The sequence below is a fragment of the Pseudomonas putida genome (assembly GCF_002741075.1).
GTDB lineage: Bacteria > Pseudomonadota > Gammaproteobacteria > Pseudomonadales > Pseudomonadaceae > Aquipseudomonas > Aquipseudomonas putida_T.
Map to the genome: position 1 here is coordinate 2,296,641 of NZ_CP016634.1, position 57,510 is coordinate 2,354,150.

Annotated in this window: 52 protein-coding genes (1 of these 52 cut by a window edge); 16 read left to right on the forward strand and 36 right to left on the reverse strand. The window is 63.0% G+C overall.

Translation table 11 applies throughout. The features are described from left to right. The 7 genes from IEC33019_RS10525 to IEC33019_RS10555 all read right to left on the reverse strand — a co-directional run. Positions 1-352, reverse strand: the 5' portion of a protein-coding gene (locus IEC33019_RS10525) for an NAD(P)H-dependent flavin oxidoreductase (RefSeq protein WP_070094501.1). The gene continues 716 nt to the left of window position 1, outside the view; the window shows 352 of its 1,068 coding nt (coding positions 1-352); its start codon is at positions 350-352; the stop codon falls past the left edge of the window. A gap of 2 nt (positions 353-354) precedes the next feature. Further along, complete coding sequence (locus tag IEC33019_RS10530) at positions 355-1,227, reverse strand: enoyl-CoA hydratase (RefSeq protein ID WP_070094500.1); 873 nt, start codon at positions 1,225-1,227, stop codon at positions 355-357. A gap of 38 nt (positions 1,228-1,265) precedes the next feature. Beyond that, on the reverse strand, positions 1,266-2,069 hold the full coding sequence (locus IEC33019_RS10535; protein WP_070094499.1) for a CoA-transferase subunit beta: 804 nt from the start codon (positions 2,067-2,069) through the stop codon (positions 1,266-1,268). Positions 2,070-2,081: 12 nt separating this feature from the next. Continuing rightward, complete coding sequence (locus IEC33019_RS10540) at positions 2,082-2,963, reverse strand: CoA transferase subunit A (RefSeq protein WP_070094498.1); 882 nt, start codon at positions 2,961-2,963, stop codon at positions 2,082-2,084. Between the two features lie 11 nt (positions 2,964-2,974). Continuing rightward, positions 2,975-3,871: a VOC family protein gene (locus tag IEC33019_RS10545; protein ID WP_070094497.1), complete on the reverse strand. Its 897-nt coding sequence runs from the start codon at positions 3,869-3,871 to the stop codon at positions 2,975-2,977. Positions 3,872-4,549: 678 nt separating this feature from the next. Beyond that, the gene (locus IEC33019_RS10550; RefSeq protein WP_070094496.1) at positions 4,550-5,674 is read right to left on the reverse strand and encodes an LLM class flavin-dependent oxidoreductase; all 1,125 of its coding nucleotides are present in this window, start codon (positions 5,672-5,674) and stop codon (positions 4,550-4,552) included. Between the two features lie 123 nt (positions 5,675-5,797). After that, entirely contained in the window at positions 5,798-6,979 is a 1,182-nt protein-coding gene (locus IEC33019_RS10555; RefSeq protein WP_070094495.1) for an acyl-CoA dehydrogenase family protein, read from the reverse strand. Between the two features lie 212 nt (positions 6,980-7,191). Here IEC33019_RS10555 and IEC33019_RS10560 point away from each other — a divergent pair, with 212 nt between their 5' ends. The 5 genes from IEC33019_RS10560 to IEC33019_RS10580 all read left to right on the forward strand — a co-directional run bounded on the left by IEC33019_RS10560 (position 7,192) and on the right by IEC33019_RS10580 (position 13,065). Further along, complete coding sequence (locus IEC33019_RS10560) at positions 7,192-7,710, forward strand: flavin reductase family protein (protein ID WP_070094494.1); 519 nt, start codon at positions 7,192-7,194, stop codon at positions 7,708-7,710. A 9-nt stretch (positions 7,711-7,719) separates the two neighbouring features. After that, positions 7,720-9,417 carry an FAD-binding protein gene (locus IEC33019_RS10565; protein WP_070094493.1) on the forward strand — a complete coding sequence of 566 codons (1,698 nt, stop codon included), beginning with the start codon at positions 7,720-7,722 and terminating at the stop codon, positions 9,415-9,417. A gap of 1 nt (position 9,418) precedes the next feature. After that, positions 9,419-10,504 (forward strand): ferredoxin--NADP reductase, encoded by a 1,086-nt coding sequence (locus tag IEC33019_RS10570; RefSeq protein ID WP_070094492.1) that lies wholly within the window; start codon positions 9,419-9,421, stop codon positions 10,502-10,504. 163 nt (positions 10,505-10,667) lie between these two features. Beyond that, a complete protein-coding gene (locus IEC33019_RS10575) occupies positions 10,668-11,414 on the forward strand; it encodes an SDR family NAD(P)-dependent oxidoreductase (protein ID WP_070094491.1) in 747 nt (248 codons plus the stop codon). A 67-nt stretch (positions 11,415-11,481) separates the two neighbouring features. Next, positions 11,482-13,065, forward strand: a complete 1,584-nt coding sequence (locus IEC33019_RS10580; RefSeq protein ID WP_070094490.1) for a FadD3 family acyl-CoA ligase — start codon at positions 11,482-11,484, stop codon at positions 13,063-13,065. A gap of 270 nt (positions 13,066-13,335) precedes the next feature. On the opposite strand, the gene IEC33019_RS10585 is transcribed toward IEC33019_RS10580, so the two are convergent. Both IEC33019_RS10585 and IEC33019_RS10590 read right to left on the reverse strand, forming a co-directional pair. Continuing rightward, a complete protein-coding gene (locus IEC33019_RS10585; RefSeq protein WP_070094489.1) occupies positions 13,336-14,214 on the reverse strand; it encodes an SDR family NAD(P)-dependent oxidoreductase in 879 nt (292 codons plus the stop codon). A 2-nt stretch (positions 14,215-14,216) separates the two neighbouring features. Next, the gene (locus tag IEC33019_RS10590; protein WP_070094488.1) at positions 14,217-15,950 is read right to left on the reverse strand and encodes an FAD-dependent oxidoreductase; all 1,734 of its coding nucleotides are present in this window, start codon (positions 15,948-15,950) and stop codon (positions 14,217-14,219) included. Positions 15,951-16,206: 256 nt separating this feature from the next. Here IEC33019_RS10590 and IEC33019_RS10595 point away from each other — a divergent pair, with 256 nt between their 5' ends. Both IEC33019_RS10595 and IEC33019_RS10600 read left to right on the forward strand, forming a co-directional pair. Continuing rightward, positions 16,207-17,784: a DUF1302 domain-containing protein gene (locus IEC33019_RS10595; RefSeq protein ID WP_070094487.1), complete on the forward strand. Its 1,578-nt coding sequence runs from the start codon at positions 16,207-16,209 to the stop codon at positions 17,782-17,784. Positions 17,785-17,808: 24 nt separating this feature from the next. Beyond that, positions 17,809-19,191 (forward strand): DUF1329 domain-containing protein, encoded by a 1,383-nt coding sequence (locus tag IEC33019_RS10600; protein WP_070094486.1) that lies wholly within the window; start codon positions 17,809-17,811, stop codon positions 19,189-19,191. Between the two features lie 335 nt (positions 19,192-19,526). On the opposite strand, the gene IEC33019_RS10605 is transcribed toward IEC33019_RS10600, so the two are convergent. From IEC33019_RS10605 to IEC33019_RS27790, 6 genes are all read right to left on the reverse strand, one after another. Continuing rightward, positions 19,527-20,492 (reverse strand): acetyltransferase, encoded by a 966-nt coding sequence (locus IEC33019_RS10605; RefSeq protein WP_070094485.1) that lies wholly within the window; start codon positions 20,490-20,492, stop codon positions 19,527-19,529. A 10-nt stretch (positions 20,493-20,502) separates the two neighbouring features. Next, positions 20,503-21,291 (reverse strand): SDR family oxidoreductase, encoded by a 789-nt coding sequence (locus IEC33019_RS10610; RefSeq protein WP_070094484.1) that lies wholly within the window; start codon positions 21,289-21,291, stop codon positions 20,503-20,505. Positions 21,292-21,322: 31 nt separating this feature from the next. Continuing rightward, a complete protein-coding gene (locus IEC33019_RS10615) occupies positions 21,323-22,498 on the reverse strand; it encodes a sulfotransferase family protein (protein ID WP_070094483.1) in 1,176 nt (391 codons plus the stop codon). Continuing rightward, positions 22,498-23,610, reverse strand: coding sequence for a DUF1214 domain-containing protein (locus IEC33019_RS10620; RefSeq protein ID WP_070094482.1), 1,113 nt, complete (start codon positions 23,608-23,610; stop codon positions 22,498-22,500). The genes IEC33019_RS10615 and IEC33019_RS10620 overlap by 1 nt, the downstream gene beginning before the upstream one ends. A gap of 154 nt (positions 23,611-23,764) precedes the next feature. Next, positions 23,765-24,814, reverse strand: a complete 1,050-nt coding sequence (locus IEC33019_RS27785) for an RHS repeat-associated core domain-containing protein (protein ID WP_250169608.1) — start codon at positions 24,812-24,814, stop codon at positions 23,765-23,767. A gap of 59 nt (positions 24,815-24,873) precedes the next feature. Beyond that, a complete protein-coding gene (locus IEC33019_RS27790; protein WP_253776135.1) occupies positions 24,874-26,646 on the reverse strand; it encodes a hypothetical protein in 1,773 nt (590 codons plus the stop codon). Positions 26,647-26,956: 310 nt separating this feature from the next. Here IEC33019_RS27790 and IEC33019_RS10630 point away from each other — a divergent pair, with 310 nt between their 5' ends. The 3 genes from IEC33019_RS10630 (at position 26,957) to cysN (ending at position 30,327) form a co-directional block, all read left to right on the forward strand. Beyond that, complete coding sequence (locus IEC33019_RS10630) at positions 26,957-27,427, forward strand: SRPBCC domain-containing protein (RefSeq protein ID WP_070094451.1); 471 nt, start codon at positions 26,957-26,959, stop codon at positions 27,425-27,427. A gap of 93 nt (positions 27,428-27,520) precedes the next feature. Then, a complete protein-coding gene (gene cysD, locus IEC33019_RS10635; RefSeq protein ID WP_256816188.1) occupies positions 27,521-28,435 on the forward strand; it encodes a sulfate adenylyltransferase subunit CysD in 915 nt (304 codons plus the stop codon). Continuing rightward, a complete protein-coding gene (gene cysN / locus IEC33019_RS10640) occupies positions 28,435-30,327 on the forward strand; it encodes a sulfate adenylyltransferase subunit CysN (RefSeq protein ID WP_099593418.1) in 1,893 nt (630 codons plus the stop codon). The genes cysD and cysN overlap by 1 nt, the downstream gene beginning before the upstream one ends. Before the next feature lie 45 nt (positions 30,328-30,372). On the opposite strand, the gene IEC33019_RS10645 is transcribed toward cysN, so the two are convergent. Together IEC33019_RS10645 and IEC33019_RS28060 are read right to left on the reverse strand one after the other, a co-directional pair. Next, positions 30,373-31,986, reverse strand: coding sequence for a phosphoethanolamine transferase (locus IEC33019_RS10645; RefSeq protein WP_070094448.1), 1,614 nt, complete (start codon positions 31,984-31,986; stop codon positions 30,373-30,375). 38 nt (positions 31,987-32,024) lie between these two features. Then, positions 32,025-32,135 (reverse strand): hypothetical protein, encoded by a 111-nt coding sequence (locus IEC33019_RS28060; RefSeq protein ID WP_157765882.1) that lies wholly within the window; start codon positions 32,133-32,135, stop codon positions 32,025-32,027. Between the two features lie 451 nt (positions 32,136-32,586). On the opposite strand from IEC33019_RS28060, the gene IEC33019_RS10650 reads away from it, so the two are divergent. Further along, positions 32,587-33,735, forward strand: coding sequence for a helix-turn-helix transcriptional regulator (locus IEC33019_RS10650; protein ID WP_070094447.1), 1,149 nt, complete (start codon positions 32,587-32,589; stop codon positions 33,733-33,735). Between the two features lie 8 nt (positions 33,736-33,743). Here the strand turns inward: IEC33019_RS10650 and IEC33019_RS10655 are convergent, their stop codons facing one another. Further along, positions 33,744-34,622, reverse strand: a complete 879-nt coding sequence (locus IEC33019_RS10655) for a helix-turn-helix transcriptional regulator (protein ID WP_070094446.1) — start codon at positions 34,620-34,622, stop codon at positions 33,744-33,746. Positions 34,623-34,973: 351 nt separating this feature from the next. Here IEC33019_RS10655 and IEC33019_RS10660 point away from each other — a divergent pair, with 351 nt between their 5' ends. Both IEC33019_RS10660 and IEC33019_RS10665 read left to right on the forward strand, forming a co-directional pair. Beyond that, positions 34,974-35,216 (forward strand): hypothetical protein, encoded by a 243-nt coding sequence (locus IEC33019_RS10660; RefSeq protein WP_070094445.1) that lies wholly within the window; start codon positions 34,974-34,976, stop codon positions 35,214-35,216. A gap of 69 nt (positions 35,217-35,285) precedes the next feature. Next, positions 35,286-36,278, forward strand: coding sequence for a 5'-nucleotidase (locus tag IEC33019_RS10665; protein ID WP_070094444.1), 993 nt, complete (start codon positions 35,286-35,288; stop codon positions 36,276-36,278). 48 nt (positions 36,279-36,326) lie between these two features. On the opposite strand, the gene IEC33019_RS10670 is transcribed toward IEC33019_RS10665, so the two are convergent. The 4 genes from IEC33019_RS10670 to IEC33019_RS10690 form a co-directional block, all read right to left on the reverse strand. Next, complete coding sequence (locus IEC33019_RS10670) at positions 36,327-37,211, reverse strand: hypothetical protein (RefSeq protein ID WP_070094443.1); 885 nt, start codon at positions 37,209-37,211, stop codon at positions 36,327-36,329. Positions 37,212-37,502: 291 nt separating this feature from the next. Continuing rightward, a complete protein-coding gene (locus IEC33019_RS10675; RefSeq protein WP_070094442.1) occupies positions 37,503-37,958 on the reverse strand; it encodes a hypothetical protein in 456 nt (151 codons plus the stop codon). Positions 37,959-39,990: 2,032 nt separating this feature from the next. Then, the gene (locus tag IEC33019_RS10685; protein ID WP_139139913.1) at positions 39,991-40,449 is read right to left on the reverse strand and encodes a hypothetical protein; all 459 of its coding nucleotides are present in this window, start codon (positions 40,447-40,449) and stop codon (positions 39,991-39,993) included. Further along, positions 40,436-41,338, reverse strand: coding sequence for an NAD synthetase (locus IEC33019_RS10690; RefSeq protein ID WP_157765883.1), 903 nt, complete (start codon positions 41,336-41,338; stop codon positions 40,436-40,438). Before IEC33019_RS10690 ends, IEC33019_RS10685 begins: the two co-directional genes overlap by 14 nt. Positions 41,339-41,678: 340 nt before the next feature. On the opposite strand from IEC33019_RS10690, the gene IEC33019_RS10695 reads away from it, so the two are divergent. Next, positions 41,679-42,446: a hypothetical protein gene (locus IEC33019_RS10695; RefSeq protein ID WP_070094438.1), complete on the forward strand. Its 768-nt coding sequence runs from the start codon at positions 41,679-41,681 to the stop codon at positions 42,444-42,446. A gap of 134 nt (positions 42,447-42,580) precedes the next feature. Next, the gene (locus IEC33019_RS10700) at positions 42,581-43,474 is read left to right on the forward strand and encodes a hypothetical protein (protein WP_157765884.1); all 894 of its coding nucleotides are present in this window, start codon (positions 42,581-42,583) and stop codon (positions 43,472-43,474) included. An 88-nt stretch (positions 43,475-43,562) separates the two neighbouring features. On the opposite strand, the gene IEC33019_RS10705 is transcribed toward IEC33019_RS10700, so the two are convergent. The 12 genes from IEC33019_RS10705 to IEC33019_RS10760 all read right to left on the reverse strand — a co-directional run bounded on the left by IEC33019_RS10705 (position 43,563) and on the right by IEC33019_RS10760 (position 54,509). Next, on the reverse strand, positions 43,563-43,901 hold the full coding sequence (locus IEC33019_RS10705) for a RidA family protein (RefSeq protein ID WP_081337530.1): 339 nt from the start codon (positions 43,899-43,901) through the stop codon (positions 43,563-43,565). Positions 43,902-43,952: 51 nt separating this feature from the next. Further along, positions 43,953-45,371, reverse strand: a complete 1,419-nt coding sequence (locus tag IEC33019_RS10710) for an aldehyde dehydrogenase family protein (protein ID WP_070094435.1) — start codon at positions 45,369-45,371, stop codon at positions 43,953-43,955. Positions 45,372-45,382: 11 nt separating this feature from the next. Further along, positions 45,383-46,423 (reverse strand): homoserine dehydrogenase, encoded by a 1,041-nt coding sequence (locus tag IEC33019_RS10715; RefSeq protein WP_070094434.1) that lies wholly within the window; start codon positions 46,421-46,423, stop codon positions 45,383-45,385. A 206-nt stretch (positions 46,424-46,629) separates the two neighbouring features. After that, on the reverse strand, positions 46,630-47,067 hold the full coding sequence (locus tag IEC33019_RS10720) for an Lrp/AsnC family transcriptional regulator (RefSeq protein WP_070094433.1): 438 nt from the start codon (positions 47,065-47,067) through the stop codon (positions 46,630-46,632). Continuing rightward, positions 47,064-48,449 (reverse strand): threonine synthase, encoded by a 1,386-nt coding sequence (locus IEC33019_RS10725; RefSeq protein ID WP_099593420.1) that lies wholly within the window; start codon positions 48,447-48,449, stop codon positions 47,064-47,066. The genes IEC33019_RS10720 and IEC33019_RS10725 overlap by 4 nt, the downstream gene beginning before the upstream one ends. Positions 48,450-48,474: 25 nt before the next feature. Continuing rightward, a complete protein-coding gene (locus IEC33019_RS10730) occupies positions 48,475-49,359 on the reverse strand; it encodes a LysR substrate-binding domain-containing protein (RefSeq protein ID WP_099593422.1) in 885 nt (294 codons plus the stop codon). A gap of 48 nt (positions 49,360-49,407) precedes the next feature. Beyond that, on the reverse strand, positions 49,408-50,844 hold the full coding sequence (locus IEC33019_RS10735) for an amino acid permease (protein ID WP_172959808.1): 1,437 nt from the start codon (positions 50,842-50,844) through the stop codon (positions 49,408-49,410). A gap of 140 nt (positions 50,845-50,984) precedes the next feature. Continuing rightward, the gene (locus IEC33019_RS10740; RefSeq protein WP_070094430.1) at positions 50,985-52,256 is read right to left on the reverse strand and encodes a cystathionine gamma-synthase family protein; all 1,272 of its coding nucleotides are present in this window, start codon (positions 52,254-52,256) and stop codon (positions 50,985-50,987) included. Between the two features lie 197 nt (positions 52,257-52,453). Continuing rightward, complete coding sequence (gene glsB, locus IEC33019_RS10745) at positions 52,454-53,362, reverse strand: glutaminase B (RefSeq protein ID WP_070094453.1); 909 nt, start codon at positions 53,360-53,362, stop codon at positions 52,454-52,456. Positions 53,363-53,462: 100 nt separating this feature from the next. Beyond that, entirely contained in the window at positions 53,463-53,705 is a 243-nt protein-coding gene (locus IEC33019_RS10750) for a Pathogenicity locus (protein WP_070094429.1), read from the reverse strand. Between the two features lie 140 nt (positions 53,706-53,845). Next, positions 53,846-54,256, reverse strand: a complete 411-nt coding sequence (locus IEC33019_RS10755; RefSeq protein ID WP_070094428.1) for a S24 family peptidase — start codon at positions 54,254-54,256, stop codon at positions 53,846-53,848. Positions 54,257-54,275: 19 nt separating this feature from the next. Then, positions 54,276-54,509 (reverse strand): hypothetical protein, encoded by a 234-nt coding sequence (locus IEC33019_RS10760; protein ID WP_070094427.1) that lies wholly within the window; start codon positions 54,507-54,509, stop codon positions 54,276-54,278. 221 nt (positions 54,510-54,730) lie between these two features. On the opposite strand from IEC33019_RS10760, the gene IEC33019_RS27795 reads away from it, so the two are divergent. Further along, complete coding sequence (locus IEC33019_RS27795; protein WP_250169605.1) at positions 54,731-55,594, forward strand: HNH endonuclease; 864 nt, start codon at positions 54,731-54,733, stop codon at positions 55,592-55,594. 401 nt (positions 55,595-55,995) lie between these two features. On the opposite strand, the gene IEC33019_RS10770 is transcribed toward IEC33019_RS27795, so the two are convergent. Both IEC33019_RS10770 and IEC33019_RS10780 read right to left on the reverse strand, forming a co-directional pair. Beyond that, positions 55,996-56,229 carry a hypothetical protein gene (locus IEC33019_RS10770; RefSeq protein ID WP_070094425.1) on the reverse strand — a complete coding sequence of 78 codons (234 nt, stop codon included), beginning with the start codon at positions 56,227-56,229 and terminating at the stop codon, positions 55,996-55,998. A 560-nt stretch (positions 56,230-56,789) separates the two neighbouring features. Then, positions 56,790-57,431, reverse strand: a complete 642-nt coding sequence (locus IEC33019_RS10780) for a DCL family protein (protein ID WP_070094424.1) — start codon at positions 57,429-57,431, stop codon at positions 56,790-56,792. Positions 57,432-57,510 lie beyond the last annotated feature (79 nt).

Here is a 57,510-nt window from a genome sequence, read left to right on the forward strand (position 1 = left end):
TGCAGACCACGCCGGCATCCTTGAGCCGGGCGATCATCTGCTTGCCGGGCGAGCGGCTGTAGCTGACCGCGCGTACCTGGTGGCGCACCACCAGCTCGACGATCTCTTCGGCATTGGCCTGGTACATATGGAAGTTGACCCCGAACGGGCGGTCGGTCAGGCGCTTGGTTTCGAGGATCGCCGCTTCCATCTGGCGCGGCTCGATGGTCGCCCCGGCCAAAAAGCCGAAGCCTCCGGCGTTGCAGGTGGCGGCCACCAGACGCGGGTCGGCGACCCAGCCCATGGCGGTCTGAATGATCGGGTAACGGCAACCGAGTAAGGCGGTCAGCCGGGTATCGAGCGACACGGCCATGCTCACGCCCTCCCCTGTTCACGCTGGGAGCTGGCCATGGCCTTGGCGTCATACCCGCCCAGGCGATCGCCTGACACCAGCTCGTTGTGGGCATGGGCGAAATGATGCAGGCCGAACACCATGTCCATGGTCGAGCGTTTGCCCATCAGGTCTTCGGCGTTGTTCACCGCCTGCTTGCTCAGTTGCAGGCCCAGGCGCGGCATCTGGGCGATCTGCCCGGCCATGGCCAGGGTTTCCTGCTCCAGCTGCTCGCGGGGTACCACGCGGTTGAGCATGCCCATCTGGTAGGCACGCGCCGCCGGCATCGGCGCGCCGAGGAAGAGAAACTCCTTGGCGATACGTGGGTTGAGCTCATGCACATGGGCGAAGTACTCCACCCCCGGAATCCCCATGCGCACCACCGGGTCGCGGAAGTACGCATCGTCGCTGGCCACGATCAGGTCGCAGACCCAGGCCAGCATCAGGCCGCCAGCGATACAGGCGCCCTGGACCATGGCGATGGTCGGCTTGGGCATGTCGCGCCAGCGCCGGCACATGCCCAGGTACACCTCCTGCTCGCGGGCATAGAGGAACTCGCCCCCAGGCTTGTCGACGTGGTCGTACCACAGGCTCACGCGCTCGAAGCTCTGGTTCACGTCACGCCCTGGCGTGCCGATGTCGTGCCCGGCGGAGAAATGCTTGCCGGCTCCGCGCAGGACGATGACCTTGACGTTGTCATCGGCGCACGCACGGGCGAAGGCCGCGTCCAGGGCATAGGTCATCCGCGAGTTCTGGGCGTTGTGGTACTCGGGGCGGTTCATGGTGACCAGGGCTACCGCGTCCCGCACTTCGTACAGCACCACCTCATCGGCCTCTTTATTGTTTTGCTCGCTCATTACTGCACTCCGGCAAGGCGGTTGGCTGGAACGGGCTGTCAGCGCGCTGGGCGCTGCCCCGGTGGGTTGTCCTTGAGTTGGCTGGCACGCAGGTTGTGCGGGTCCAGTCGCTGGATCAGCTGCAACTGCACCTCGGTCGGCGCGGTGGTCACCGGGCAGTGCTCGGGCACATGCAGGGCAAAGCCTGTGTTGTCGCGCACCTCATCCAGGCTGACGCCCGGGTGCAGCGAGCGCACGCGCACCTGGTGCTGGGGCCCGAGGAAGTCGAGCACGCACAGGTCGGTGACGATCAGGCGGATGTCGATGTCATCGAGCGACCAGCCACGGGCCAGGCGCTCGGGGTTGTAGCCCACCGAGGCGACCACGTCGCACTCGCCCTCGACGAACACCCGCCGGTTGTGACTGGGCACGTAGAACGAGTTGGCATGGCTGATGGAGTTGCCCGGCAGGCCGCGCACACCGAGCATCTGCGCCTTGGGCTTCTGGTAGTCGCCGCCGATGCAGGAGATGTTGGCCTGGCCGAAACGGTCGACCTGGATCGGCCCGATCATGGCGTGGCGCTTACCGCTCCAGACGTTGTCGAAGATGCGCGAGAAGCCCATCCAGCTGTCGCGCTTGGGCTCGTAGCCATTGCGCGCACCGACCGGCACGGGCTCGGCGACCATATAGGCCTCCGAGTCGGTCATCATCAGTTTCGGGTTGTTGTCGAGCATGCTCAGGGAGGCCGCCAGGCGCGGGATCACGCCGATGCCGGTGGCCAGGACTTCGCCGTCGTCGCGCCAGGCTTGGGCGGCGGCGCAGATCATCAGTTCGGCGAGGCTGTAGGTGCTTGCAGTGGTCATGACGTTCCTCGCTTAGAAAACCGGCAGGGGCAGTCGACGGATGGCCTCAAGGCCCCCGCAACGCTCCAGGTACTGGGAGTGGGAACAGGCCACGTACTGATCGACATAGGCCTGCCAGCCCTCTTCGCTCTGCGCCGAGGCGACGTAGGCCTTGAAGTGCGGGACGTCGAAGCCGTACAGCGGCGCGCAGGACGAGGGATGTGCACCCCCCGGCACATTGGCCACCGCCGTGGTCAGGTTGCGCTCCCAGAACACCTGGTGCGCACGCGCCGGGTCCGCGTGGAACCACGCGCTCTCGACCAGTTCGTCGCAGGTGACGTAGGTGCGCGCCGCGGCCCGCACGAACAGGTCATCCATGTAGTGGTCGGGGCCGGCGATCTGGCACACGCCGCGCGCATCGGCGCGGTCCACGTGCACCAGGGCGGCGTCGAGCTTGAGTGCCGGCATCGCGACCCAATCGCGGCCATCGCCGTAAGGCGAGGCGATCAGCTTGATCTCGGGGTTGTGGCGCAGCACGTCGGTGCCCAGGCCCACCGCCGTGGGGATGAACGGCACGTTCATGGCGGCGGCGCGCAGGCCCAGCAGCAGCATGCCTTCGTCGATTTCCATCACTTCGATGGCGCCTTCCTGACGCGCCTTGCGAAAGTACGGTTCGAGCGGGATGAAGTCGAGGGAGACGAAGGCGAACACCAGTTTCTTCACCTTGCCAGCGGCGCACAGCAGGCCGACGTCGGCACCACCATAGGCGACGATGGTCAGGTCCTTGAGGTCCGAGCGCAGGATCTCGCGCACCAGCGCCATAGGTTTGCGGCGCGGGCCCCAGCCGCCGATGCCGAGGGTCATGCCGTCGCGCAGCTGGGCGACCATCTCGGCCGTGGTCATCTGTTTATCCATGGGTGTTGTCCTCATTGGCGGCCGACGCTGAAGTCATGGCCCCACTGGCTGACCACCGTGCTTTCGAACGGGGTGTGGCGGCTCCAGTCGACGACCAGGCCGTCGCAGCCGTACTCCAGGTCGAAACCGGACGGGGTCTTCATGTAGAAGGAGATCATCTGATCGTTGGTGTGCTGGCCCAGGGTCGCGGAGAGCTTCACGCCGTTGGCGTGCATGCGGTCCAGGGCGCGGCCGACGTCCTCCAGGCCATCGACCTCGACCATCATGTGCACGCAGCCGCTGGGCACTGGGCATTCGAAGATCGCCAGCGAATGGTGGCGGCCGTTGTTGCAGTGCATGAAGTGGATGCGTTTTTCCGGCTCGGCAGGATCCGGGGTGAAGCGCACCTTCATCAGGTCCGACAGGCCAAAGCCCATCACCTGCTCATAGAAATCACGGCAGCGATCGAAGGTCGGTGCTGGCAGCACCACATGGCCCATGCCCAGCGCGTCGCTGACGAAACCGCGCACGCCCACCGGGGAGACGAAGCGGGCGAAGTCCTGGCGCGGGCCCCAGTACAGCTCATGGCGGTTGCCATCGGGGTCGGCGAACAGCGCCAGCGCCTGGACCTGGCGCAGCGCGGCTTGCTCAGCGCTGCCCTGCTCCACCGCCACGCCTGCGGCGTGCAGCTCGGCCACGGCTTGGTCGAAGGCGGCCTGGCCGGCCACTTCCCAGCCACAAGCGCCGAAACCGTCCTGGGCGCTGTGCTGCACCAGGATGCGGTAAGGGCGCTCGTCCATTTTCAGGAACAGACGCTCGCCGCTCTCATCCTCGACCACCATCATGCCCAGCACCTGGCTGGCGTAGTGACGCCACTGCGCAAGGTCGCTGGAACGTACGGTGACGTAACCCAGGCCACGGATATCCATGCACGATCTCCTCGTTATTGTTCTAGGCACGAGCCGCGAGGGCTCTTGATGGTCGTATTCAAGCCAGTTGACGAGGGAGCGTCATCGTCCAATAGGACTACCGGCCCTGAGGCCGCGTGATACCGCCAGGAGCAACGGCCTTGCTCCGTGGCGAATGCTTCGCGGGTAAACCCGCTCCCACAGGTACGGTGCTGTGTCATGAGCAGCACAGAACCTGTGGGAACGGGTTCACCCGCGAACACCGGCAAAGCCGGTGCCATACCCGGCGATTGCGGAAATGGGGCTGCGTTGCAGCCCCCGATGGGCTTATTGCTTGTTGCGGAAATGCGGAATGACTTTCTCGCCGATGTTGCGCAGGGTCTCCCACAGGTACGGTGCTGTGTCATGAGCAGCACAGAACCTGTGGGAGCGGGTTCACCCGCGAACACCGGCAAAGCCGGTGCCATACCCGGCGACTGCGGAAATGGGGCTGCGTTGCAGCCCCCGATGGGCTTATTGCTTGTTGCGGAAATGCGGAATGACCTTCTCGCCGATGTTGCGCAGGGTCTCCCACAGGTACGGTGCTGTGTCATGAGCAGCACAGAATCTGTGGGAGCGGGTTCACCCGCGAACACCGGCAAAGCCGGTGCCATACCCGGCGATTGCGGAAATGGGGCTGCGTTGCAGCCCCTGATGGGCTTACTGCTTGTTGCGGAAATGCGGAATGACTTTCTCGCCGATGTTGCGCAGGGTCTCCAGCTGAGCCCACTGCGGCACGGTGCCCATCTGGCAGATGAACAGGATTTCGTCAGCGCCAGCGTCGATCAGGCGCTGCACGTAACCGATGCAATCCTCGACGGTGCCGTAGGCGTGGTTGGGGTTCATCATCGCCATGGTCGGGTCGGAGAAGTCCACGCGCACTTCCTCGGAGGCGAAGCGCGACTTGATCACCGCCTGGCCGTTGCCATCGACGTAGGTGTCGTCCTTCCACTTCTCCGGGTCCGGACGCTCACCACCGCCGTACCAGTAGCCCAGCGACTCCATGAAGTAACGCTGACCACGGATACCGATGCGGCGTGCAGCCTCGTTGTCATCCAGCACGATGGCCGGGCACAGCGCGGCGATGTGGCGGTTCGGGCGGAAACCGACCTGGTTGCGCTCTTCACGATTGTCGAAGGCCTGGTGGTACACCTCGACCTTCTTGGCGATCTCTTCAGGGCCGCCAAAGCCCAGCACCAGCGCGCCCATGCCACGGCCACCGGCGTTCTTCAGCGACTCGGTGTTGGTGCAGGCCAGGTACATCGGCGGGTGCGGATCCTGGTACGGCTTGGGATGGATCGGACGCTTGGGGATCTTGACGAAGTCGCCGTGGTGCTCGATCTCGTCCTGCACGAACATTTTCGGGATCAGGTACATGGCCTCGTCGATCTGCGGCTGCAAGGTCGCCAGGTCGTAGCCAAAGGTGCCGGCCTCTTGCTGGGTACCGCCCTTGCCCACGCCGAAGTGCACACGCCCCTTGGACAGCAGGTCCAGGGTGGCGATGCGCTCGGCCACCTTGACCGGGTGGTTCATTGCCGGCGGCAGGCACACCACGCCGTGGCCGATGCCGATGCGCTCGGTCTTGCCGGCCACGAAGGCGAGCATGGTTTCCGGCGCGGACATGTGCGAGTAGTTGGTCAGCGCGGTGTGCTCCACGCACCAGAAGGTGTCGAAGCCCAGCTTGTCGGCCAGCACCGCCTGCTCGACGGTGTCATCGAAGATCTTGCGGTCACCCTCGCGGCTGGCATCGATCGTCTGGGCTTCGTAAATCAGCGAGAATTTCATGTGCGTTCCTTGTTGTTCTGTCGACGTTGGCCGGCAGCGCCGGCCTTGGTCACATCCTCTGGCATCGCGAATGCGCTCGAATCCCTAAAACGGACTAGCCGGTTTCGGTGAGCGCCCAATGGCTCAGAGGAAGAAGTCGGTGGTGTCCTGGCCCATGCTCACGCCTCCGAGGTTCCAGGCGTACTTGGCCGGGCTGTTGGCGACGTGGGCGCGACCGGTGTGGATGTCACGGAACGCACGGTTGATCGGGTGGCCACGGAAGATGGTCGAGGCGCCGCTGTTGAACATCAGCTGCGCTGCGGCCTTGGCGCAGCGATCGGCCACCAGGGCCGAGTCGTAGCGCATCTTCACCCGCGCCTGCATCTCAAGCGGGGTGCCGGCGCGGGCGTTGTCGAGCATCACCTCGAAGTTGCGCAGCAGCACGGTGCGGCACTCATCGACGCAGACCATGGCATCGGCCAGGGCGCTCTGGGCAGCGGGGTCCTGGAGCATCTTGCGACCATCGTTGACCGCCACCCGCGCCTTGTTGTGGGCGATGAAGTGATCCACCGCGCCCTGCAGCGCACCGATGGCCGAGGACGACACCGCGCGCACGAAGATCTGCCCGAACGGCAGGCGGTACAGCGGGGAGGTGTTGACCGCGTTGCCCGGGCTCTGCTGCATGAAACCGTCGACGGCGCGGTGGGTGCGGTACTCGGGCACGAAAGCGCCCTCGACCAGCACGTCGTGGGAGCCGGTGGCTTCCAGGCCCATCACGTTCCAGTTGTCGAGAATCTGGTAGTCGCTGCGCGGCACCAGGAAGGTGCGGTAGTCCGGTGCACCGCCCGGCTCCGCTGGCGGCACCATCGCCCCGAGGAACGCCCATTGGCAATGCTTGCTGCCCGAGGAGAAGCCCCAGCGACCGCTCAGGCGAAAGCCCCCCTCAACCCGCTCGACCTTGCCCACCGGCATATAAGACGAGGAAATCAGCACGGAGGTGTCCTGGCCCCAGACATCCTGTGCGGCGCGGTCATCGAACAGCGCCAGCTGCCAGTTGTGGATGGCCACCACGCCAAGTACCCAGGCCGACGACATACAGCCTTCGGCCAGGGTCATCTGCACTTCGAAGAAATCCTTGGGTTCGAGCTCCAGGCCCTGCCAGCGGGCCGGCTGCAGAATGCGGAAGAAGCCCGCCTCGTGGAAGTCGGCGAGGGTCTGCTCCGGCAGGCGGCCCATCTGCGCGGCCTGCTCGGCACGTTCACGCAACACCGGGACCAGCTCACGGGCGCGCTGGCGCAACTGTTGGCGTACGAGGTCTTGATTCATCTTGTTGTTCTCCTCTGATCGCCCCGTTCCCCGGAGCGTGCGAGAGAGGCGTTGGGCCTCCACCGTGGGCATTGCAACAAGGTGAATCGCGCGCGACATCCCTCAAACGGACCATGTGAGGGTGCGCATCGACTAGTCCCGTTGGACGATGTTGCCCCTTGCAGTCATTGGAAGAATTCATACCACTGAGACAGCCAACCCGAGGGCGTGCGATGAACGACAACGACAATTTGAAAGCCGACATGCTCCAGGCCATGCGTCGCCTGGCCAAGTCCGTGACCATCATCAGCACCAGCGACGGCAGCCAGCGCTTCGCCATGGCCGCCACTGCGGTGGACTCGCTGAGCACCGAGCCACCATCGCTGCTGATCTGCGTCAACCAGAGCGCTTCGCCCCACGCGGCATTGGCCGCCGGCGCCAGCTTCTGCGTGAACATCCTGGGCCTGGAGCAACAGCACCTGGCGCACCTGTGCAGCGGCAGCATCAAGGGCGAGGCGCGCTTCGGCCAAGGTGAGTGGCTGACCAGCGACGAAGGCATCCCGTACCTGGCCGACGCCCAGTCGTCGATCCTTTGCCGTCAGGATGGCCAGTTCGCCTACGGCACCCACACGGTGTTCATCGGTCGCATCCTGCGCATCCACACCACCCCGACCATCACCCCGCTGGTGTACTTGGACGGCCACTACACCACCACTGCCAAGCCTGCGCCCCTCGCGGCCAGTGCCGGCTGAGGCGCGGCCATGACGGAGCACGCGGTGACAGCACCGCTGCGCGTCGACAGCGCCGAGCAACTGCACTGGCAACAGCGTGCCGACCTGGTGGTGGTCGGCTTCGGCGGCGCCGGTGCCAGTGCCGCCATCGAGGCCGCCAGTCGCGGCCTTTCGGTGCTGGTGCTGGAGCGCTTCGCCGGCGGCGGCGCCACGGCCCTGAGCGGTGGCGTGGTCTATGCCGGAGGCGGTACGCCCCAGCAGTTGCAGGCCGGGTACCAGGACAGCAGCGAGGCGATGTTCAACTACCTGCGCAAGGAGGTGGGAGACGCGGTCAGCGAACAGACCCTGCGCACCTTCTGCGAAGGCAGCCTGGAGCAACTGGCCTGGCTGGAACGCCAGGGCGCGGTGTTCGAGGGCAGCATGGCCCCGCACAAGACCTCCTACCCCAGCGACCGCTACTACCTCTATTACTCAGGCAACGAGGCCGTGCCGGCCTATGCCGTGGATGCCCCCGCCGCACCACGCGGGCATCGGACCAAGGGCTCGGGCATGTCCGGCTCGGCGTTGTTCCGTGCCCTGGCCGACAGCGCCCGGCGCCATGGCGTGCAGGTTCGCACCCAGTGCCAGGTGCGGCGCCTGGTGATCGACCGTGACGGCCAGGTAATCGGCGTCCAAGCGTGGCAGTTGCCCGTCGGCAGCCGCGCGGCACGCAGCCATGCCCGCCTGGCGCGCTGGGCCGCCGCCGTGCACATGTACGTCCCGGCACTGTCCGCCAAGCTGCGCGCGAGCATGCAGCGCCTGGAACAGCGCCATGCCCAGCCCTTGCTGGTCCGCGCCGAGCACGGTGTGGTGCTGGCCAGCGGCGGTTTCGTGTTCAACCGCCAACTGCTGGGCGAGCATGCGCCGCGCTACCTTGATGGCCTGCCCCTGGGCAGCAGCGGCTGCGACGGCAGCGGCATCGATCTGGGGCGCAGTGTGGGCGGCAGCCTCGGGCGCATGGACAAAGTCAGCGCCTGGCGTTTCATCAACCCGCCGCTGGCCTGGGCCCGTGGCCTGATCGTCAACGCCCGAGGCGAGCGCTACTGCAACGAAGAACTCTACGGCGCCACCCTGGGCCACGCCATGGTCGAGGAACAGGGCGGCCGTGCCCTTTTGATCCTCGATCGCACCTTGCGTAACCAGGCGCTGGCACAGGTCAGGCCAGGCAAGGTGTGGTCGTTCCAGCGCCTGCCGGTACTGCTCAACCTGCTGTTCAACTGCCGGCGTGGCAATACCCTGGAGCAGTTGGCCGAGCGCTGCCAGTTGCCCGCCCATGCCCTGCGCCATAGCGTCGACAGCTACAGCCGGGCAGCCCGTGGCGAGATCGCCGACCCGCTGGGCAAATCCGCCTCGATGCTGCATGACCTGGGCCAAGGCCCTTGGTACTGCCTGGACCTTTCCTACGACAGCCAACTTTACCCCTGCCCCACCCTGACCCTGGGCGGGCTGCGGGTGTGCGAGCAAAGCGGCCGCGTGCTCGACCAGCAAGGCGCCCCCATCGCCGGGCTGTACGGCGCCGGCCGCTGCGCCGTGGGCGTGGCGTCGAACCTGTATGTCTCTGGCCTGTCCCTGGCCGACTGTGTCTTTTCCGGCCGGCGCGCCGCGGCCCATGTGGCCGAGCTTGCAGCCCGCCAACGAGCCCCACAAGGAGAACCACCATGCAACGCGCAACTGATCAGTGGCACCTGATATGAACATCCAGGCCGCCCCAGACCAGGCCCAGGCCAACTCGGCGTCGGCCAGCACCCTGCGCCTGCAGGTGTGCGCGGTGATCGACGAAACCGCCGATGCCCGCTCGCTGGTGTTCGACGTCCCCGAAGCGTTGCGCGAGCGTTTCGCCTACAAGCCCGGGCAGTTCCTGAGCTTTCGGGTGACCGTGGACGGCAAGCGCCTGACCCGTTGCTATTCGATGTCCAGCTCACCATGGACCGATGCACGCCCCAAGGTCACCATCAAACGTGTCGACGGCGGTCGGGTGTCGAACTGGATGAACCAGCACGTGCAGGCCGGCGACTGGCTCGAAGTGCTGCCACCGGCTGGGCACTTCTGCCTCGACCAACGTCAGGCGGCCGATACCACCCGGCCGCTGGTGCTGTTTGGTGGCGGCTCCGGCATCACCCCGGTGTTCTCCCTGCTCAAGGCCGTGCTGCACAGCGGTCAGCGCCCGGTGCTGCTGGTGTATGCCAACCGTGACGAGGCGTCGGTGATCTTCCGCGAGGAACTGCGCCTGCTCACCCGCGCTCACCCGGAGCAGTTGCAGGTGGTGCATGTGCTGGACTCGCTGCAGGGCTTTCTCGACGCCGCCCAGGTGCGCCAGCTGGTGCGCCATTGGCGTGGCGCGGACTACTTCATCTGCGGACCTGGGCCGTTCATGGACACCGTGGAAGGCACCCTGCTGGCGCTGGGCGAGGCGCGCGATTGCATTCATACCGAGCGCTTCGTCTCGCCGCCGGACCCTGACAGCTCGCAGGCGGTACAGGTGCCGGTCGAAGGCGCCGGGTGCGAGCTGCTGGTGGTCGAGCTCGATGGGGTGACCCACGAGCTCGTGCCGCAACCGGGGGAGACCCTGCTGCAAAGCTGCCGCTCGGCGGGGCTGGACGTGCCGTTTTCCTGTGAAGAAGGCTTCTGCGGCGCGTGCATGTGCACCGTGGAGGAAGGGCAATCGCAGCTCACCCGCAATGATGTGCTCAGCAATGCCGAGCTGGCGGCGGGGTGGACCTTGGCGTGCCAGGGGCATCCGCAGGGTGCGCGGGTGCGGCTGAAGTTTCCGGCGTGAGATCGAGCGGGGCTGCGTTGCAGCCCTTACAAGACAGTTGCTCCCGCAGGGGCCGGCACAGGCAACACAAGGCCCTAGTCCCTACAGACGATCCCACCCGCCCCCACAACAGGTAGACTCGCCACAGCAGCAGCTCCACAACAATAAAGACAGAGGTTCGAATATGGCTCGTTTGCAAAACAAGGTCGCGGTGGTCACCGGCGGTGCGTCAGGCATTGGCCTGGCCTGCGTGCGTCGCTTCAGCGCCGAGGGCGCCCAGGTGGTCGGGCTGGATGTCGGCCAGGCACCTGCAGACTTCCCAGGCCTGTTCATGACCCTGGATGTGCGCAACGAAGAGCAGGTGCAGCAGGTGATGGCCGAGGTCGTCCAGCGCTTCGGCCGCATCGATGTGCTGGTCAACGCCGCCGGCGTCGCCAGCCAGGGCAGCGTCACCAGCGCCAGCACCGCCGACTGGCAGCGGGTCCTGGACATCAACCTCACCGGCAGCATGCTCACCAGCAAGCATGTGCTGGGGCAGATGCAAACCCAGCGCAGCGGCTCGATCATCAACATCGGCTCGATCTTCGGCCTGCAGGGCTGCGACGGCAACGTCGCCTACAACGTCTCCAAGGGCGGCATCAACCAGCTGACCCGCAGCATGGCCATCGACTATGGCCATGCCAACATCCGCGTCAACGGCCTGTGCCCGGGCCTGATCGAAACGCCGATGACCAGCATGGTTCGCGAGAACCAGGCGTTCCATGACTTCTTCGCCTCGCAGCACATGCTCAGCCGCGCCGGGCAGCCGGAAGAAGTGGCCAACGTCGCGCTGTTCCTGGCCAGCGACGATGCGTCTTTCGTCAGCGGGCAGATGATCGCCGTGGATGGCGGTTTCTCCGCTGGCCGCCGCTTCGCCCCACCCAGCGCCTGACCGACCCGGCCGGGCCTCGCGCCCGGCCCTCCCCTTCGTATATCGATCCTCTGCCTGAGGAGGCCACATGCCGTCCGTGGAAAACGCCCAGACCTTCCCGCAACTGTTCGCCCTGGCCGCCGAGGCCTACGGCGAGCGCCCGGCCATCGAAGACGCCGGCCACTCCATCAGCTACCAGCGCCTGGACCAGCTGCGCCGCCAGGCCGCGCGTGCCCTGCTGGCCCTGGACGTGCCGGTGGCGGCCCGGGTGGCGGTGTGGGCCCCGAATCTGTGGGAGTGGATCGTCGCGGCCGCTGCCCTGCACAGCGTCGGCGCCACCCTGGTGCCGCTGAACACCCGCATGAAAGGCGCCGAAGCCGCGCAGGTACTGCGCGACAGCGGCACCTGCGTGCTGTTCTGCATCAGCCGCTTCCTCGACACCGACTACCCCGCCCTGCTGAACGACCAGGCGCTGCCCGCGTTGCGCCAGGTGATCCACCTGCGCCCTGAGGGCGAGGCTCGCCAGGGCCTGGCCTGGGAGGGCTTTCTCGCCCTCGCCGAGCAGGTGTCCGAGGCCCAGCTCACCGAGCGCGAGCAACAGGTGAACGCCGACACCCTGTCGGACCTGCTGTTCACCTCCGGCACCTCGGGCAAGCCCAAGGGCGTGATGAGCTGCCATGGCCAGAACCTGCGCGTGGTGCGCGACTGGAGCGAAATCGTTGGCCTGCAAGCGGGCGATCGCTACCTGATCGTCAACCCGTTCTTCCATTCCTTCGGCTACAAGGCCGGCTGGGTCGCGGCGCTGATGCGCGGCTGCACCGTGCTGCCGCAGCAGGTGTTCGACACCCAGGCGCTGCTCGAATCCATCCAGCGCGAGCGCATCAATGTGCTGCCTGGGCCACCGACCCTGTACCAGTCGCTGCTGGCCCACCCTCAGCGCGAGGCGTATGACCTGGGCAGCCTGCGCGTTGCCGTGACCGGCGCGGCGTCGATCCCGGTGCAGATGATCCGGCGCATGGGCAGCGAGCTCGGCTTCGCCACCATCGTCACCGCCTATGGCCTGACCGAGGCCTGTGGCTTCGTCACCATCTGCCGCGCCGGCGACAGCGCCGAACGGGTCGCCACCACCTGCGGCCGGGCGATGCCCGACGTCGAGGTGCGCTGCGTCGACCCGCAAGGCCAGCCGGTGCCGGCCAACCAGCCAGGCGAAGTGCTGGTGCGCGGCTACAACCTGATGCGCGGCTACCTGGACGATCCGCAGGCCAGCCGCGAGGCGATCGACAGCGAGGGCTGGCTGCACACCGGGGATGTGGGGGTACTCGATGAGGAGGGCTACCTGCGCATTACCGATCGCCTGAAGGACATGTTCATCACCGGTGGATTCAACGTTTACCCAGCGGAAATCGAACAGACCCTGGTGCGCTATCCTGGCGTGGCCCAGGCGGCGGTGATCGGCATTGCCGACGAGCGTTTGGGTGAAGTGGCCATGGCCTTCCTGCTGCCGGTGCCGGGGCAGCGGATCGACGAAGCGGCGTTTTTGGCGTGGTGCCGGGAACAGATGGCCAATTACAAAGTGCCACGGCGCGTCCAGGTGCTGGACAACATGCCGCTCAATGCCACCGGCAAGGTGGCCAAACAGGTACTGCGCGACTGGGTTGCGGTGCCCGCTTGAGATCCCCAAGGGCGCTTTGCGCCCCATCGCGGCACAAGGCCGCTCCTTGCAGAACCTGTGGAGCGACTGTCTTGTGTTGCTTTCGCCGGCCTATTCGCGGGTAAACCCGCTCCCACAGGTCCTGCGGTGCTTTCACTAACACCGCTGTACCTGTGGGAGATTCTATGGTTGAGGGCAAAGCTTTTTTGCCCCTTTGCTGACGTACTCCCACAGGGATTGCGCTGAACCCTGTGGGAGCGGGTTTACCCGCGAAAGGGCCGCTGAGGCTGGCTAGATGACCCGGGCTGGATGCTGCTGACGGGGCTCGCCCAGCATGGCGCGGTGTGAGGGAGGCTGGCGACCGCCGGCTTCGGTGATGCCGTAGCGCGGGGCGATCTCGGCGCTGATCAGGGTCTGGCCGCTGTACTCGGCCAGTTGCGGGTCATTGAGCAAGGCATGGATCAGCCGCCCATTGAACTGCGGGGTCTCGGCGTTCTCCAGGAAGGCGCGGTACTGCTCGCCATGCTGCTCCCCGGCGATGCGTGTACGTTCGGTCAATTGCGGCCCGAGCCACAGCGAGACCGCCGCCACGCCACGCCCTTCGAAATCCACGGCCATGTCCGCCGCGAACTTGTCGCAGCCGGCCTTTTGCGCGCCGTAGGCCGGCCCGTGCATGTAGCAGCCCGCCCCAAAAGACGAGGTGAAGCACACCAGCGCACGCCCGCTGCGCAGTAGCAACGGCGCCGCGTGATAGCTGGCGACATAGGCCGAGCGCAGGCCGACATCGAGGATGCGCACCAGCGACAGCGGCTTCTCCCAGAACGGGCCCGGCTCGATCAGCTGGTCATGGATATGGGCCACGTTGTTGACCAACAGATCCAACTTGCCGCATTCGCGCTCGATGCGCTCGAACAGCGCCCGCACCTGCTCATCGTCGCCATGGTCACAGGCCACGGCGATACCCCGCCCGCCTGCCGCGTCGATGGCCGCAGCCGTGCCCAGCAGGTCGCCCTCCAGGGCCTGGCCATAGAGCGTCGAGCCGCCCTGCCCGGACATCCTTCCTGTGACGTACACGGTCATGCCCGCCTCTCCCAGCGCCTGGGCGATACCGCGCCCGACACCGCGGCTGGCGCCTGTGACCAACGCTACCTGTGGCCTTTCGTTGTGCATGCTTACCTCCCGGTCGTGGCCAGGGCCGGTTGACCCTGGTTGTGTTCGCTATGGGCATGGATATGGTTGGCCGCCAGGTAGCCGAAGGTCATCGCCGGGCCAAGGGTGGCGCCGGCACCTGGGTAGGTGCGGCCCATCATGGACGCCGCGCTGTTGCCGATGGCGTACAGGCCGAGGATCGGCCCGCCGTCCTGGTGCAGCACCTGGGCGTGGCTATTGGTGAGCAGGCCGCCCTTGGTGCCGATGTCGCCGGCATCCACCCGCACCGCGTAGAACGGCCCCTTGGACAGCGGCGCCAGGCAAGGATTGGGCTGCACGCCGGGGTCGCCGTAGTAGCGGTCGAACAGCGACTCGCCCTTGCCGAAATCATCATCACGGCCACTGACGGCCATGGCATTGAAGCGCTGCACGGTCCGACCAAGGCCGCTGGCATCGACGCCAATCTGCGCCGCCAGCGTGCCCAGGTCATCGGCCTTGTGCAGCACCTGGCGCAGGTGGGGCGGCAAACGCCAGTCCGGCTGGGCATAGCCGGGCAACAGCGGGCCGCAGGGGTACTTGCGCCGGAACTGGGCGTCGAACACCATCCAGCACGGCACACTGGTGGCCCCCTCGCGGTTGTTCGCGTACATGGCGTAGACGATGTCGCTGTAGGGGGCGCCTTCGTTGACGAAGCGCTCGCCGGCCGAGTTGACCAGGATGCAGCCCGGCAGGTTGCGCTCGACGAACAACGCACGCTGCTTCTCTTCGCCCGCCACCTGCACGGTCGGCGCCCACCAGCTGTGTTCCATCAGCGCCGTGCGGGCGCCAACGGCCAGGGCCGCGCGAATGCCATCACCGGTGTTATGGGGCGGGGTCGCGCTCCAGCTGGCGTTGGAAGGCTGCGGGTGATACTGCTCGCGCATCGCCTGGTTACGCTCGAAGCCACCGGCGGCGATGATCACGCCATGGCGGGCCTTGATGTTCAGCCATTGCCCGTCGCGCAGCACCCGGGCCCCGCCGATGCGCTCGCCGACGATCAGCAACTGATCGAGCTGGCAGTCGAGCCACAGCGGCACGCCCCGGTCGAGCAATGAACAGCGCAAGGCGCCTACCAGGGCATTGCCCAGGGTCAGGAAGCGGTCGCGGCGCGACAGCTTGCGCCCTTTGCGGTCGCGCCAGTAGCGCCACAGCACCTTGGCGGTCAGGCCTATCCAGCCTTTGCCTCGGCACAGCAATACCCGCGCTTCCTTCATGGTCATGGCCATGCGCCCCATCATCAGGGTGCCAGGCGATGGCGCGCGCATACGCAGGAATTCATCACCCAGTTGCGCGGCGTCGAACGGCAATGGGTCCATGGAGCGGTAGCCGGGCTTGCCGCCCGGCACTTCGGGGTAGTAGTCGGTGTATTGGGCCTGGGCTTCGAAGCGCACGCGGGTATCGCGCTCCAGGTACTGGACCATGGTCCGGGCGTGTTCGACATAGGCCTCGATGCGCCCGTCGTCGACCTCGCCATGGGTCACGGCCTTGAGGTAGGCCACCGCCTCGGTGGCGGAATCCGCACCGCCCAGGGCCGCTACGCGGTGGTTGTCGGGGATCCAGATCCCCCCGCCGGACACCGCCGAGGTGCCGCCGTACTGCTCGCTCTTCTCGATCACCAGGGTATCGAGCCCCAGGTCATGGGCTCGCAGCGCGGCGGTCATGCCACCCGCCCCCGAACCGATCACCAGCACATCGCAACATTCGTCCCACCTGATCATGCACGCACCTCCTCGGGGCAGACGCCACCACAGCCCGCGCCGGAAAAGGAAGAACGCGGCCGGGGCCAAGGGCTCGCTCGATTGTCTGGCGCAGTGCATGACCGGGCATCGTCCAATGGGACTATCGAGTCACCCCCATAGCGCGTAGTCCACTTGGACGATGTTGCTCCAAGGGCTCGGTCCCATAGTCGGCCCTGCTTCACCTCCCAAAACCGGAACGTCGGTCGGGCAGGCATGCCCGCGCATGAGGACGACAATGATAAAAACAACAATCGCCCCCCAACCCCTTAACACGTACGTGCGTCTATCCCTGTTGCTGCTGGCCGGGGGCCTGAGCCAACAGACCAGTGCCTTGACCTTCCAACCCAACGATGACCTGAGCGTCGATTGGGACACCACGGTGAGCTACAGCCTTGCCTGGCGTACCGAAAAGCGTGACCACAAACTCGTGGCCAACGCTGACGGCAACGACGGCGACAACGCCTTCGATCGCGGCGACCTGATCACCGACCGCGTGGGCTTCCTCACCGAGGCCAACCTGCGCTGGAAAGAGAACTACGGCCTGTTCATGCGCGCCTCGGGCTTCTATGACAAGGCCTACGACCAGAGCAACGACAACGACACCGGTACCTCCAACTGCTTCGCCAGCGGCGTGTGCAGCAAACCGAACCAGTTCCCCAAGGACACCGTCGATCAACATCGCGATGACCTGCGCCTGCTCGATGCCTATGCCTATGGCACCTGGGACATGGGCGGGCACAATCTCAACCTGCGCGTGGGCGACCAGGTGGTGAGCTGGGGTGAAAGCCTGTTCTACCCAGGCGTCTCGGGCGCCCAGAGCCCGGTCGATGCCACCAAGGCGACCACCCCGGGCGTCGAGGTGAAGGAAGTGCTGCTACCGGTCGGCCAGGTATTCACTCAGTTCAGCCTGACCGACGACCTGGATGTGGAAGCCTACTACCAGTACAAATGGGAAAAGACCGACCTGTTCGGGGTCGGCAGCTACTTCTCCACCACTGACTTCATCGACCGTGGCGGCTACAGCGACGCCACCGGCTTCGTCCGCCGCCTGCCGGACGACGAGCCCAGCGACAGCGGCCAGTACGGTGTGGCCCTGCGCTACAGCGCAGCGTCGCTGAACAACACCGAGTTCGGCCTGTACTACGTGCGCTACCACGACAAGACCCCGACCCTGGACTTCCAGAGCGACCTGGGCTTCTACCGTGCACGCTACTTCGACAACATCGACCTGTACGGCGCAAGCTTCGCCACCGTGCTCGGCGACACCAGCCTTGCCGGTGAAGTCAGCTACCGCGACGGCCAGCCGGTGATGGTCGACAACGGGTTCTCCAGCGCGGTACGCGCCGAAACCTTGCAGGCCCAGGTATCGGCCATCCACGTGTTCGGCCCCAACGCTTTCTCCGACAACACCACCCTGACCGGCGAGCTGGTCTACAACACCGTGCTCAACAATGACAAGTCCGACCCGCTAACCCTGGCCCCGGGCTTCTCCCTGCCGGGCACCGACTCGCTGGTCGGCGATCGCGATGCCTGGGGTTACACGGTGCAGGTCAACTTCGACTACAACGACGTGTTCAGCGGCTGGGACATGTCGGTGCCGATCAACTTCAGCACCGCCGCCCAGCACGACAGCGCCCTGACCGGCTCGATCAACTACGGCCAGGGCGACGACCGCGCCAGCATCGGCACCACGTGGCGCTACCTCGGCAACTTCACCGTCGAGGCCCTCTACAGCGCCTACCTGGGCAACGCCAACAACTCGCCCTGGGCCGACCGCGACAACGTCGCGCTCAACTTCAAATACCGGTTCTGAAGCCCCTGACGGAGGATCATCGAAATGTCCAATCTCAAGCATCCCTGGATACGCACCACCCTCGCCGTCGCCCTGCTCGGCAGCAGCCTGGCCCTGCAGGCCAACGTCAGCGGCACCGATGCCGCATCCCTGGGCAAGGACCTGACGCCCATGGGCGCCGAACGCGCCGGCAACGCCGACGGCAGCATCCCGGCCTGGACCGGCAAATGGCGCGGCGCACCACCCCAAGTGAAGTTCGCAGGCCCCGGCACGCCCTACCCGGATCCCTATGCCGACGAAAAGCCGCTGTTCGTCATCACCGCGCAGAACATGGACCAGTACGCGGCCAACCTCTCCGAGGGCCAGAAGGCGCTGTTCAAGCGCTACCCTGAGACCTTCAAGATGCCGGTCTACCCCAGCCACCGGGATTTTCGTGTCGACCCGGACACCGAGGCAGCCATCAGCCGCAACGCCGCAAGCGCCAAGCTCAGCAGCGACGGCAATGACGCCCTGGACGCCTTCGGCGCCTCGCCCTTCCCGGTACCGAAGAACGGTAACGAGCTGATCCTCAACCACACCATGCAGGCCCGTGCGATCACCGAGGAAGCCAACTACAACCAGGTGGTGGTCTACGCCGATAACAACCGCGTGCTGGAGAAGGTCAACTACAAGATCTACTCGCTGTGGTCCGATCCCAAGCAGAACGCGCAGAGCACCAACGGCGTGTTCACCGACTTCCTGCTGACCACCCTGGAGCCAGTGCGCAAGAAGGGTGAGATCGTCGTCGGTCACGAGTTCATCAACGCCGCCGCCCAACCCCGCCAGGCCTGGCAGTACACCCCTGGCCAGCGCCGCGTGCGCCGTGCGCCGACCGTGGGCTATGACTCCCCGACCGGAGCCGGTGGCTTCCGCGTGTACGACGAGGACCGCCTGTTCAACGGTGCCACCGACCGTTACGACTGGAAGATCGTCGGCAAGAAAGAGATCTACATCCCGTACAACAACTACAAGATCGACAGCCCGCAAGTCAGCCAGGCCGACATCATCAATGCCGCCGGTCACATCAACCCTGAGCTGATGCGTTACGAGAAGCACCGCGTCTGGGTCCTGCAGGCCACCCTCAAGCCGAGCGCGCGTCACATCTATGCCAAGCGCACCTTCTACATCGACGAAGACAGCTGGGCCGCCACCCTGGCCGACAACTACGATGCCCGTGGCCAACTGTGGCGCACCAACATGCAGACCTCGGTGTATGCCTACGACATCCAGCGCTTCCATGCCCGCCTGGGCCTGTACCATGACCTGATCGCCGGCTCCTACATGGTCGACCGTTTGCTCGACGGCCAGACCCCGGCCAAGCTCAACGCCAGCAACTTCGGCGCTGACGAGTTCACCCCGGGCAACCTGCGCAAGCTCGGCACCCGCTAAGTTTCATCGCTGCGAAAGCCCCTGGTCGAAAGGCCAGGGGCTTTTTGTTTGCCCTGCAAACCACCCGCCCCGCAAGCCCTGAGCAGGTTGATGGCCAAGCCTGCGGCATCTGCCCTACCGTGCCCGCCTCTTCGCGGGTAAACCCGCTCCCACTCTCGCCGACAAGCTCTGGAGCACCGCCGCATCTATAGGAACGGGCTCAGCGATATTTTCAAGGTCTCAGGGGTACCTGTGGGAGCGGGCTTACCCGCGAAGAAGGCTACACGGTGGATGGCGGTTGTAGGCGCTGGCGGAGCCTGCGATGGGCCGCGAGGCGGCCCTTGGGGTGGGAGGAGTCAGCCGGGGTAGCAGGCGGCCAGGCGCTCGGCGAGTGCGGGCAGTTGTGCGGTGCTCAGGCGGTTGATACCCGCGGCGCGCACCCGACCACCACCGCTGGGGAATTGGCGGCAGAAGGCATCGGCGGACCAGAGCACGCCGTCCGGCACGCGCAGGCTGAACATCCAGTCGCCATCGGGCTTGGCGCTGAGCAGCCCCAAGGCACGCCCCGGTGCGGCGGCGGCCAGGTCATTGGCCAGCACACCGCTGACCCGCCGCGCCCAGGCCTGCTCCGGCAAGCGGAACAGGCGCATGCCCTGCCCTTCGCGCCACGGCGACAGACCCGCAGCAGCGGCCATGTCGGCGGCGTAGCCTGCGCGCAGCACGGCAAAGCTTTCGCTGTGCTGCACGAAATCCAGCGGGTCGGCATACGGCAGCAGCTCGGCGGCCAAGGCCAGCGGGTCGAAGTGCAGGTCAGCGACACTGTCGCCATAGGCGTTGTAATTGAGCAACTGGCCCAGCTCCGCCAGCGCTGTCAGCTCAGGCTCGCCCAGGCCGTGGCGCTGCGCCAAGGCCCGTGCAGACCCGGCCATGCCATCGCCAAACGCCGCCACCACCGCCCAGCGATGGGCCTTGCCCTGCAGCCAGTTGTCGACCAGCAGGCTGGTGCACACGTGCGCCGCCGTGTCGATGTGCACCTCGAAGGCCGGGTGCTGGGGCAGCTCACCGGGAAAGTGATGGTCGAAGTAACGCACCTGGACGCCGTCGGCCAGCAAGCGCTGGACGTCTTCGCGGTTCTGCTCGTGGGCGATGTCCAGCACCGTCACCCGCTCCCCCGGCCGGGCCTTGACCCGGCCCAGCAGCGCGATGTCGCGCTTGACCCCGCTGACCAGGCGTACGCCCGGGTCAAGCTCACCCGCCAGGCGAAGCTGCTGCAGGGCGCACAGGCCATCAGCATCGCCGTTGAAAGCGCAATGATCGATCATGTCCGCCCCCTCAATACATCACTTCGCCGCCATTGGCGTCGAGCTGCGCACCATTGATCGCGCTGGCATAGTCGGACGCCAGGAACAACGCCGCGCGGGCGCACTCCTCATCGGTGCGCATGCGCCCACCGGGGATGCCCGCGCTGAACTCAGCCTTGGCCTGCGCCTCGCTGATGCCCCGAGCCTCGGCGCTCTGGCGCACCACCGCCTGCACCGGTTCGCCCCACATCCAGCCGCAGGCCAGGGCGTTGACACGAATGCCATGCACGGCCTGCTCGCTGGCCAGATAACGCACGCTGGCGGCCAGGGCGGCCTTGGACGCCGAGTAGGCAGCGCCCCCTTGGTATGGCTTGCGCACGCCTAGGGTATTGATCATCACGATGGCGCCTTCGCCCTGCTCGCGCATGGCCGGTAGCACCGCCCGGGACATGTTCAGCGAACCCAGCAAATTCACCTCCAGGGCCTCGCGCAGCGGCGCGTTGTCAGCCTCCTCCACGGCCTGGAACCCCCCATGGGAGAACGCGCTGTTGACCAAGGCGTCGATGCGCCCGAAGACGCGCAGGGTTGCCTCGGCGAACTGCATGCAGGCCTCGGGTTGGGTGATGTCGGTGGGCACGCACAGCACCTCGCAATCGTGGCCCAGGGCGAGAATGCGGGCGCGGGCGTCTTCCAGCCGCTCGGCGCTGCGGGCACCGATGGCCAGGGCGCGGGCACCTTCGCGCGCCGCCTCCAGGGCCAGCTTGATGCCAAGGCCCGGGCCGATGCCGGAGATCATCACGACCTTGTCCTTCAAGAGCATGGTGTATTCCTTCTTCTTGTTGTTGTGGGGGTCAGGCGCGGGCGCGCAGGTGGCGGTTGCGGTATTCGGCGTAGTCGCGCTGCAGGATGGCCTCGGTCAGGCCAAAACGCTCGGCGGTGTATTGGTGGCTGGCGCGCTTCTCGCGGCCATTGTCGGCCAGCCAACGCACGATGGATTCGCGCACCGCATCGCTCAGGTGCAGGCCGGCGAACTGGTAGATGCGCTCGACCACCGCCAACGGCTGGCCAAGGGTGTCCTCGAAATGCACATCCAGCACACGCCCTGCGGGCAGGTGCTCGCGCACGTCCATGGCGTGGCGCAGGGCCCGGGCCATGCGGCGGTTCCACTGCTCGCCGACAGCCTCGGCATCGGCCTGGTCGCTGTAAAGCTGCCACAGGGTGTGGATGAAGCTCGCCAGCGACGGGATGGTGCTGGCGGGTTCGCGGTGGGTGAGGATCACCTGCGCGCCGGGGAAGACCTGGATCAAGCACTCCAGGGTGTGCAGATGCTGCGGGCTCTTGAGCAGCCAGCGCCGGCCCGGTGCGATACCCCGCAGCCCCTGCTGCCATTGCAAGAACTGCAGACAACGCTTGAGGTACTGATACACCTCGGTCTGGTCCTGGCGGTCGAGCCAGGCGGTGTAGCTGGGCACGTTGACGTAGGAATCCATCGCACACAGGAAGCTGTGCTCCATCAGCATGAACTCTTCGTCGGCCTGCTCGGCGTCCAGCGGGTGGATGGCCAACAGCTGCGGCAGGTGCTCGACCATCGCCGCGATCTCGCCACGGGCACGCTGGATGCGGGCCTCAGGCTGGGCGGGGTCTTCGCCGGGCAGCGGTGCCGGGTAGCGGGTCTCCCACCACAGGGCCTTGCTGAACTGCGGATCGACCGCCAGGGTACGTTGCAGCAAGGTGGTGCCGGTGCGCGGCAGGCCGACGATCACCAGCGGGTCATCGATAGGCTGCGCCAGGATCTCCGGGAAGCGCTTGCAATGGTCCTCGACCACCAGGCGGTTGGCCAGTTGCGCTACCAGCTTTTCGCGCAGCATGCCGCGCCCGGCGGGGGACAACCGGGCCTCCTGCTCCAGTGCCTCGGCGAGGACCGCCAGGGCCTCTCGGTAGTTGCCCGGGCCAAAGTCCTGCAGCCCGCCGGTACGGGCGCTGGCGTCGGCCAGCAAGCGATCAGGGGCGAATTCACTGTTGATCATCAGACAAGCTCCTCAAGCTCATGCAGCTTCACGACGCGGGTGCTGGGGTGAACGGGGGTTTTCGCACCGACCCAGCGCAGGCACAGGGTGCCATGGGGGTGACCGGCGGTCTGCAGCCAGTTGGCAAGGCCCGGGTCACGGGCACTGAGCACCATGCGCAGGCCACCGTTGTCGTCCAGCTGGGCCGAATGCTTGTTCAGGCAGATGCGGTGGTAGCGGTAGTCCAGCGACTCCATCCAGTAGTTGTTGATCTGCAGGTTCCAGAAGTCGCACGCCGGCACCTGGTCGACCTCGATCAGCAGCGCCTCGTCGTCGGCCAACGCCCAGTACGAGTGGTAGTAGAAGATGTTCGGGTCACCGCCCACCGACTGGCACAGCGCCTGGTCGGCCGCAGGCAGCTCATTGGTGTGGGCCTGGTAGCCCTGGGCCCAGTCGGCGAACAGCCGTGCGGTGTTCTCCACGAACGAGGCCGCGCGCTGTAGGCCTTGCTGCAGGAAGGCAGGGTCCAGCGGCGCGGGCACCTGATCGGCGTCCAGGCGCTCGATGTGCAGTTGCGCTGGCTGCTCGTTGGCGCGGTCGAGGAAGGTCTGACGCACGATCAGCGCGTTGCTCTCTGGCTCCAGGCGCAGCCAGTTGCCGGAGGCTTGCGGGTACTGACTGAGGATGATCTCGAAGTTGCCCTGGGCATCGAGCTCAAGCTGGCTGGCGTCGATGAAGCCGGTCTGAATCATCTTGCCGTCGGTCTCGTAACCGCCCTTCTGGGTGCCGAAGCTCAAGTAGGCGACGCTGCCGCGATGGCCGCTGACCCGGTAGCGCTGGGCACCATTGAGGCGGGCATAGCGGTACAGGTTGTCGGGGTTGTCGGCGCCGATCTTGGCGGTTTCGTGGGAGGGGGTGATGAAGCCTGGGAAGTCCGGGTCGGCGAACTCCAGGTGCATTTCCAGGGCGATGCGCAGCAGGCGCGTGAGGTAGCGAAAGCCCTCGGCGCGGGTCTGCACATCGGCCGGCGCCTCGGCGCGCAGGATCTGCTCGCCGCTGCGCCGTAGCTGTTCGCAGAACCGGTTCCAGGTTTCACCGCTGCACACCTGCTGCTCGATCGGGTCGTTGGTCATGATGGTCTCCTTGGGGGCGGGATGCCGCCGGTGAGGGAGACCATAGGGAGACGGGATAGCCGGACACTACGTCCGAGCGGACTAACAGCACGTGCACTTCAGGTGACACGATGCAGTTGCGTTGGCTGATGAATGTGGAAAACGCAGATGTCCCTTAACGTAGCGGGATCGTTGCTGTTTTGACAACGGACCGCCCCTCGTAATGCCTAACTTGGGCTTTTAATTGGTCCGCTTTGAAGAAACCGCCCGGCTTTGTTTGAAGCGATGTAATGGTGGGCGAAAGAAGGAGGCTCTGATACTTAATCTTCCATTCACCCTCCTCGTATTTCATAAAGGCAGTAGCCGTCACGTTCTCGACCACCCTTCCCTCTGCAGCGTCGTGGAAACCATAATCTGTAAATTCCATGGCCCCCAGCATTCCCATACCATGCTCAGCCTCATCCAGATCATTATATTGAGCGTCTTCTTTGCTTCCCTCTACGTGTCGAACACGTAAGGTCGCTTCGCTCATTTTGTCCACAACAAGCGAACACCCACTGAAACCGGGTGTAAACAGGAGTTCAGGTTCACCCTTTCGAGGATGAGCGGCAATATCGACATATCCGCCTTGCGGCGCCCAATATGCATAGTGCATTTCTGGGCTCCTCTGGGATTTCATTGTGTTCGCGTGGACTATTTGCAAGGCGTTAACGCTTTTATTTTCAGCGAGCGGAAGATGAACTGCGTTGAACGCGAGAATCCCTCCCCCACTTTTGTTCGTCAAGACCGCCTCCGTAGCACTGTCTCCACGCACCTTGTTCGGCGCGAGAAGATCCGTCAGCAAGGGGACGCTCCCCAGCGCTGCGTCGTCTATTACCTTGTCCGTACTCACAGGCCTCGCTGTTACGTGGGCCACAGCAGGCTGGTTTCTAGAAAACCCCAGCACAGAGCCTGGTACTTTCCGTTGCTCTCCTGTTTTTAATCTTGACGCTTTACGAGCACTGTCCAAATGACGTGTTTCTCCGTTGAGCCCCTTTTCATCCACAAGCGTCACCGGGTTGTTCCTGACCATAAGATAGAGGTTCAGTCCATCCACCGTGCCCGCCGGATCAGCGCTGAGCCAGCGGCCCACCCACGGCTGGTAGTAGCGATACCCGTAGTAGTACAGCCCTGTCGCGTCGCGTTCCTTGCCCGAATAGCGCACGGTCTTGTAGCGCGCCTCCACCGCATTGCGGGCGGCCCAGAGGGCGGTGCCGCCGTAGGGGTAATACTCCTCCTGGCTGATCAGCCCCCCGCGCCATCGACTTCGAGCGCACCGCTGCCCGTCTGGTCGTCATAGCTATAGCGCAGTTGATCGTTGGTGATGTCGGTGGGTTTGCCGGCTAGCCAGTGCAACACCCGCACCTGCGCGCGGCCCGCTTCGCCCACGGTGATGACCTGCAAGTCTTCCAAGACCTTGCCGCTGCTCAGCGTGCGCCGCAGCTCCAGGCCGGGCAGGTAGAGGACGTTCTGGGTCTGAGTGGTGCGGGCCGCCTGCTGGGCGCTGGTTTTCAGCACGCGCTGGCGGGCGTTGTCGTAGCGGTAGTGTTCGTGGTCGTCCGCGCCGCTGTCGCGCTTGATGGGGGTGACCTGTGCAAGCTCTCCACCCGGCGTCCAGGCCAGGGACTGGCCTGGCAGCAACATCCGCTGCTGACCACTGGCGTTAAACAGCGTCTCCACTTCGGTCGGATCCTTGGCCAGCGAGCTCAGCACCGCCCGGTTGCTGCGTTCGCTCACGGTGATGTCGGTGGTGTAGCTGTTGCCGGTGGCCGGCGCCCTGTGGCGGATCTGGGCCAGGTTGCCTGCCCTGTCGTAGGTGTAGGTGCGGGTGTAGCGGGTGTAGGTGGCGTCATCGAACGCGATGAGCGCGGGGTGGTCACGCCCCTGCCCTTGCCGCCGCGCGTCGGCCATCTCCCGCCCCGTCGCGCTGACCAGTTGATACAGACTGTCGTAGGCGTAGGTGTTTTCCGGCACCACCTTCTGGTTGCGCCAGAAGCGCGTGGCTTCGGCGTCGTTACGCACGCTCACCACGTTGCCCACCGGGTCGTAGGCGTAGCGCAGATCCTGCAGCACTTTCGCCCCGCTGCCCTGACGCTCGGTCTTGATGGCGGCCAGGCGCTGGGTCTTGGGCTCGTAGGTGTAGGTCGTCACCAGCCCGTTGCCGTGCTCCTCGCGCAGCTTCTGGCCGGCAGCAGAGTAACTGAGGGACTTGACGATCACCTGTTCGGTGCCGCCCTTGAGCGTGAGCCAACTGCCCGCCAATTGGCCGGCCATGTCATAGCGCATGCGTTGCTTATGGCCGGCGGCATCCTGGGTGCTCAGCACGGCCCCGGTGGCATCGGCGGTGGTCAGGGTGGTGTGGGCGCTGGGCTCGAGCCCGGCGTCATCTTCGTCCAGCCAATCGACGACGGTGTCAGGGTTGTCAGCGTCCTTGAGTAATTGCCGGGCCACCGAGAGCGGCACACCGGTCAGGGCAATGCTATTGGTGCGCTCCAGCCCGGCGGTGTCGTAGTGACGAATGCACTGGCCAGCCAGGTTTTGCGCTTGGGCCTGCGGCGTGGGGGCCGCCCAGACCAAGCGTTCGACGATGCGCGCCGGCGCACCGGCCAGCTGCTGCGTCACGCTGAGCGGACGGCCCGGCAGCGAGGCGTCCTCGTACTGCCAGGTGCAGGTCACGGGCGGGTCGTCCTTGTCGGGGCTGAGGTTGTGCAGCGTCAGGCACGGCCTACCGGCGACATCGCTCAGGGCCAGTGATGTGCCGGCATCGACGCTTTGCGTGCGCAAGACCTCACCGGAGAGGCTCGTCAGGTAGGTGAAGTTGGCCAACCCGGCCTCGCGCAGGCGCGGATCGGTGCTCTGGGCCAGAAAGCCACGGGCATCGTGGCGATGGTAGGTGATGCGCGTGTCCGTCACTTGCGGGGTGTCGGGATGGCGGTGGTAAACGACATTGCGTACAGGCAAGCCGCGATTGTCCGACACCGTGACGGTGGGTGTGTTGCTGAATAGGGAAATGTTCAAGACTTGCTCCTTCGGTCATAACGAGATCACCCGCCCCTTTTCAGCATCCTAAGCCCCCCACCACAAGGTGAAAGCTCAGCGATCTAACAGCCTTGTGGTTTGCCCCCTTCTCACCGCGCGCCTGTTTCTCCTACAGCGCATTCCACCGTGCCTCCGGTGCGCGTGTCGTGTCGTCAGTCTGCATGACGCCCTGCCTTCTCATCCGAATGGACGAGGAGCGCCTGCGCGCAACTGGCGACGATCCCTCGTTGGGCCACTCGGCTCTCCCGCGCCCTCTCCGGGTGCGGGACCACTCAACGAGGACACCTTGATGACAACAGAAAAAAACCTGGTTCGCTCCGTCACCGTGGACATCGCCGCCCCCGCCGAACTGGTCTGGTCGGTCCTTATCGACCTGCCCCGCTACCCCCAGTGGAACCCCTACACGGTCAAGGTCGAGTCCACCTTGCGCCTGGGCGAGCCGGTCAACCTGTACCTGCCCAACCCCGCCCAGCCTGGTGAACTGCTGCACGTGATCGAACACCTGGCCGATTTCGAGCCACACCGCCTGCTGGCCTGGGAGATGCACGCCAGCGCCAGCAACCCCGACGCTGCCCGCCGTGAACAGCTGATCGAACGCACCGGCCCAGAGAGCTGCCGCTACTACACCACCGACCAGTTCCTGGGCCCGACCGCCGACACGGTCATGGCCAACCATGGCCCCTGGGTCAAGCAGGGCTTCGACGCCGTGGCCCTGGCGGTGAAGGCCCGCGCCGAGTCGCTGCACGCCGCGGCAAGGTGATTTTCGCGCCCTCGGCGCACTTCGTCCGAGCAGACGAAGAGGCGCCGGGGGCGCATTGCCTACCTTGGCGTCAACCGGGCCCGAGCCCGGACGATCACGAGGAGGTATCCAATGTTGACTCATCTGCAATGGCTGGAAGCCGAGAGCATCCAGATCATCCGCGAAGTGGTGGCCGAGTGTGAAAACCCGGTGATGCTCTACTCCATCGGCAAGGACAGCGCGGTGATGCTGCACCTGGCGATGAAGGCCTTCGCCCCGGGCAAACCGCCCTTCCCCTTGCTCCACGTGGACACCACCTGGAAGTTTCGCGAGATGATCGATTTTCGCGACCAGACCGCCAAGCGCCTGGGCCTTGAACTGCTGGTGCACATCAACCCCGAGGGCGTGGAAAAGGCCATCGACCCGTTCACCCACGGCTCGGCGCTGCACACCGATGTCTGGAAGACCCAGGGCCTGAAGCAAGCGCTGGACCAGTACGGCTTCGACGCAGCCTTTGGCGGCGCGCGGCGCGACGAGGAAAAGTCCCGGGCCAAGGAACGGGTGTTCTCCCTGCGCTCCGAGCAGCACCGCTGGGACCCCAAGCAGCAGCGCCCGGAACTCTGGCGTCTGTACAACACGCGCAAGCGCAAAGGCGAGAGCCTGCGGGTGTTCCCACTGTCGAACTGGACCGAGCTGGACATCTGGCAATACATCTACCTGGAGCAGATCCCCATCGTGCCGCTGTACTTCGCCAAGGAACGCCCAGTGGTGGAGCGCGACGGCACTCTGATCATGGTCGACGACCACCGCCTGCCGCTGCGTGACGGCGAAACCCCAGAAATGCGCAAGGTGCGCTTCCGCACCCTGGGCTGCTACCCACTCACCGGCGCCATCGACAGCGATGCCGAGGACTTGCCGGCGATCATCAGCGAGATGCTGGTCAGCCGCACCTCGGAACGCCAGGGCCGCCTGATCGACAGCGACTCGGCCGGTTCCATGGAGAAGAAAAAACAAGAGGGGTACTTCTGATGAACGCCATCACCCATGCCCAACACGACGCACTCACCCCCTACCTGCAGGCGCAACAGCACAAGCAACTGCTGCGCTTCATCACCTGTGGCAGTGTCGACGACGGCAAGAGCACCCTGATCGGGCGCCTGCTGTACGAATCCAAGGTGCTGTTCGAAGACCAGCTCGGCCAGCTCGAAGCCGACTCGAAAAAACTCGGCACCCAAGGCGACGAGCTGGACTTCGCCTTGCTGGTGGACGGCCTGGCCGCCGAGCGTGAACAAGGCATCACCATTGATGTGGCGTACCGCTTCTTTGCCACCGACAAGCGCAAGTTCATCGTCGCCGACACCCCGGGCCATGAGCAGTACACCCGCAACATGGTCACCGGCGCTTCCACCGCGGACCTGGCGGTGATCCTGGTGGACGCCCGCCAGGGCCTGCTGACCCAGACCCGCCGCCACAGCTACCTGGTGTCGCTGCTGGGCATTCGCAAGGTGGTGCTGGCGATCAACAAGCTCGACCTGATGGATTACTCCCAGACCGTGTTCGATCGCATCGAGGCCGACTACCGCGCCTTCGCCGCGCAGATCGGCCTGCACGACATCCAGTGCATCCCGCTGTCGGCGCTGCGCGGCGACAACATGCTCACCCCCAGCCCCAATACCCCGTGGTACACAGGGCCCAGCCTCTTGGCGTACCTGGAGGACGTGCCACTGGAGCAGGCCCGCGCCAGCGAAGCGCCGTTCCGCCTGCCGGTGCAGTGGGTCAACCGGCCGAACCTTGATTTTCGCGGCTTCTGCGGCAACGTCGCCGCCGGCAGCGTGAGTGTCGGCGAGCGCATCCGCGTGCTGCCTTCAGGCCAGCAGAGCGAGGTCAGCGAAATCCTTGGCGCCAGCGGCCCGCAGCAACGCGCCGAGTGCGGCCAGGCCGTGACCCTGGTGCTCAAGGACGAGATCGACATCAGCCGGGGTGACCTGATCGCCCTGGCCGATGCCCCGCCCGCGGTGGCCGACCAGTTCGAGGCCACCCTGGTGTGGATGGACGAGGACGCCCTACTGCCCGGGCGCCCCTACCTGATGAAGATCGGTTGCCGCACCGTGGGCATGAGCTGCGCCAACCTCAAGCACCGGGTGGACGTGAACAGCCTTGAGCAGCTCGCCGCCAAGACGCTGGAGCTCAACGGGATAGGCGTGTGCAACCTGCACCTGGATCGGCCGATCCCGTTCGATGCCTATGCCGACAACCGGGACACCGGCGGCTTCATCGTCATCGACCGGCTGAGCAACCGCACAGTCGGCGCCGGCATGCTGCACTTCGCCTTGCGCCGCGCGCAGAACGTGCATTGGCAAGCCATCGACGTCAACCGCGAGGCCCACGCCGCGCTCAAAGGCCAGACCCCGCGGGTGCTGTGGTTCACCGGGCTCTCCGGTGCGGGTAAATCGACCATCGCCAACCTGGTGGAGCGCAAGCTGCATGCCCTGGGCAAGCACACCTACCTGCTCGACGGCGACAACGTGCGCCACGGCCTGAACCGCGACCTGGGCTTCACCGAGGCGGACCGGGTGGAGAATATCCGCCGCGTGGCCGAGGTGGCCAAGCTGATGCTCGATGCCGGGTTGATCACCCTGGTCTCGTTCATCTCGCCGTTTCGCGCCGAGCGCGACATGGCCCGCAGCCTTGCCGGGGATGGCAACTTCTTGGAGATCTTCATCGACGCCCCGCTGGCCCTGGCCGAGCAGCGCGACCCCAAAGGGCTGTACCAGAAGGCCCGGCGTGGTGAGCTGAAGAACTTCACCGGTATCGACTCGCCCTACGAGCCGCCGGTGAACCCGGAGTTGCACATCGACACCCAGCGCGAATCGGCCGAAGCCGCCGCCGAACGCATCGTCGAAGCCTTGCTCAACCTCTGAGCGAAGCGGACGCGGCGCCACGCCGCCGCGTCCGCACCTGACGGTTCAGCGGGTGCCGAACTCGAACGAGGGCACGAAACCCGAGCCGAGCAAGTAGGGGCAGTTCGAGGCGACGAAGTCGTCGCTGAGCATATCGTCCGCACTGTTGTAGCCGTCGGTGTACACCCCGGTAAGCCCCAGCAGCGTATGGGGCAGGGACGAAATGCTGACCGGTTGATCTTCACGCTGCCGCAGTTTCTCAAGCTTGGCGCTTTGGTGCTGCGACACGTTGTCGGTGGCCCAGACGAAGGCCGAGACCGACAGGTCGTATTCATTGCCGATGCCATGGCCCAACAAGCCACGATGATCGTCCATGAGGTTCTCGCCATGATCGGAGGTGTAGACCAGCACTGACGGTTTGTTGCTGGCTTCCAGCTGGTTCATCAGCGTGTGCAGGAGCCAGTCGGTGTAGAGCACGGTGTTGTCGTAATGGGCGGTGATCCTGTCTTTGGCGCTGTCGGTGGCGGGCTGGAACTGCCTGAAGCTGTCCGGATAACGGCGCGCATAATCGAAATGGCTGCCCTTGATGTGAATGAAGATCGCCCGCTTGGCTGGGGGCGAGTGCAGGATTTGCTCGTGCACTGGCAACAATGCGGCGTCATAGCTGCGCTCGAAGTACTGCCGGCTGTTCGCTTCGGCGGCGATCTGCGGAATGATCCCACCAAAGCTGTCGACCTCCTGGACAGACAACCAATGGGTCGTATAGCCCGCCGCACGGTAGATGCCCACCAAGGATTTGGTCGAGGCGATCCGATCCCAATCGGAGATCGGCGACAGGCTCAGCATCGACGGCACGGCGAACGAGGTATAGGGCGCGGTGGTGCACATGCGGTTGAACTTGAACAGTCCCAGGCGCTTGTCCAGATTCGGCGTGGTCGGTTTGTCGTAGCCGTAAAGCGACCAGTTGTGTGGGCGTGAGGACTCGCCGATCACGAAGACGACGGTCTCGATGTTCGAATCGTTCGAGACGCGAGTGATGTTGACCTTGGTGTCCTGGCGCTGCTTGATGTACTGCAGGGTTTCGGCATGCAGGTAGGCGGTCAGGCCGATCTGCGACAGGTAGCCCACCGGCGTGCTCTGGTCCTTGGCGGCCAGGTCCAGCACCGCACCCTTGCCCAGCGAGTTGAGCTGGACGGTCTTGTAGAAGTACATGCCATACCCCAGCAGCAAGGCGCCCAGGCTCAAGGCGAACAGCATCCGGCTCTTGGGTAGCTTGCGGCGGTACAGGCCGGCCAGTCCCAGGCCGTAACAGGCCATGAACACCAGCAGGACGAAGGCGATGGACTTCCAGTAGGTCAGCAGGAAGTCATTGGCCTCTTTGTAGTTGGTCAGCCCGATGAACAGGTAGGCCGCCGTCAACCGTGAGTTGAAGTTGAGCGTCAGGAACAGGTCGATGGTGGCCAACAGATAGAACGGCAAAAGCACGACGTGAAGCTTGAACTGGTTGGATGACGCGAAGCGGATCGCCGCCAACCACAGCACCGAGATGGCGAGGGTGTAGAGCGCCAGCAGGTCGATCTTGGCGTATGGGTTGGCGAGTGTGCGGATGAAAATGGGCGAGAGCAGAAACGCCCAGAGCACCAGGTTCGGCCATTCCTGCTTTAGCGTGGGTATCTTCATTTTTTAGTTATTCTCGTCGGGCGCCCATGGGAGGGTGCTTACCTGAGCAATAGCCAATTGCTGGCATACGAACGAGCATAGATCATCGAGCTTCTCCTTGGATGGAGGCGCTGACGGTTGGGGCTGCGTTGTCTGCCCTGGGCTCTCAAGGCAAACCACGCTGCAAGAAGCCCCCGCAGAAGGGCCGGATTCGCGTAGCTTTCTTCGCGGGTAAACCCGCTCCCACAGGTACGGCGGTGCTTCGAGGCCTGTGGTTGAGCCTGTGGGAGATTCTAGGGTGCCGGACAAACTCGAATCGCCTTCGGTTGGTATTCCTTCACTTTTCAGCCCGTGCAAATACCAGCCCTGGCGCAGTTCTCACAGACACAGCGGTGTTGTTGAGAACACCGCAGAACCTGTGGGAGCGGGTTTACCCGCGAATGGGCCAGAACTGCCTACAAATATTCAGCTTTTTGCCACGCGATGGTCCAGGCGCCTCCACCCGGCCTCCTGAGCTCGCGATTGGCGGCCGTATCTGTACATGACAGTTAGTCCAAACAGACGATTTACCCGACGAGCCCCCCATCAATACTGCCCTTCCCGATACCCGCGAGGCGCAGCATGATCGCTCACCATCCGGCTCCCATCGCCACTGACGCGCTCAGCGCCTTGCTCGCCCAGGTCTATCAAGGCCCCCTCGAATCCACACCCTGGGGCGGCTTTCTCGAACAGCTACGCCAGCGCCTGGACGCCAGTTTCATCACCCTGGTGCTGCGCAACCCGGAGCACGAACGCCCGGGCCTGATCGTCAATGCCTCCAGCCACGGCCCGCTGCTGCCGGGCGAGCCGTCCTACAGCGAGTACTACTACTCCATCTGCCCCTTCCTCGACTGGCCTGCCGATCACGTTGCCACGGCCGACCAGGTGATGGGCAGCGCGGTATGGCTGGCTCACGATTTCTACCGCAACTACCTGCAACCGCTGGACCTGCGCCACGTGCTGGTGGCCAACATGGTGACCAATGCCGGCATGCACTGCGCCCTGTTTGCCAGCCGCGGGCATGCCGGGGCGGACTTCGATGCCGAGGAAATCGCCCTGGTGCGCCTACTGCTGCCACACGTGCAGCAGGCCGTGGACCTGCACTCGGCCGTGGACCAGCTCGACTCCGAGCGCCAGTTGTATGCCGCGACCATCGACCGCTTGATGGTCGGCACGGTGATCCTCGATGAGAACGGCCGCAAGCTGCGTTGCAACAGTGCCGCGCAGCGATTGTTCGATGAAGGCGATGGCCTGGTATGCCGGCAAGAAAAACTCTGCGCCTACCTCAACCATGAGAACCGCACCTTGCAACAAGCGGTCCAGACCGTGCTGCGTCAACGCCAGCGCGGGTTGGACGAACTGGAAGTGCTCACCCTGTCCCGGCCCAGCGGCCAGATGCCGCTCAACCTGCTGCTGCGGCCCATCCCCCTGAACTACCAGGCCGGCAAAGGCACCCGCAGGCCGGCGGTGGCATTGTTCATTCGCGACCCGGCCGACTCGCCCCAGGCCTCGCGGCACCTGCTGCGCAGCCTGTTCCAGCTCACGCCGATGGAAACCGAGGTGGCGATGCTGGTGATGGATGGGCAGACCCTGGATGAAACAGCGGACCTGTTGCACGTGTCGCGCAATACCGTGCGCGCGCACCTGCGCGGGGTGTTCGCCAAGACCGGCGCCACGCGTCAGGCACAATTGGTGAAAACCCTGCTCAACAGTGTGGCGTCGCTGGGCTGAGCAACCGTTCAGTCAAAATGCAGCCAGGGGCGCAGTGCGTCTCGGTTAGCCAGCACCAACTGCTGGGCCTCAGGCTTTGGATCGTGCACATTGGGGTTCACGTGGAAGCGTCGTACCACGTACTTCACCAGAGCCTGACGGCTGGGGATGACCAATTGCCCGTCGATCATGCCGAAATCCATCTCGATGATCGCCTTTTGCGCCGCATTCAGGCGCTCGTCCGGCTTGAAGATCACATCGATCCGGGTGTTCCACTCCTCGTCCTGCTCGCTGCCGTTGTCGGTCTGGTCATCGCGCAGTTCCGGCTCGCCGCGAAAACGGCTGAGCACGAAATCCCGGTATTTTCGGTTCTTCTCGCAATAGGCCCGCACGTGCCAGCGCATGCCGGTGTAGACCAAGGTGTGCGGGGCGATGGTGCGGCCTTCGAGCTCGGGGCTGTTGAATGACACATAGTCGATGTCCAGTCGCCGCTTCTCCCGGCACGCCTTGAGCAACGGCCGCAGCACCTCGGGCCTGACCGAGCGATCGGGCACTTTCAGCACCTCGGTATGGGCATAGGCCAATGCCAGGCCTTCGATATGCGGCGCGCGTTCGTTGTTCTGGTTGAGCAAGTCGAGGTAGGCACTGGCGCTGTCGTCGATGAACAGCGGCTTGAACTGTCGAGTCGGCACGTAGCCCTTGAGCTGCTTGTCGTAGACCAGGTTCTTCGAGGCGTAGTCGGTGATGTAGGTGTTGATGTCCTTGGAGGCTTGTTGGCGGCTGATGCCGAAGCTCTGGATCAGGTGATTGGTGGTCAGGCGCCCTTCCCACCACACCACGGTCTCGATCAACCGGTAGCGCAGGGCCAGGTCCCAACGGGTTTGCTCCATACGTTGCGTGCGTTTCATCGACTGCCCTCGGCCTACGTTTGGTTGGATGACGTGTCGTCAAAGACTACGTGTCTTGGCTGTTGCCAATCAAGAGACTAAAACATGTAAACAAAACGGACATATCTATGTGCCTTGCAGTCTTTCACATTCACTTCCTGCCGGGTGTGCGCCAGCTCAGGTGCTCCGTGGCCCAGGTGATATCACATGGCCTCTATTCGATGACCGAAGCCCATTGAGTCGGGCCTGCGAGCAGGCTTCGAACCTGCGCAATTGCTTTACCTGTACAAGTCTCCATTATCGACATGTAGTAAAACTAGACATATCGTTTGGCTCGTACACATACCCTTGCTCTTCTCAAGGAAGCGAAACATGGAGAACATTGATCTGGTCCTGCTTGGCGTCACCGCTTTCATCGTGTTGATGCTTGGCCTGCAGCATGCCCGGCTCAGCGAGATCTGGCGGCTTTTGCGCAGCAACCGCGAGCTGGAGCGCACCGCTCGCATGCAAAAACAGGAAAACCGCGAATTGCGCAGCGCGCTGCGTGCCGAGCGGGAACATGTGGCACAGTTGCAGCGTCAGGTACACCTGTTGCTGGGGGTGGCACCGCTTTGAGAATGGCCTGAGGATGTGGGCGCCGCTCTGCAGCCCAAAAGGCTTTGATACCGTTTTTAAGGAGGCCGCATGCCCTACCCCATCGAGCAGAAACTTGTCGTCGGCGTCGCCTCCAGCGCGCTGTTCGACCTGACCGTGTCCGACGACATCTACAAGACCGAAGGGGTCGAGGCGTATCGTCAGCATCAGGAGCAGAACCTCGACGAGCCCTTCCCCAAAGGCGTCGCCTTCCCGTTCATCCGGCGCTTTCTGAGCATCAACAAGGCCTTCCCCGCGCAATTGCCGGTGGAGGTGGTGCTGCTCTCACGCAACTCGCCCGAGACCGGCCTGCGGGTATTCCGCTCGATCGACCACTACGGCCTGGACATCACCCGGGCGGCGTTCATGTCTGGCCGTTCGCCCTATGAGTACATCCCCGCGTTCAATGCATCGCTGTTTCTGAGCGCTCACGAAGAAGATGTCCAGCGCGCCATCGACGCCGACTACCCCGCTGGCCTCGTGCTGCCCACGCGCATCTACGACGATGAAATCGACACCGAGCTGCGGGTGGCCTTCGACTTCGATGGCGTGATCGCCGATGACGAGGCCGAAAGCGTGTACAAGCAGCATCACGACCTCGATGAGTTCCTGGCCCACGAGCGCGACCGCAAGGCCATCCCTCATCAGCCGGGCCCGCTGGCGGACCTCTACCGCAAGCTCTCGCACATCCGCACACTGGAGGACCAGAAACTGGCCCAGTGCCCGGATTACCAGCGCATCCTGCGCATCGCCATTGTCACCGCGCGCAACGCGCCATCCCACGAGCGGGTGGTGACCACCTTGAAGAATTGGGGCGTGTCGCCGGACGAATCGTTCTTCCTGGGCGGCATGGAAAAAGACCGGGTGCTGTCGATTCTCAAGCCGCACATGTTCTTCGACGACCAACGCAGCCACCTGACGTCGGTGGCCGGGGATCTGCCGATGGTGCATGTGCCGTTTGGAGTGGCGAACGAGCGCCGGGAAGCGGGCAACGCGCTGGCCGAACCTGCGCCGTTGCCCGTGGTGGCCTCGCGGAACGGTTGAGTCCCGGTACAATGCCTGACCCAGATCGCAATCCCTTTACTACCTATGTCATGCCGACCAGGACTCGATCGTACTGACGACGATGGATTGCAGCGTATCGGTTCCGACGACCCCCGACAGCTTGCCCAGTGCCTCGACAATCTGAGGATAGGTCTCTTTATTCAAACTGGGCATCAGAAAGCATTTTTTCATCCGCCCAATCTGTTGGGAAAGGTGCAGTTGCTTTAATGTCAGACTTGAATGGTTGAGACGCAACAATGCATTACTCAGCGCTCTGCGCTGCTGCGGCTCCAAAGTCCGTACCAGTTCCAACCAACTTTGCCCGGTCGCCGATCTCGCCTGTCGCAGGTAATTGATCATGAGGGAGTTGCTCTGGAGCCCGGACGCTGCATCAAGCATCTCACTGACGGCCGCATACCATGGCGCGTTGTCTAACTGATAGACCTGCCTCTTGCGGGTTGCCCCACCCTTGATTTCGCGACTCCGCACGGCGATAGGTACTGAAACATCGTCCACGCGCAAACACAGCGGCATAGCGAACACCGAGGAAATAACAGATACCCCGCTACCCATCATGAACACCAGACGCTGCACTGCGCCGACGCGCTGTCCTGCAAACTCGGCCACCTCGGTGAGTACCCTTGCCTGGCGAGGGTTGTACTTGATTTCACTGGCGTACTGCTGAGGCTTAACCGTTTTCCTCATTTCCTGAATCACCAATTGCTTCGGCGCAGTGCTACAAACCGGCTGAACCCTGCGAAGGCGAATGACATTGTAGTCCGCATCAATGTAAACGACGCCTGCACCGATAAGCGCCATATCGGCATCGATCACTGTAATCAGGCGAGGCAGGTCGATAAGGTGTTCGACACGTCGCCGTAGCAAATACATCGAGGGTGGCACGCTAGGCTCGTTCAATCGTAAGCGTTTCATCAAGCATCCTGTCTGAAGAGGAAAGCAGGCAAACACCAGCTGTCACCTGCAAAGCCCGCAGCGTATGGATCCCTTGATGGCCCATATATCGGTGAATTCTGTACAGCCCCAGCAACTCGCCACCGGACATCCGGCGATTTTTCGTTTGCTCCAAAATTAGCGCCTCACTCGCGCCTGGGCTGCACGCATCAACGTGAGTAGACCTGTCACTGTTTGATTGGCCATACGGCCCGTTCGCGGGTAACCCGTGAATGCATCTCAAGAGAGAACGCCGTTATCAGATCAGATCATCTAAGCCTGCGTGCGTTTGAGCTGCCGGATCAGGCGCCGATAGCGGGTGCGGCGCCTGCGCATGACGCAGAGGCGTTTCCAGAGGCCCCGGTAACGGCGGGTATTCATTAGCCACAAGGCAATCAACGCAGGACACGCACTCATCAGGGCGACATGGGGCACAGGAGAAGCTTTATAAGTTGACAGCGTCCCCACCAGGCATATCAGCAGCACTACCAACTGTGCCTTGAGGGCGCGGGCATGAGCCCTGAGTGCAAGCAGTGTCTGTATCCAGATAAAAACGCCCAGAACAGACATCGCAAATACGATCACATTGTCTCTTGGGAAGCCGAACGTGAAAACACGGGCGACACCTACTACCGCCGATGCACCTGCCATCAATGTCAGCATCATGCAGGCGATGAATGTGAAGTAGTAGCGCTTGATCCAAATAAGCGTTTGGTTAGTAAGCATCATAGTGGATGGGCTCCATAATACTCACGGCGATCGCTTGCACAACCGTCCAAAAAACTTCTTATATTGCTGCACAGGCCTATTCGGCGCTCCGATCTACCCGCCGCCTACAAAGACGACGGCACTATCATAAAGGATCAAGAATTTAGCGCCTGCGCGTTCGCTTGATCTGCCGGATCAGGCGCCGCTGACGGGTGCGGCGCCTGCGCATGACGCATAGGCGTTTCCAGAGTCCTCTGAAGCGACGAGTATTAAGCAGCCATAGGGCAATCAATGAGGGAAGCCCAGTCACCAGTGAGAAATCGGTCTTCGGAGAGAACCCCAGAGTCAGAAGTGTGCAGATAAAAAATATCAGAAGTGACATTACCAGCGAACTAAGCGCCCGAGAATGAGCTCGCATTACAAAAAAGTACTGAACAACTACATACGTACCGCAAACCATCAACGCAAAATGCAAGACACCAACATCCCGCACACCTAGCGTTTCGACTACGCCAAACAACGCAGCAGCGGCGGATGCAAAAGTAAGAAAATAAATTGCCAAAAATATCGGCAGGTATGGCCTAAACCCAGCAGGTATTTTTTCAGCACGCATCATTCTGGATCAAATTCCATGACGCTTACGGCGATCATTTTAATACCGTCCACAAAAACTCCTTATGTCGCTGCACTGACCTATTCGCGGGTAAACCCACACAAATTCTCCGGTGCGATGAAGAACACCGCTGCCCCTGTGAGCGCGGCGGCTCGACGCTCCGGTTTACCCGCAAATACGTCCACGAAGACGAGGTCGTTATCAAACAGGATCAAAAGTCTAACGCCTGCGCGTTCGCTTGAGTTGCCTGAGCAGGCGCCGCTGGCGGGTGCGGCGCCTGCGCATGACGCATAGACGCTTCCAAAGACCCCGGTAGCGTCGGGTGTTCATTAGCCATAACGCTGTCAAAGGCAGAATAGCGAACATGATGACAATCTTAGGATTTGGCGTCGCCTTGTAACCCGCCAGAATGCTCACGAGACACATCAGTAGTATTACCACGAGCGTTTTGACCGCTCGTGGATGGGCTCTGAGCACTAAGAAGGTCTGTATCCAGACAAACAAACTCAACGCGCTCGCTGCAACAAACATTTCTAGCTCTTTTGGAAAGCCGAAAGTAATCCACTGAGCGGCTATAACCACTGAAGCCCCACTGGAAAGTACAGTGAGGACCATGATAATCAAGAAGTTTAAGGTATAAGGCCTGATCCAAGCCGGAAGGTTTCTGTATAATATCATTCTGAATCAGAGTCGATGAGAGTGACTGCAATGGACTGAACCCGGGAGGGGTCCACTTCTAAAACCACCTTATTTTTCTGTACCGGCCTATTCGGCGCTCTGACTTATCCGCGAACAGGTCCGCAAAGACGACATCGTGATCAAAGGATCAAATATTTAACGCCTGCGCATTCGCTTGAGCTGCCTGAGCAGGCGCCGCTGGCGAGTGCGGCGTCTGCGCATGACGCAGAGGCGTTTCCAAAGGCCTCGGAAGCGACGGGTGTTCAGCAGCCATAAGGCAATCAATGAGGGAAGCCAAGCCATAAGAGCGAGCATGGGCTTAATTGACATATTGTAGCTCAAAAAAGCGCATCCAAAAAACACTAGAAGTAAAATGATGAGTATTCTTAGCGCCTGTGGATGAGCTCGCAATACAAAAAAACTTTGAATAGATATGAAGAATGCCAAGCCTATCCCGGCAACATATTCCACACCTACCGTATCGAGACGAAGCGGAAGTGCGTGAGCAATTCCCGACAATGCAGCAGCACCTGCCATCAATGTAAAAACATAGATAATCGCGAATATCGGAAGATACCGCCTAACCCCACAAGGCAATGCTTCACCAGATATCATTTCTGTTCAAACCCCATGACACCTACGGCGATCGTTTGAGTACCCCATAAGAAAACTCCTTATGTTTCTGCACTGGCCAATTCGGCGCTCCGGTTTACCCGCGAATACGTCCGCAAAGACGACGTCGTTATCAAAAGGATTAAGAATCTAACGTCTGCGCATTCGTTTGAGCTGCCTGAGCAGGCGCCGCTGGCGGGTGCGGCGCCTGCGCATGACGCATAGGCGTTTCCAGAGGCCTCGGTAACGGCGGGTATTCATCAGCCACAAGGAAATCAACGCAGGACACGCGCTCATCAGGGCGACATGGGGCATAGGAGAAGCTTTGTAAGTCGACAGCGTCCCCCCCAGGCATATCAGCAGCACTACCACCTGTGCCTTGAGGGCGCGGGCATGAGCCCTGAGTGCAAGCAGTGTCTGTATCCAGATAAAAACACCCAGAACAGACATCGCAAATACGATCACATTGTCTCTTGGGAAGCCGAACGTGAATACACGTGCGACACCTACTACCGCCGATGCACCTGCCATCAATGTCAGCATCATGCAGGCGATGAACGTGAAGTAGTAGCGCTTGATCCAAATAAGCGTTTGGTTAGTCAGCATCACGGTGGGTGGACTCCATAATACTCACGGCGATGGATTGAACGCTCGAACTCCCAATAACAGTGAGCCCACTAGCCACAGACTCCCGTATCATGGCCAACGTTGCCTGGCTCAACTCTGCTGGTGTCAGGCGCTTTTTCTTCCTGCCGATACGCTGCGCGAGCTTCAACTGTTTGTTGGTCAGGCTCGGGTGTCGAACGCGCAACAGTTCATCGTTCAGCGCCTTGCGCTGTTGCCGGCTTAATGGCCGCAAGAGCTGCGACCAACCAATTCCTGTCGAGGATTTTCGAACCTGCAGGTATCTGATCATATTGGCGCCGGCTACACTGACCGCGAGCAGAGCGATCGTATCCAGCAGTTGGCTAACAATTTCAAACCATTCTTCATGAAACCAAGCGTCGTCTTGGGTGGCTCCACCCAGCTCGCTGTATACTCGTCCAACTCCGACTGCGCACTGGAGCAGTGCCGCGCCAGCACCTGCAAAGCCAAGATAAACAATCGGAGTTGCAACACCGCCTGAAAATGTCGAAGCAGCGCCACCCGCAACCATTATCAGCACACTGAGTGCCGCGCCAGTGCAGGCCAGCCCCATGTTGGCAATTTCCGCGAACATTTCAGACTCGCGAGCATCCCGTTGGATATTTTCGACATATGCCCGTGCAGTAACAGGCTGCCTCACCTCCTGAATAACCAACCACTTCGGCACCACACTGCACACCGCCTGAAACCTACGCAGGTTGACGATGTTGTACTGCGCATCGATATAAACCACCCCCGCCCCGATCAGCGCCGGGTCTGCATCGATCACCGCGAACAGCCGAGGCAGATCTATCAGTTGCTCGACGCGCATCCGCGCCAGGTAGGTCGAGGGGCGTGCTCCGAGTTCGTCCAAGCGTGTAAGTCTCATCAAGCATCCTGTCTGAAGAACCGAGATGGCGGAAAACCAGTGGCCGCGTGCAAAACCCGTAGCGTACGGAGCCCCTGATAGCCTGTATGTCGGTGCCTTCCGAAGAACCTCGTCATCTCCCTGCCCGCCCCTTCGAGGCCTTTTCGCCGGCCCCGAAAAGCCGCCTCAGCAACGGCGCGCACAAGGGTTGACCATCAGCACTGGAGCACCGCATGCTCGGTCACACCCGTCTGTGCTCAAGGACTGATTGCATGAAGCCGGAAGACCGCGCCATCCCCACGCCCTCTGGCCCACCGGCACAATCGACGCGGACGAGCCGGCGGCAATGACCCTCTTCTACCTCAAGCTCATCGTCACCCCGCTACTGATGTGGGCCGTGTCCCTCGCCTCCCGACGCTGGGGCGGCCTGCTGGGTGGGTTGCTGTCCGGCTTGCCCATTACCTCCGCGTTGGTAATGACCTTCCTGTGCCTGGAACAAGGCACCGCCTTCACCCTGCGCGCAGTCCCAGGTGCCCTGGGCGGCCTGGCGGCGGTGCAGGCCACCTACGTCTGCTACCTGTACGCGACCCGGCGCACCGGCATCGGTTGGGCCGCCCTGCTGGCGTTGGTGCTCTATGCCGTGGCCGCCTACACCTTCACCCATGGCGGCAGCCTGTACCTGTCGATCGCCGCCGCCCTGGCGCTGATCGCCTGGCTGATCCGCGCCACCGACCGTGAACCCAAGCCGGACCTGCTGGCCAAACCCCGTCATCGCTACTGGGAAATCCCCCTGCGCATGGGGGCCGCCACCACCTTGCTGATGGTCACCACCGGCTTTGCCAGCTGGCTGGGCCCGGCGGCGAGCGGGATGCTGGCGCCGATTCCGGTGATTGCCTGGCCGTTGGTGGTGTTCGCCCATGTGCAGGGCGGGCGCGCGGGAATGGCAGCGATGGTGCGGGGCAATGCCATTGGTGCGGTGGGGGTGATTGCGTTTTATCTGGTGGTCGCGGGGCTACTGGAAACGTTGGGGATTGCGGCGACGTTTACCTTCGCGGTGGTGCTGGCGGTGGTGTTGACCGTGGCGTTGGCGGCGGGGTTGCGGCGCGGTCGTTGATGCCGCCATGGCCAACGTTCTACAGCGCACCGAAAAGGCTCAAGTTCTCCGAACGGTGGGCGATCTAGCAGGGGAACCCTTGATTCTTCTCGCGACCTTCGGACAAAAACGTGCAGTCGAGTATCCAACCGCTCTTGAGCAACCTGCAGCAGGAATACTTCTCCAAGCTCGATAACTGGAACGAGCTGATACAAACCCCGTTCTTCGACATGCTCGTCGTCTGGGGCATTGTGACCTTCGTCGCCGCGATCATCCCGCTGAAGTTGAGCACCGCACGTGGCCTGATGCTGGGGTTTACCTTCGCCATTTGCGGGGCGGTGGTCATCACCGCGGATATTGCCGCGGGGAACCTCAGCGCCAAGAAACAACTGATCGAGGTAGAGGCACAACTCTCAGACCTCAAAGCGTCGGCCCCCGTGGATGAGAAACGCACGCCTGCTCAGGCACCTACACCGCCCAAGAACGCCGCCTCATTGAAGAACGAGCGCGAGCGGCTGCTCGGCAAGATCGAGTTGGCTGGCCTGCTGACCACGTTCACCGCCATGACGCTCGGAGGCCTGGGCGGAGGATTGCTGACGGCCGCAGTGAGCATGCCGAGAAACAGGCAGGAGGAAGAACGCCAGGAAAAGCCTTTGCTCGAGCGCATCTTGAATGGGTATTTCTACCTGTTCGCCTTTGTGTTGACCTCCTCCCTGATCCTCCTGGCTGGCGCATACACCTTCATTGCTCGCCAACTGACCAACGCTGGGACCGCACATCCACTCTTGCTGGTCCCTATCGTTGGGTTCCTGTTGAGCATTGTGTTCAGCGGCATTGCCTTCGACAGAACCCGCAGCCACTTGAAAAAAGACAAACCGCAGTTGCTGCTGCAGTCGATCATCGGGCTCTTTGCGTTGTTCTTCTATCTCAATACGGTTGCCCACGTCTGGTACGACATCGGCGCGATTTCCATGGCCCTGCACATCCCCGTGGTCCTGGCCTTGTCCCTTCATGCCCTATACCGCTACCGGCAAACTGCCCGTCGTTGATACGACATGGCGTCTGCTCACCCAAGCAAGAGAGCCCCGTGACCGAATCCACTGGTGTCGGGGCGCTTCAACATAAGTGTTCGGGGTGTTACTGACGGTCGTTCCACGCACTGCCCGGGTGAGTCGCAAACACCTGCATCTCCACCAGGTAACCGTCGCCCAGGTCGGCGCCGACGCAGGCACGCACTGGCTTTGGGCAGCCCTCAAGCCAGGCGTCGTACACCTCGTTGACCCGGTCGAAATGGCTGTAGTCGGCGAGCCATAACTGAACCCGGGTCAACTGGTCCTTACCGATGCTTGCCTCGGCCATCAGGCCATCGATGATCGCAAGCACTTGCCGGAGTTGCCCCTGCACATCCTGTTGCAGGTCGTGGGCGGCGATACCCGCCGTTTCGAACAGGCCTCGGTAGCTGACGGCCAGCGACATCCGGTCGCCTGAGGCATGACGTGTGATCATCGATGTGTACTCCCTTGTGCATTAACTCAGTTGATTGATGCAGACCACCTTGGGCTGGGTCATGTCTTCATAGGCGAAGCGCACACCCTCGCGCCCGAGGCTGCCGTACTTGGAACCGCCGAACGGCATGGCGTCGAAGCGGTAGTCCGAGGAGTCGTTGATCATCACGCCACCGGCCTCGATGCGCTTGGCCAGTGCAAGCGCGGCGGACAGATCCTGGGTGAACACGCCGGCGTGCAGGCTGTACTCCGGTGCATTGGCCAGGGCGATGGCCTGCTCGCGATCATCGAACGGCGCCAGCATGACCACCGGTGCGAACGCTTCTTCGCGCCACAATTGGCTGGCGTGGGAGACCTGCTCGAGCACGGTAGGTGCATAGGCGGCGCCCTCGCGTTGGTGGCCGCACAGCAGCGTCGCCCCCTCCTCCAGCGCCTGCTCCACCAGCGCCTCGACCCGTCGTGCCGCAGCCTCGGTGATCATCGGCCCCATGTCGGTTTCGCGCCGGGCGGGGTCGCCCAACACCATCGAGCGTGTCAGGGCGACGAAGCGCTCGCGGAACGCCTCATAGATCGAGGCGTGCACGAGAATGCGCTGGGTACCGATGCAGTTCTGCCCGGCCGCCCAGAATGCACCCGAGACGCAGGCCTCGACCGTGGCGGCGAGGTCGCAGTCTTCCAGCACCAGCACCGGGGCATTGCCACCCAGGTCCATGGCCAGCTTCTTCAGGCCCGCGTTACGCGCAATCTGCTCGCCGGTGGTGAATCCGCCGGTGAAGGAAATCATGCGGACTTCACGCACCGCGACCAGGGCCTTGCCCAGCTCGGCGCCGCCGGTGGCGACAGTGACCACGGTGTCGGGCAAACCCGCCAGGCCCAGGTATTGCACCAGCTTGATGGCCGACAGCGGGGTCAGTTCCGAAGGCTTGAGAATGACCGCGTTGCCCCCGGCGATGGCTGGGCCAAGCTTGTGGGCCACCAGGTTCAGCGGGTCGTTGTAAGGGGTGATCGCAAGGATCAGTCCGAGGGGTTCGCGGGTGAACCAGCCTTGGCGCGACTCCGAGCCTTCATAGGCATCGAAAGGCACCACTTCACCGGCGTTGCGCCGCGCCTCCTCGGCGGACAGCCGGAGGGTGTTGATGCAACGCTTCACTTCTTTTTCGGCCTGGCGCAGGGTCTTGCCCGCCTCGTCGACGATCAGGCCGGCGAAGTCCGCCGCATCCCGCTCGATGAGCCGCGCGGTATTTTCCAGGATACTGGCTCGGCGATGCCGAGGCAGTGCGGCGCTGTCGCTGACGCCCTGGCGGGCGCGGGCCAACAAGCCCGGCACATCCTGGACACCGAGGTTCTCGACGCTGCCGACGAGGCTGCCATCGAAGGGGCTGTATACATCGATCAAGGCGGGCTCCTGCAGGGAAACCCGTGGCAGGTAAGACAGGTTCATGGCGTTGCTCCTCAGGCCGAGTGGGTGGCGTGGATGGCGACGATGTCCGACAGCAAGGCAAATGCGGTTTCGATCCGCCCGGCGCCAGGGCCCGACACAGTCACGGCACCCAGCAGTTCGGTATCGAATGCGACCGCGTTGGTGGCGCCGCTGATGCCTGCCAGGGGGTGGTTGCCGGGTAGCAGGCGGGCCTGCACGCTGGCCTGGACCGAGCCGTCCTGGTTACGGCTGGCAGCACCGATCAGCTTCCAGCGCTGACCCGAGGCCAGGGCCTGCTGGATATCGTCGCAGGTGATCGCGCTGATGCCGCTGCACGTCACATCGCTGACCTGCAGGCAGGCGCCCAGCAGTTCGTTGGCCAGAATGACCACCTTCAGGCGCACGTCGTAACCTTCGACGTCGGCACTCGGGTCCGCTTCGGCGTAGCCCAGTTCCTGGGCCTTGGCGACCGCCTCGGCAAAGCCAAGGCCTTCTTCCATGCGCGTCAGCACATAGTTGGAGGTGCCGTTCAGAATGCCCTCGAAGCCGACCAGCCCTGCCCCGGGCAACGTCTGGCGTGCCATGCGCAGCACCGGGGTGCCGCTCATCACGGCGCCTTCGTACTCGAACGACACTCCCTTGGCCTTGGCCAGTGCCTTGAGCGACTGGGCATGCAGGGCAATCGGCCCTTTGTTGGTGGTGACCACATGCTTGCCCGCTTCCAGCGCCCAGCGGCAGAAGGTGGCGGCAGGTTCGCCATCCTTGGGATTGGTGAAGGTGGCCTCAGCGATGATGTCGGCGCCGGACTGCTTGATCACCGCCTCGTTGAAGGCCTCCGCCGAGCCTTGTGCCAACTGCGCCAGCGCCCCCTTGCTGGCCGGCAGCGCGACCAGAGTGGCGGCATCCAGGCCATCGCGGTCGATGGCCGAGCCCAGGAACAGGTCGGTGACGCCGACGATCTTCAGGCTGAAACCCAACTCCTGTTGCCAGCGCGCATTGCGCTCGGCGATCAGCTGGGCCAGGGCGCGGTTCACTCCGCCAAAGCCAACGAGTGCGATCTTGTATTCAGTCATGCTGTGTGGTCCTTCTCAGGCGATTGGTCGATGGGGTTAGCCTAAGAGCCGGGCCATGCCAGTTGAATATGGCAATCCGCTGTATTTATTGGCCAATCTGACCAGTGCCTGGCGCCTGCTTTTATGCCGGTCACACGAAAAACGCCGCCCGGGTCGAGCCCGGGCGGCGAGGTTCTGCAATCGGTGTGTGCAATGGGGTGCTGGGCTCAGATCACACTGGACAGCACGAACGAGGTGACGGTGTTCTCGACGCCCGACATGGCGGCGATTTCCTTCCAGACGTGGTGCACCCGCTCGGGGCTGGCAGCCTCCACGCGCAGCAGCAGGTCGAACTCGCCGCTGAGCACTTCGCACTGGACCACCTCGGGGATCATCCGCAACGCATCGAGTACCGCCTCCCCTCGCATGCGGTCGTAGCGGTAGACGAAAATCACCGCATTGATCAGCGAGGTGGGCCGCCGTCCCTCGCCGATGCGCAGGGTGTAGCCCTGGATGGCCCCATCGCGTTCCAGCCGTTCGATACGCTGGCGCACCGCATTGCGCGAGAGATTCACCTTCTGCCCCAGCTCGGCGTGGGCAATCCGTGCGTTGGCGGTGAGTTCGGCGAGAATGCACTCATCCAGTGGGTCGAGAATGCGCTTCATCGCGCGGCCTGCAACTGGATCAGTGCCTCGTGCAACCCCGCCAGGTCATCCCTGCCCAGCCGCGGCGCGGCCGTGTTGCCGGTCGGCTGGCCCGGCACCGCACCGTGCCAGGCGCCCAGCTCGGCCAGCAGCGTGGCCGATTTTTCAGGCGCAAACTGGCCCAGCGTGACGATGGGCGCGCCGATGTTGCGCCGGTGCAGGCGCCCGGCGAAAGCGCCGGTCGCGGTATGCGGATCGACAGCGCTGCCAGTCTCGTGGAACAGCGTGACGATCTCTTCGCGGATCAGCGCATCGTCCACGGCGTAGGAGTCGAACAGCATGCGCGCCTGCAACCACTGGCGGTTGCCGATGCTCAGTTCGCCGCAGTCTTCGAAGTGCTCCATCAGCGCCCGGGTCGCACCACCGTCGCGGTCGTACAGTTCCCAGACAAAACGCTCCAGGTTGGAAAACAGCGAAAAATCCATGGCCGGTGACAAGGTTTGCCGGGTGGCCGAGCGACTGTAGCGGTTACTGTGGATGAACCGGTGCAAGGCGTCGTTGCGGTTGGTGGAGACAATGATCTGGTTGATCGGCAGGCCCATCTTTTGCGCGATGAACCCGGCGTAGATCTCGGCGAAGCTGGCCGTGGGAATGCTGAACCCCACTGGCCGGACGCCGCCGCCCAACTGCAGCGTCGCATGGAAATAGAACACGATCTGCGCCAGCACGCCGACCCAGTTGCTGGAGTTGAAACTGATCGGCATCAGCTCCGGGCACGGCCAGGCCCGCAGCAGGCGTGAGGCCAGGGACTGGCAGTCATCGAAGCTGCCATCGACCGCCATGCAACTGACGCTGTCGGAGTCGGCGCTGTTCATGATCGCAGCGCGGTCCGGCGGGGTGCCGGCGGACGGATACAACGCCAGCAGACGCGCCGTCGGGCAATGACGCAAGGCATCGATGGCGGCCACGGCGGTGTCGCCATTGCTGGCACCCACCCACATCACCCGCTCGCACGCCTGGCCCAGGAAGTGGCGGATCAGCCGCGCCTGCAACTGCGCGGCGAAGTCCTTGGATGAACGCGTCGGCCCGTGGAACAGCTCCAGGATCCACTCGTTGTGGCCGATCTGCTGCAACGGGGCGATGGCCCGGTGCTGGAACCCGCGGTAACTGTCGCTGACCAACGCGCGCAAGGTGGGCTCGTCGAGGGTATCGCCCACGAAGGGCGCGATGACCCGCCAGGCCAGCTCATCGAACGGCAGCCACGACCATTTGGCGATTTCCTGTGGGCTGAACACCGGCAGGGACGCCGGCACATACAGCCCGCCGTCCTCGGCCAGCCCGGACAGCAGCGCCGTGCGGAAATCAACTCGTGTCTCGGTACCGCGCGTGGATGTGTACTGCATCGTTGCTCCAGGTGAAAACGTATGATTAGCGGTGCGCCATGGCCACCAGCCAATGGCTGAAAGCCTGGGCATCCGGAGTCAGGGCCTCGCCCAGGCCTCGGACCAGATAAAACGACTCGCTGGCCTCGATCCGCTGGCTGAACGGCGCCACCAGGCGCCCCTCGCGCAGTAGGTCTTGGGCCAGCGAGGAACGCGCCAGGGCCACCCCCAGCCCGGCCTCGGCCATACGCAAGGTGGACACCAAGGTGTCGAACTGCATGCCGCTGGAATAGTCGACCCCCTCGGCCCCGACTCGCTCCAGCCAGTACCCCCACCCCTCCTCGTAGCCCAACACATGCAGCAGCGGCAGACGGGCCAGGTCGCTCGGCTCGCGCAGCGGACAACGGGCGAGCAGCGCCGGCGAGCACACCGGCACCAGCACGTCATGGGTCAACCGCTGTGCCTCCACCCCCGGCCACTGGCCGTTGCCCCAGCGAATCTCCAGGTCATCCTCGGCATCGAGCTCCTTGACCCACAGGTTGCTGATGTAACGCAGATCCACCTGCGGGTAGGCATGGCGAAATTCAGCCAACCGCGGCGCCAACCAGAAGTGCAGGAACGACAGGCTGCCGCGTACCTTCAACGGCCGGCGCTTGCGTTGGCCGAAAATCTCGTTGGTACCCACCGCCAGGCGGCTGATGGCGTCCTGCACCACCGGCAGGTACGACTGCCCCTCTTCGGTCAAACCCAGCCCCCGGGGCAGGCGCTTGAACAGCGCCACCCCGAGTTGGCTTTCCAGGTGACGAATCTGCTGGCTCACGGCGCCCTGGGTGAGGTGCAGCTCCTCTGCCGCGTGGGTGAAGTTCAGGTAGCGGGCCGAGACTTCAAAGGCACGAAGCCAGTTCAAGGGGGGCAAGGTTTTCTGGCTCAAGGGCGGCTCCTGATGGCAACGTTCGGCGATGGCCTAGTATCGCTGTGCTCAGGCGGCCTCGGTACCGGTCGCGGAAACTTCCGGCACCTGGCTGCGCGCCTTGAACTTGCAGGTGAGCCAGTACACGAAGTAGCACCAGGCAATGAACGGCAAACCAAAGTACAGGGCCACGCGCTGGGCCGGGTCGAAGGCGATACCGACGCAGGCCAGCAGACAGCAGAAGATCGCCGCCAGCGGCACGAACGGGTAGCCCCGTACACGGAATTTGAGGTCTTCGAGCTTGCCGCCGTGGGCCAGGTAGTGCCGGCGGAAAGCGATCTGGCTCACGGCGATGCTGATCCACACCACCACCACCGCCAGCCCGGAAATCGACACCAGCGCCAGGTAGATGGTGTCGGGGGCGAACACACTGCTCAGCAAGGACGCCATGCCGCCTGCCATGCTCAGCACAATGGCGTTGACCGGCGTGCCACGACGTGACAGCGAGGCGTACCGGCGCGGCATGCTGCCCTGATCGCTCAAGGTCCAGAGCATCCGCGCGGCGGCGTACAGCCCGGAGTTGGCGGCCGACAGCAGCGCGGTGATGATCACGAAATTCATGATGTCTGCGGCATAGGGGATGCCGATCATCTCGAAGACCATCACGAACGGGCTCTCCACCAGCCCGGCCTGTTCCCGTGGCAACAGCGTGGCCAGCACGAAGATGGTGCCGATGAAGAACAGCGCAAGGCGTAGCACCGTGGTGCGGATGGCCTTGGGTACGTTCTTTTCAGGGTCGCGAGTTTCGCCGGCGGCGATACCGATCAGCTCGGTGCCGGAGAAGGCGAACGCCACCGCCAGCAAGGTCATGGCAATCGACCAGAAGCCGGTCGGGAACAACCCTTCGCGGGTGAAGTTGCCCAACCCGACACTGTGTGCCTGCTCGATCTCGAAACCACCGAGAATCGCCCCACCACCCACCACCAGGAACACGACGACGGCAAGTACCTTGATCAACGACAGCCAGAACTCAGTCTCGGCGAACGAACGCACCGAGATGATATTGCTGATGAACACCGCGGCCCCGAACAACGCACTCCAGATCCACACCGGCGTGTCCGGGAACCAGCGCACCATCAAGATGCCGGCGGCGGTGAACTCCGAGCCGATGGCCACCGTCCAGGTCAACCAGTACATCCAGGCGACCATGTAGCCGGTGCCCGGTCCGATGTAGCGTGTGGCGTAGCTGCTGAACGAGCCGACTTCCGGCATGTGCACGGCCAGCTCACCAAGGCACATCATCACCAGGTACACCATGACCGCCCCCAGCACATAGGCGATCACCGCGCCCAATGGGCCGGCCTGGTTGACGGTGTAGCCGGACGTCAGAAACAGGCCGGTGCCGATGACACCGCCCAACGCCAGCATGACGATATGGCGGGTTTGCATGTCCTGTTTGAAGGAGTGCACCGAAGCATTTTTACTTGTCGTTGTTTGCACGGACATTGTGGGTTTCTCATGAATGTTGGCGGGCAAGGGCGTGGCGACGACCTCGTCTTGGCAGAGCGAATCGAATGGCCTTGCATCGTTGTTGTTCTACTTCATGAAGGGGCACCCGCCCTACCGGGCGAGTACCACGCGACAGCTCAGGCGGGCAGCTCGATCGTGCTGCCAGCTACATCACCGTGCAGTTCCTTTGCCTCGGCCAGTTCCTGGCGGACGGCCGTGCAGGCTTGCGCCAGGTCGGCCACCAGGTCGTCGGTTTCTTCGATGCCGACCGAAATGCGCACCAGGCCTTCGCAGATGCCGAGCGCCAGGCGCTCCTCCAGCGTGTTCTCCACGTGGCTGGTGGTTCGCGCCGGGCCATAGATCGTCTCCACCGCCCCCAGGTTGCCCGCCCGGTGGGCGTACTTAAGACGCGGCAGCAAGCGCGCCACCGTCGGCATGCCGCCCTTGAGCACGAAGCTCACGATGGCGCCGAAGCCGCGCATCTGCGCCTTGGCGATGGCATGGCCCGGATGCTCGGGCAAGCCTGGGTAGTTCACCGCCTCCACCAGCGGCTCGTGGCTCAGGTATTGGGCCAGGGCCAGGGCGCTGGCCTGTTGCTGGCGCATGCGCAGGGCCAAAGTCTTGATGCCCCGGATGATCAGGTAGGCCGAAAACGGGTCCAGTGCCGCGCCGTTGATCTCCCGGTAGTGACGCACCTGGGCCATCAACGTCTCGGCGCCGCACACCACCCCGCCCAGCACATCACCGTGCCCGGACAGGAACTTGGTGGCGCTGTGCACCACCACGTCCACGCCCAGGGCCAGAGGGTTCTGGTTGAGCGGCGTGGCAAAGGTGTTGTCCGCCACCACGATGGCCCCCACGCGCCGCGCGGCGGCGCTCAGGCGGCGGATGTCCAGCACCTTCAGCGTGGGGTTGGTGGGGGTTTCGAGGTACAGCACGTCGCAGCCGGTTTCGATCTCACGCTCCAGCGCCTCGGTATCCAGCGTGTCGCACAAGCACACCTGCACGCCCATGCGCGGCAGGAACTCTTCGAAGATCTTGTTGGTGCCACCGTAGCTGTCGCGGGTCGACACCACGCGCTTGCCGGTGCAAAGGAAGGTGTGCAGCACCGCGCTGATGGCCGCCATGCCGCTGCTGAACGCCACTGCCGATTCGGCCTGCTCCAGCTCGGCCACTTTCGCCTCCAGCGTGGCGACCGTGGGGTTGCTCATGCGGCTGTAGATATAGCCCGGCAGTTTGCCCAGGGCCACGTCGTACCAGGCGTCGATGTCGTTGTAGCCATAGGCGGCGCTGACCACGATCGGCGTCTGGGTGGCGTTGTAGGGATGCTGTACTTGCTCGCCGCTCCACACCACCTGTGTGCCGATACCGGCCACGCTGCTGTGCTCGACGTTTTCGTTCTTGTTCATATCCGCTTCCCGCAGGCTGAGAGTCTTGCACCGATTCAAGATCGGGCCTTGGGGGGACTATAGGGATATGACCAAAAGCTGAAAAACGATGGAATCCGGGGGTGAGGGGCGTTTTTTTTAATGGCTGTGTTGAGCGGTTCTACAGCACGAAAGCCCTCGAGCTGTCGTGCTGCAAAGGTATTGCGGCCCCATGCCGATCAGAACACCGACCAGCCGATCCTTGAGCTGAGCAACTCGAGCGCCGCCATCCCGGCGAGCGAGTTGCCCGCCGCGTTCAACTCCGGCGACCACACGCAGACCGTGAACTGCCCCGGCACGATCGCCACGATCCCGCCGCCTACGCCACTTTTGCCGGGCAAGCCCACGCGGTAGGCGAAGTTCCCGGCTTCGTCATACAGCCCGCTGGTAGCCATGATCGAGTTCACCTGCTGAGTCTGGCGCTGGGTCAGAATCTGATTGCCGCTGTGCTTGCAGAACCCATCGTTGGCCAGGAAACAGAACGCCTTGGCCAAGTCCAGGCAGTTCATTTGCAGCGCGCAGTAGCTGAAATAACTGCGCAGCACCGTCTCGACCTCATTATGGAAGTTGCCAAATGACTGCATCAGATAGGCCATGGCCGCGTTGCGCGCACGGAACTGATACTCCGAGTCAGCGACCCGGGTGTCGATCGCAATGTGCGGGTTGCCCGATAACCGTCGCACGAAATCGCGCATCGACAACGTGGGCGCTGCAAAGCGCGACTGGTTGATATCGCAGATCACCAGTGCCCCGGCATTGATGAACGGATTACGCGGGCGCCCGCGCTCGAACTCCAGCTGCACCAGGGAGTTGAACGGCTGGCCCGAAGGCTCATGACCCAGCCGCTCCCAAATCGCCTCCCCCGAGTGCTCGATTGCCTGAACCAGGCTGAACACCTTGGAAATACTTTGCACCGAAAACGGCACCCGCGCGTCGCCTGCGCAGTAATAGCTGCCATCGTTGCCATAGACCGCGATGCCCAGCTGGTTCGCGGGCACATCGGCCAGCGCAGGAATGTAATCAGCCACTTTGCCCTTGCCGATCAAGGGACGCACTTCGTCGAGAATTTCGTTCAACAGCGTTTGCATGGAAGGCCCAGTCATCAGTCCCCCAGACGACAGCGAGGGGTGGCATTCTTGACGACAATCGAGTGGGAGAAATCACATGTTCGCGAAGAAATGGATGACGCTATTCACTTGCAAATCGTCTCGCAAGCTCGACGGCAGCGGTGATGGCTGCGCGGGCTTGAGGGCTGTTCTTCCAGCAGGTGGAGCCGACCGCAGCGGATGCGCTGGCTAGGATGTCCGTGACGCTGCATTCGCTCAGTTCGGTCAGCGAATGGATGCCCAGCTGTTCGAGTCGGGCTATGACGGTAGGGCCTACGCCCTTGAGTTCGAGGAGTGAAGCGCGCTCATTGGGTGGAAAGGGCATGGGAGAAATCCTTTTCTGGTCATTGGGGTTGGGAAGGTTGCCTGATATCTAAGGGCGCTGCCATAGGCGCCTGCAGGCATCCGGTGCCGTCTATTCCCGAAAAAGCAAACGCCCCCAGCATTCCACTGGAGGCGCTTCTTTCACGTCCTGATGACATGAATGACCTTATGCACGGCCGTTACATCTGAAGTCTTTATAATAAACGTCTCAGGTGGGTTCAGCATTTCGACACAAATAGCCATTTGAGCTTCACCGCCCGCCTCCCAATATTTTTTGGGTGGCAAAGGCAAAAGTAGCCGCTTAATCAATGGCTGAATAGTTTCATCCTTCCACCATATAACCACTAGATCGCCCAACTCGGGGGGCTTCTCAGGATCGAACACCATTATGTCGCCCGATTTATATTCGGGCAGAAGACAATCACCTTCGGCGGTTATCGCATAAGCGCTTGGACTCGGCTGTGCGCTTTTAGGACACCTGACACGCCCACCAACGGTTAGGTTGGAAAGGGCGTATTTCTTCTTTTGGTGGAGTGACTCTACCTCTTTCATCGCTGGATCCTCTCAAGTCTTAGTCCACATAAACGATGGCCTTCCCCTTCCCGTATTTGGCTTGCATGAGATCCAACGCCGCCTGGGCGTGTTCGCGCCGGGCAAACCATGGCGACCGGCATTCGCGCTTTTCCTTGAGGTAAAGAACACAATACATCGGAGCAGATATAGGCGCTTGTAATGCCGTGCGAAGACGGTCCTTTTTAATACGCGCATGCAATGCTTCCGGTGAAATCAAGGCACTCGAAGCCATGACTTTTATCTCCTGAAATGAATCTCTGCTGACGCCTGATCGGCACGATGAAGTGCATTGGTATGACAATACGTCCACACTCAGCTACTTCCTGTCGCTTTTAATCGCCCTGCACTGCGGGGCTATTTGGAGAATAGGCGGCGATCGACGCTCAAACGTCGCCCTACGCACCAAGCGGAATCTTCCTACGCACCTTCCTCACGTCGTCTGAAGGAAGTAAGGTGACGGGCATCCATCGCAGCACCGAAATGCTCGCCCTATACCTCGCCAGCAAGGAAGCCCTCGTGACTATTTCCATCACTCCCGTCCCCCACGGAATGTCACCCGGAATATTCGCATCGGAGCAATTGGAGCCAGGCAGCGTTTACAGCCGAGCGGACCTCAAAGCACGCTTCGACATTCACGACGCCACACTCAACACCGGGATCTTCCGCCCAAAGGGGTATGACTCTGTTTGGCTGTTCATCACCGAGCACAAGACCTCCGACAGAACCCAATACGAAGATGCCTTAGAGGGCGACATCCTTCGCATGCAAGGACAAACCAAGGGGCGAACCGATGCCCTCATTCTGGAGCACCGCGAACGAGGCCTGGAGCTACTGGTTTTCTATCGCAAGGCGAAGTACGAATATCCTGGCGCGGGTTTTCGTTACGAAGGCGTTTTCACGTGTGAAAACCATGAAGGCAGCGGCCCGACATCGTTCGTATTGAAGCGCGTATCGGACGCAGTTGGAGAAAATCTTCCGGTAACGATCGAGCAAGCACTAGACACCCAAGGCGCCTTCAATCCCGATGACCTGAGCGACGCGCGCATGCGCACCCTGGCGTCGATCGTTCGGCGACGCGGCCAACCTCAATTCCGAAAGCAATTGCTCAAGGCCTACAAAGGCCGCTGCGCCATGACAGGCTGCACGTTGCAGCAGGTTTTGGAGGCGGCCCATATCCACCCCTACCTCGGCGATGAAACCAACGTGGTTGCCAATGGGCTCTTGCTGAGGGCTGACGTGCATACGCTGTTCGACTTAGGGCTGTTGTGGGTCAACCCAAGCGATATGCGCATTGGCATCGCCGACACGTTGAAATAGAGCGAATACGTTTCGCTGGAAGGCCAACCGTTGTACCTGCCAGAAAACGAACCAGACCGCCCTAGCCTCCCCGCGCTGGCGTTTCGCTTCAACACGATTGCTGCCCGCTGATCACACGCCTCCATGTAGGAGCGGCGCCGCGATGGGCCGCAAAGCGGCCCCAGTTTTGTCACCCGCCCACCGCGAAAAAGCACCCCCGGCATCCAGAGGCGCTTATCAATCCAAGTGCTCGCCGCTCAACATCAACAGAGTAACCAAACCGACCTGCGCAACCCTACGCAGATCTCTGCCCGTAGCCTGGTCTACCGCCATCGATGAAGAACGACGAACACTGCGAGGCTAGACCATCTGGACAGGCTTACGAGGGAACTCGCGCCATTTAGGAAACGGACTACAGGTGATCAGTGCTGCGCCTGCACACGACTCAGCGCCATCTCTACCAAGGCGTGGGCGCGTTCGATTTCGTGCATGGCTGCCAAGGCCAGGACCTGACCCGGAGGCTTGGCGTGAAGCTGGACGCTGTGCTGGGACACGGTCAGGGCACAGACCAGGTATTCGGAGATCTGGATGAGGATCTCTTCGAGGGTGGTGAGGGATTCGGATGGTAGTGGTGGGTCGTGGACGATTTTGAGCATGACAAACGCCGATATCAATGGAGCTGCCACGCCTCTGCTGTCAAACAAATGGGTGGCAGCTGTACGCGGGTTGACAGACCGCGGATATCGGAACTCGGCGCACCGAAGTGCCCCACGACAGCCGCCATAAAGCGATGCGCTGTGGTCCGAAAATCAGAATCGGTCTGTCAAAATCGGTCGTTGAATTTGCAACGACCCGGCGAGACTAGAGCGCTGATGGAGCGACAGCAATGGGCTGGAAGGCGGTAGAAGTATGTTTGGGAAACGAACTACAGGGAAGTGGGAAAATCTGATTCAAACGGTCACAGGACATCGGCAGCCCGCAACCATGGCTGGCTAACGACGTATAGGCGATGACCCACCGAGCATTTCTAGCTGGTAGTCAGTTACGGACTGGAACGCGTACTCGGCCTCAAGGCGGAGTCGCTCCAACTCTGCGTTGCAGAGACCATCGGCTTTGGCTTGGTGGTATTTCTTCATGGCCTCTATAGCCTGCTGGTACAGCGGATCATCAGGGAGTAGCGGCTGTCGTACTCGTACCATCATGACTGCATCCTCATTCATGACTGAAGCCTTCCACCCTTCAATACGTTAGCTTGCCTACTGGTCGGTTGGAGCTTGGCGTGTTGCCGATGAAAGTCCACAAAAGCTTGAAGCACCTCGCGATCAGCCAGCGCGAGAGTCATCCCATTGCCGATTACTTCTAGGTTACGTAGATCAACCTGGCAGGCCCTGCAGAACTCATCCAAGAGGCGCCAAAAGGGGATTTTATGATCGATATGCAAGTCATTTGGGTGGACTATTTCGTTACCTGTGATCGCGCAGTTTATAGGCCATTGGAGGCCGGCGCGGAAGCTGTCCATCTGTGGCCTAACTGCGAAGCGCAGAGCTTCGCAGACCTTTCCATGATGCGACTGCGTGACACCGGTTATGCAGCGCTTGTAGGAGAAGGAGTCGGTGGTGCCATCGGTGCGGACTAGTCGTAAACCTCGCCCCGCTAAAGGGTTTCGCTCCAGGCAAAAATGGTCAACTCCAACTCCAATCTTACGCTCTGCATCTGGGTGAAGCGCCAGCAGTAGGTGCAGTTTTTGGGCAGCGACTGGATGGATGATTCGCCCAACATCACCGGTACGAATGAAGTGTTTCAAACGATCCAACAGAGCCTGCTTCGAGGCGTATTCAAACGGGCCCAACCAGTACATCCTTGTACTCCGTCTTTTGTCCTGAACCACCGATACAGCCCCCCCCCCGCTTTACTACCCTTGAGTCCGATACGCCAGC

Bases quoted from the DNA above. Each gene is read 5' to 3' on its own strand.
- IEC33019_RS10535 (WP_070094499.1), bottom strand. From the start codon at position 2,069: ATGACCACTGCAAGCACCTACAGCCTCGCCGAACTGATGATCTGCGCC.
- IEC33019_RS10695 (WP_070094438.1), top strand. From the start codon at position 41,679: ATGACCCTCTTCTACCTCAAGCTCATCGTCACCCCGCTACTGATGTGG.
- IEC33019_RS10565 (WP_070094493.1), top strand. From the start codon at position 7,720: ATGACGGAGCACGCGGTGACAGCACCGCTGCGCGTCGACAGCGCCGAG.
- IEC33019_RS10650 (WP_070094447.1), top strand. From the start codon at position 32,587: ATGATCGCTCACCATCCGGCTCCCATCGCCACTGACGCGCTCAGCGCC.
- IEC33019_RS10740 (WP_070094430.1), bottom strand. From the start codon at position 52,256: ATGAACAAGAACGAAAACGTCGAGCACAGCAGCGTGGCCGGTATCGGC.
- IEC33019_RS10665 (WP_070094444.1), top strand. From the start codon at position 35,286: ATGCCCTACCCCATCGAGCAGAAACTTGTCGTCGGCGTCGCCTCCAGC.
- IEC33019_RS10585 (WP_070094489.1), bottom strand. From the start codon at position 14,214: ATGCACAACGAAAGGCCACAGGTAGCGTTGGTCACAGGCGCCAGCCGC.
- IEC33019_RS10540 (WP_070094498.1), bottom strand. From the start codon at position 2,963: ATGGATAAACAGATGACCACGGCCGAGATGGTCGCCCAGCTGCGCGAC.
- cysN (WP_099593418.1), top strand. From the start codon at position 28,435: ATGAACGCCATCACCCATGCCCAACACGACGCACTCACCCCCTACCTG.
- IEC33019_RS10570 (WP_070094492.1), top strand. From the start codon at position 9,419: ATGAACATCCAGGCCGCCCCAGACCAGGCCCAGGCCAACTCGGCGTCG.
- IEC33019_RS10630 (WP_070094451.1), top strand. From the start codon at position 26,957: ATGACAACAGAAAAAAACCTGGTTCGCTCCGTCACCGTGGACATCGCC.
- IEC33019_RS10675 (WP_070094442.1), bottom strand. From the start codon at position 37,958: ATGATGCTTACTAACCAAACGCTTATTTGGATCAAGCGCTACTACTTC.
- IEC33019_RS10655 (WP_070094446.1), bottom strand. From the start codon at position 34,622: ATGAAACGCACGCAACGTATGGAGCAAACCCGTTGGGACCTGGCCCTG.
- IEC33019_RS10560 (WP_070094494.1), top strand. From the start codon at position 7,192: ATGAACGACAACGACAATTTGAAAGCCGACATGCTCCAGGCCATGCGT.
- IEC33019_RS10710 (WP_070094435.1), bottom strand. From the start codon at position 45,371: ATGAACCTGTCTTACCTGCCACGGGTTTCCCTGCAGGAGCCCGCCTTG.
- IEC33019_RS10670 (WP_070094443.1), bottom strand. From the start codon at position 37,211: ATGAAACGCTTACGATTGAACGAGCCTAGCGTGCCACCCTCGATGTAT.
- IEC33019_RS10750 (WP_070094429.1), bottom strand. From the start codon at position 53,705: ATGCCCTTTCCACCCAATGAGCGCGCTTCACTCCTCGAACTCAAGGGC.
- IEC33019_RS10715 (WP_070094434.1), bottom strand. From the start codon at position 46,423: ATGACTGAATACAAGATCGCACTCGTTGGCTTTGGCGGAGTGAACCGC.
- IEC33019_RS10645 (WP_070094448.1), bottom strand. From the start codon at position 31,986: ATGAAGATACCCACGCTAAAGCAGGAATGGCCGAACCTGGTGCTCTGG.
- IEC33019_RS10595 (WP_070094487.1), top strand. From the start codon at position 16,207: ATGATAAAAACAACAATCGCCCCCCAACCCCTTAACACGTACGTGCGT.
- IEC33019_RS10530 (WP_070094500.1), bottom strand. From the start codon at position 1,227: ATGAGCGAGCAAAACAATAAAGAGGCCGATGAGGTGGTGCTGTACGAA.
- IEC33019_RS10735 (WP_172959808.1), bottom strand. From the start codon at position 50,844: ATGTCCGTGCAAACAACGACAAGTAAAAATGCTTCGGTGCACTCCTTC.
- IEC33019_RS10615 (WP_070094483.1), bottom strand. From the start codon at position 22,498: ATGATCAACAGTGAATTCGCCCCTGATCGCTTGCTGGCCGACGCCAGC.
- IEC33019_RS10725 (WP_099593420.1), bottom strand. From the start codon at position 48,449: ATGCAGTACACATCCACGCGCGGTACCGAGACACGAGTTGATTTCCGC.
- IEC33019_RS10600 (WP_070094486.1), top strand. From the start codon at position 17,809: ATGTCCAATCTCAAGCATCCCTGGATACGCACCACCCTCGCCGTCGCC.
- IEC33019_RS10550 (WP_070094496.1), bottom strand. From the start codon at position 5,674: ATGAAATTCTCGCTGATTTACGAAGCCCAGACGATCGATGCCAGCCGC.
- IEC33019_RS10575 (WP_070094491.1), top strand. From the start codon at position 10,668: ATGGCTCGTTTGCAAAACAAGGTCGCGGTGGTCACCGGCGGTGCGTCA.
- IEC33019_RS10755 (WP_070094428.1), bottom strand. From the start codon at position 54,256: ATGAAAGAGGTAGAGTCACTCCACCAAAAGAAGAAATACGCCCTTTCC.
- IEC33019_RS10545 (WP_070094497.1), bottom strand. From the start codon at position 3,871: ATGGATATCCGTGGCCTGGGTTACGTCACCGTACGTTCCAGCGACCTT.
- IEC33019_RS10705 (WP_081337530.1), bottom strand. From the start codon at position 43,901: ATGTCGCTGGCCGTCAGCTACCGAGGCCTGTTCGAAACGGCGGGTATC.
- IEC33019_RS10555 (WP_070094495.1), bottom strand. From the start codon at position 6,979: ATGAATCAAGACCTCGTACGCCAACAGTTGCGCCAGCGCGCCCGTGAG.
- IEC33019_RS10590 (WP_070094488.1), bottom strand. From the start codon at position 15,950: ATGATCAGGTGGGACGAATGTTGCGATGTGCTGGTGATCGGTTCGGGG.
- IEC33019_RS10780 (WP_070094424.1), bottom strand. From the start codon at position 57,431: ATGTACTGGTTGGGCCCGTTTGAATACGCCTCGAAGCAGGCTCTGTTG.
- IEC33019_RS10760 (WP_070094427.1), bottom strand. From the start codon at position 54,509: ATGGCTTCGAGTGCCTTGATTTCACCGGAAGCATTGCATGCGCGTATT.
- IEC33019_RS10580 (WP_070094490.1), top strand. From the start codon at position 11,482: ATGCCGTCCGTGGAAAACGCCCAGACCTTCCCGCAACTGTTCGCCCTG.
- IEC33019_RS10605 (WP_070094485.1), bottom strand. From the start codon at position 20,492: ATGATCGATCATTGCGCTTTCAACGGCGATGCTGATGGCCTGTGCGCC.
- IEC33019_RS10660 (WP_070094445.1), top strand. From the start codon at position 34,974: ATGGAGAACATTGATCTGGTCCTGCTTGGCGTCACCGCTTTCATCGTG.
- IEC33019_RS10610 (WP_070094484.1), bottom strand. From the start codon at position 21,291: ATGCTCTTGAAGGACAAGGTCGTGATGATCTCCGGCATCGGCCCGGGC.
- IEC33019_RS10770 (WP_070094425.1), bottom strand. From the start codon at position 56,229: ATGCTCAAAATCGTCCACGACCCACCACTACCATCCGAATCCCTCACC.
- glsB (WP_070094453.1), bottom strand. From the start codon at position 53,362: ATGCAAACGCTGTTGAACGAAATTCTCGACGAAGTGCGTCCCTTGATC.
- IEC33019_RS10620 (WP_070094482.1), bottom strand. From the start codon at position 23,610: ATGACCAACGACCCGATCGAGCAGCAGGTGTGCAGCGGTGAAACCTGG.
- IEC33019_RS10720 (WP_070094433.1), bottom strand. From the start codon at position 47,067: ATGAAGCGCATTCTCGACCCACTGGATGAGTGCATTCTCGCCGAACTC.